This is a genomic window from Virgibacillus sp. MG-45, from assembly GCF_036409425.1.
In the GTDB taxonomy this organism is placed as follows: Bacteria; Bacillota; Bacilli; order Bacillales; family Amphibacillaceae; genus LDC-1.
Genome location: NZ_JAXOFU010000002.1, coordinates 1 through 57671 on the forward strand (window position 1 = coordinate 1; position 57671 = coordinate 57671).

At 36.7% G+C, this 57671-nt stretch carries 57 protein-coding genes and 2 riboswitches (2 of these 59 only partly in view); of the genes, 7 read left to right on the plus strand and 50 right to left on the minus strand.

Annotated features, from left to right (window positions below; all coding sequences use genetic code 11):
* Positions 1–127: 127 nt before the first annotated feature.
* The 4 genes from SPK86_RS02165 to SPK86_RS02180 all read right to left on the minus strand — a co-directional run bounded on the left by SPK86_RS02165 (position 128) and on the right by SPK86_RS02180 (position 5377).
* Positions 128–1258 carry a M20/M25/M40 family metallo-hydrolase gene (locus SPK86_RS02165; protein WP_284140332.1) on the minus strand — a complete coding sequence of 377 codons (1131 nt, stop codon included), beginning with the start codon at positions 1256–1258 and terminating at the stop codon, positions 128–130.
* 88 nt (positions 1259–1346) lie between these two features.
* Complete coding sequence (locus SPK86_RS02170; protein WP_330948588.1) at positions 1347–2897, minus strand: acyl-CoA carboxylase subunit beta; 1551 nt, start codon at positions 2895–2897, stop codon at positions 1347–1349.
* Positions 2898–2899: 2 nt separating this feature from the next.
* A complete protein-coding gene (gene mce / locus SPK86_RS02175; RefSeq protein WP_284140334.1) occupies positions 2900–3721 on the minus strand; it encodes a methylmalonyl-CoA epimerase in 822 nt (273 codons plus the stop codon).
* Between the two features lie 12 nt (positions 3722–3733).
* Positions 3734–5377 (minus strand): acyl-CoA mutase large subunit family protein, encoded by a 1644-nt coding sequence (locus tag SPK86_RS02180; RefSeq protein ID WP_330948589.1) that lies wholly within the window; start codon positions 5375–5377, stop codon positions 3734–3736.
* 151 nt (positions 5378–5528) lie between these two features.
* On the opposite strand from SPK86_RS02180, the gene prli42 reads away from it, so the two are divergent.
* A complete protein-coding gene (prli42, locus tag SPK86_RS02185) occupies positions 5529–5666 on the plus strand; it encodes a stressosome-associated protein Prli42 (RefSeq protein WP_284140336.1) in 138 nt (45 codons plus the stop codon).
* 42 nt (positions 5667–5708) lie between these two features.
* On the opposite strand, the gene SPK86_RS02190 is transcribed toward prli42, so the two are convergent.
* The 10 genes from SPK86_RS02190 to SPK86_RS02235 form a co-directional block, all read right to left on the minus strand.
* Entirely contained in the window at positions 5709–6695 is a 987-nt protein-coding gene (locus SPK86_RS02190) for an aromatic acid exporter family protein (protein ID WP_330948590.1), read from the minus strand.
* A 98-nt stretch (positions 6696–6793) separates the two neighbouring features.
* Entirely contained in the window at positions 6794–7225 is a 432-nt protein-coding gene (locus tag SPK86_RS02195; RefSeq protein ID WP_330948591.1) for a BrxA/BrxB family bacilliredoxin, read from the minus strand.
* 103 nt (positions 7226–7328) lie between these two features.
* Entirely contained in the window at positions 7329–8594 is a 1266-nt protein-coding gene (locus SPK86_RS02200) for a dihydrolipoamide acetyltransferase family protein (protein WP_330948592.1), read from the minus strand.
* Positions 8595–8627: 33 nt separating this feature from the next.
* Positions 8628–9611 carry an alpha-ketoacid dehydrogenase subunit beta gene (locus SPK86_RS02205; protein WP_284140340.1) on the minus strand — a complete coding sequence of 328 codons (984 nt, stop codon included), beginning with the start codon at positions 9609–9611 and terminating at the stop codon, positions 8628–8630.
* A 13-nt stretch (positions 9612–9624) separates the two neighbouring features.
* Positions 9625–10617: a thiamine pyrophosphate-dependent dehydrogenase E1 component subunit alpha gene (locus SPK86_RS02210; protein WP_284140341.1), complete on the minus strand. Its 993-nt coding sequence runs from the start codon at positions 10615–10617 to the stop codon at positions 9625–9627.
* Between the two features lie 25 nt (positions 10618–10642).
* Positions 10643–12064, minus strand: coding sequence for a dihydrolipoyl dehydrogenase (gene lpdA / locus SPK86_RS02215; protein ID WP_284140342.1), 1422 nt, complete (start codon positions 12062–12064; stop codon positions 10643–10645).
* A complete protein-coding gene (buk, locus tag SPK86_RS02220) occupies positions 12054–13163 on the minus strand; it encodes a butyrate kinase (RefSeq protein ID WP_284140343.1) in 1110 nt (369 codons plus the stop codon). The genes lpdA and buk overlap by 11 nt, the downstream gene beginning before the upstream one ends.
* Before the next feature lie 19 nt (positions 13164–13182).
* Positions 13183–14274 (minus strand): Leu/Phe/Val dehydrogenase, encoded by a 1092-nt coding sequence (locus SPK86_RS02225; protein WP_284140344.1) that lies wholly within the window; start codon positions 14272–14274, stop codon positions 13183–13185.
* 13 nt (positions 14275–14287) lie between these two features.
* A complete protein-coding gene (locus SPK86_RS02230) occupies positions 14288–15190 on the minus strand; it encodes a phosphate acyltransferase (protein WP_284140345.1) in 903 nt (300 codons plus the stop codon).
* Between the two features lie 115 nt (positions 15191–15305).
* Positions 15306–17378: a sigma 54-interacting transcriptional regulator gene (locus SPK86_RS02235; protein ID WP_284140346.1), complete on the minus strand. Its 2073-nt coding sequence runs from the start codon at positions 17376–17378 to the stop codon at positions 15306–15308.
* A gap of 134 nt (positions 17379–17512) precedes the next feature.
* On the opposite strand from SPK86_RS02235, the gene SPK86_RS02240 reads away from it, so the two are divergent.
* On the plus strand, positions 17513–17761 hold the full coding sequence (locus SPK86_RS02240; protein WP_330948593.1) for a DUF2627 domain-containing protein: 249 nt from the start codon (positions 17513–17515) through the stop codon (positions 17759–17761).
* A gap of 114 nt (positions 17762–17875) precedes the next feature.
* Positions 17876–19222 carry an aspartate kinase gene (locus SPK86_RS02245; RefSeq protein WP_330948594.1) on the plus strand — a complete coding sequence of 449 codons (1347 nt, stop codon included), beginning with the start codon at positions 17876–17878 and terminating at the stop codon, positions 19220–19222.
* Between the two features lie 95 nt (positions 19223–19317).
* Here SPK86_RS02245 and spo0A read toward each other — a convergent pair whose 3' ends face one another.
* The 26 genes from spo0A to SPK86_RS02375 form a co-directional block, all read right to left on the minus strand.
* On the minus strand, positions 19318–20106 hold the full coding sequence (spo0A, locus tag SPK86_RS02250; RefSeq protein ID WP_284140349.1) for a sporulation transcription factor Spo0A: 789 nt from the start codon (positions 20104–20106) through the stop codon (positions 19318–19320).
* A 243-nt stretch (positions 20107–20349) separates the two neighbouring features.
* Entirely contained in the window at positions 20350–21639 is a 1290-nt protein-coding gene (spoIVB, locus tag SPK86_RS02255) for a SpoIVB peptidase (RefSeq protein WP_443089747.1), read from the minus strand.
* 179 nt (positions 21640–21818) lie between these two features.
* Positions 21819–23549, minus strand: coding sequence for a DNA repair protein RecN (recN, locus tag SPK86_RS02260; RefSeq protein ID WP_330948595.1), 1731 nt, complete (start codon positions 23547–23549; stop codon positions 21819–21821).
* Between the two features lie 17 nt (positions 23550–23566).
* Positions 23567–24016, minus strand: a complete 450-nt coding sequence (ahrC, locus tag SPK86_RS02265; protein ID WP_284140352.1) for a transcriptional regulator AhrC/ArgR — start codon at positions 24014–24016, stop codon at positions 23567–23569.
* Positions 24017–24045: 29 nt separating this feature from the next.
* Positions 24046–24873, minus strand: a complete 828-nt coding sequence (locus SPK86_RS02270; protein ID WP_284140353.1) for a TlyA family RNA methyltransferase — start codon at positions 24871–24873, stop codon at positions 24046–24048.
* A gap of 14 nt (positions 24874–24887) precedes the next feature.
* Positions 24888–25481: a hypothetical protein gene (locus tag SPK86_RS02275; RefSeq protein WP_284140354.1), complete on the minus strand. Its 594-nt coding sequence runs from the start codon at positions 25479–25481 to the stop codon at positions 24888–24890.
* A gap of 702 nt (positions 25482–26183) precedes the next feature.
* Entirely contained in the window at positions 26184–27071 is an 888-nt protein-coding gene (locus tag SPK86_RS02280; RefSeq protein ID WP_284140355.1) for a polyprenyl synthetase family protein, read from the minus strand.
* 2 nt (positions 27072–27073) lie between these two features.
* Positions 27074–27307 (minus strand): exodeoxyribonuclease VII small subunit, encoded by a 234-nt coding sequence (locus tag SPK86_RS02285; protein ID WP_284140356.1) that lies wholly within the window; start codon positions 27305–27307, stop codon positions 27074–27076.
* Positions 27294–28649: an exodeoxyribonuclease VII large subunit gene (gene xseA, locus SPK86_RS02290; RefSeq protein ID WP_330948596.1), complete on the minus strand. Its 1356-nt coding sequence runs from the start codon at positions 28647–28649 to the stop codon at positions 27294–27296. Before xseA ends, SPK86_RS02285 begins: the two co-directional genes overlap by 14 nt.
* Entirely contained in the window at positions 28646–29500 is an 855-nt protein-coding gene (folD, locus tag SPK86_RS02295; RefSeq protein ID WP_330948597.1) for a bifunctional methylenetetrahydrofolate dehydrogenase/methenyltetrahydrofolate cyclohydrolase FolD, read from the minus strand. Before folD ends, xseA begins: the two co-directional genes overlap by 4 nt.
* Before the next feature lie 19 nt (positions 29501–29519).
* Positions 29520–29900 carry a transcription antitermination factor NusB gene (gene nusB, locus SPK86_RS02300; RefSeq protein ID WP_284140359.1) on the minus strand — a complete coding sequence of 127 codons (381 nt, stop codon included), beginning with the start codon at positions 29898–29900 and terminating at the stop codon, positions 29520–29522.
* A 157-nt stretch (positions 29901–30057) separates the two neighbouring features.
* Complete coding sequence (locus tag SPK86_RS02305; protein WP_284140360.1) at positions 30058–30453, minus strand: Asp23/Gls24 family envelope stress response protein; 396 nt, start codon at positions 30451–30453, stop codon at positions 30058–30060.
* Between the two features lie 4 nt (positions 30454–30457).
* Entirely contained in the window at positions 30458–31822 is a 1365-nt protein-coding gene (gene accC / locus SPK86_RS02310; protein WP_284140361.1) for an acetyl-CoA carboxylase biotin carboxylase subunit, read from the minus strand.
* A gap of 14 nt (positions 31823–31836) precedes the next feature.
* A complete protein-coding gene (accB, locus tag SPK86_RS02315; protein ID WP_284140362.1) occupies positions 31837–32340 on the minus strand; it encodes an acetyl-CoA carboxylase biotin carboxyl carrier protein in 504 nt (167 codons plus the stop codon).
* Between the two features lie 257 nt (positions 32341–32597).
* On the minus strand, positions 32598–33149 hold the full coding sequence (locus SPK86_RS02320; protein WP_284140363.1) for a SpoIIIAH-like family protein: 552 nt from the start codon (positions 33147–33149) through the stop codon (positions 32598–32600).
* Positions 33150–33161: 12 nt separating this feature from the next.
* Positions 33162–33800 (minus strand): stage III sporulation protein AG, encoded by a 639-nt coding sequence (spoIIIAG, locus tag SPK86_RS02325; RefSeq protein WP_284140364.1) that lies wholly within the window; start codon positions 33798–33800, stop codon positions 33162–33164.
* A 2-nt stretch (positions 33801–33802) separates the two neighbouring features.
* On the minus strand, positions 33803–34420 hold the full coding sequence (spoIIIAF, locus tag SPK86_RS02330; protein ID WP_330948598.1) for a stage III sporulation protein AF: 618 nt from the start codon (positions 34418–34420) through the stop codon (positions 33803–33805).
* Between the two features lie 10 nt (positions 34421–34430).
* Positions 34431–35609 carry a stage III sporulation protein AE gene (gene spoIIIAE, locus SPK86_RS02335; RefSeq protein ID WP_330948599.1) on the minus strand — a complete coding sequence of 393 codons (1179 nt, stop codon included), beginning with the start codon at positions 35607–35609 and terminating at the stop codon, positions 34431–34433.
* Between the two features lie 31 nt (positions 35610–35640).
* Positions 35641–36033, minus strand: a complete 393-nt coding sequence (gene spoIIIAD / locus SPK86_RS02340) for a stage III sporulation protein AD (RefSeq protein WP_284140367.1) — start codon at positions 36031–36033, stop codon at positions 35641–35643.
* A gap of 6 nt (positions 36034–36039) precedes the next feature.
* A complete protein-coding gene (gene spoIIIAC / locus SPK86_RS02345) occupies positions 36040–36246 on the minus strand; it encodes a stage III sporulation protein AC (RefSeq protein WP_284140368.1) in 207 nt (68 codons plus the stop codon).
* Positions 36247–36451: 205 nt separating this feature from the next.
* Positions 36452–36964 (minus strand): stage III sporulation protein SpoIIIAB, encoded by a 513-nt coding sequence (gene spoIIIAB / locus SPK86_RS02350; protein ID WP_284140369.1) that lies wholly within the window; start codon positions 36962–36964, stop codon positions 36452–36454.
* Positions 36909–37886, minus strand: coding sequence for a stage III sporulation protein AA (gene spoIIIAA / locus SPK86_RS02355; protein ID WP_284140370.1), 978 nt, complete (start codon positions 37884–37886; stop codon positions 36909–36911). Before spoIIIAA ends, spoIIIAB begins: the two co-directional genes overlap by 56 nt.
* Positions 37887–38111: 225 nt before the next feature.
* Complete coding sequence (efp, locus tag SPK86_RS02360; RefSeq protein WP_284140371.1) at positions 38112–38669, minus strand: elongation factor P; 558 nt, start codon at positions 38667–38669, stop codon at positions 38112–38114.
* Positions 38670–38702: 33 nt separating this feature from the next.
* Positions 38703–39764, minus strand: coding sequence for a M24 family metallopeptidase (locus SPK86_RS02365; protein WP_284140372.1), 1062 nt, complete (start codon positions 39762–39764; stop codon positions 38703–38705).
* A gap of 49 nt (positions 39765–39813) precedes the next feature.
* Positions 39814–40251: a type II 3-dehydroquinate dehydratase gene (gene aroQ, locus SPK86_RS02370; protein WP_284140373.1), complete on the minus strand. Its 438-nt coding sequence runs from the start codon at positions 40249–40251 to the stop codon at positions 39814–39816.
* 80 nt (positions 40252–40331) lie between these two features.
* Positions 40332–40850, minus strand: a complete 519-nt coding sequence (locus tag SPK86_RS02375) for a YqhR family membrane protein (RefSeq protein WP_284140374.1) — start codon at positions 40848–40850, stop codon at positions 40332–40334.
* Between the two features lie 273 nt (positions 40851–41123).
* Between SPK86_RS02375 and SPK86_RS02380 the strand changes: the two genes are divergently transcribed.
* A complete protein-coding gene (locus tag SPK86_RS02380; protein WP_284140375.1) occupies positions 41124–41504 on the plus strand; it encodes an SA1362 family protein in 381 nt (126 codons plus the stop codon).
* Between the two features lie 46 nt (positions 41505–41550).
* Here SPK86_RS02380 and SPK86_RS02385 read toward each other — a convergent pair whose 3' ends face one another.
* From SPK86_RS02385 to SPK86_RS02415, 7 genes are all read right to left on the minus strand, one after another.
* Positions 41551–42441 carry a patatin-like phospholipase family protein gene (locus SPK86_RS02385; RefSeq protein WP_284140376.1) on the minus strand — a complete coding sequence of 297 codons (891 nt, stop codon included), beginning with the start codon at positions 42439–42441 and terminating at the stop codon, positions 41551–41553.
* Positions 42442–42515: 74 nt separating this feature from the next.
* Positions 42516–42941 carry a transcriptional regulator MntR gene (gene mntR / locus SPK86_RS02390; RefSeq protein ID WP_284140377.1) on the minus strand — a complete coding sequence of 142 codons (426 nt, stop codon included), beginning with the start codon at positions 42939–42941 and terminating at the stop codon, positions 42516–42518.
* A gap of 285 nt (positions 42942–43226) precedes the next feature.
* Positions 43227–45203 (minus strand): ABC transporter permease, encoded by a 1977-nt coding sequence (locus SPK86_RS02395; protein WP_330948600.1) that lies wholly within the window; start codon positions 45201–45203, stop codon positions 43227–43229.
* Positions 45196–45963, minus strand: a complete 768-nt coding sequence (locus SPK86_RS02400; RefSeq protein ID WP_284140379.1) for an ABC transporter ATP-binding protein — start codon at positions 45961–45963, stop codon at positions 45196–45198. Before SPK86_RS02400 ends, SPK86_RS02395 begins: the two co-directional genes overlap by 8 nt.
* 128 nt (positions 45964–46091) lie before the next feature.
* A complete protein-coding gene (locus SPK86_RS02405; protein ID WP_284140380.1) occupies positions 46092–46853 on the minus strand; it encodes a sensor histidine kinase in 762 nt (253 codons plus the stop codon).
* 241 nt (positions 46854–47094) lie between these two features.
* On the minus strand, positions 47095–47766 hold the full coding sequence (locus tag SPK86_RS02410) for a response regulator transcription factor (RefSeq protein ID WP_284140381.1): 672 nt from the start codon (positions 47764–47766) through the stop codon (positions 47095–47097).
* Between the two features lie 422 nt (positions 47767–48188).
* Entirely contained in the window at positions 48189–50744 is a 2556-nt protein-coding gene (locus tag SPK86_RS02415) for a vitamin B12-dependent ribonucleotide reductase (RefSeq protein ID WP_284140382.1), read from the minus strand.
* A 391-nt stretch (positions 50745–51135) separates the two neighbouring features.
* Here SPK86_RS02415 and SPK86_RS02420 point away from each other — a divergent pair, with 391 nt between their 5' ends.
* Positions 51136–51501, plus strand: coding sequence for a rhodanese-like domain-containing protein (locus SPK86_RS02420; RefSeq protein ID WP_284140383.1), 366 nt, complete (start codon positions 51136–51138; stop codon positions 51499–51501).
* A gap of 115 nt (positions 51502–51616) precedes the next feature.
* On the opposite strand, the gene gcvPB is transcribed toward SPK86_RS02420, so the two are convergent.
* Genes gcvPB through gcvT form a run of 3 tightly spaced genes read right to left on the minus strand, consistent with a single transcriptional unit; the run spans position 51617 to position 55547 of the window.
* Positions 51617–53074, minus strand: coding sequence for an aminomethyl-transferring glycine dehydrogenase subunit GcvPB (gene gcvPB / locus SPK86_RS02425; protein ID WP_284140384.1), 1458 nt, complete (start codon positions 53072–53074; stop codon positions 51617–51619).
* Entirely contained in the window at positions 53067–54419 is a 1353-nt protein-coding gene (gene gcvPA / locus SPK86_RS02430; protein ID WP_284140385.1) for an aminomethyl-transferring glycine dehydrogenase subunit GcvPA, read from the minus strand. Before gcvPA ends, gcvPB begins: the two co-directional genes overlap by 8 nt.
* Positions 54420–54434: 15 nt before the next feature.
* On the minus strand, positions 54435–55547 hold the full coding sequence (gene gcvT / locus SPK86_RS02435) for a glycine cleavage system aminomethyltransferase GcvT (RefSeq protein WP_284140386.1): 1113 nt from the start codon (positions 55545–55547) through the stop codon (positions 54435–54437).
* Between the two features lie 113 nt (positions 55548–55660).
* A riboswitch (glycine riboswitch) is annotated at positions 55661–55748 on the minus strand.
* Positions 55749–55751: 3 nt separating this feature from the next.
* Positions 55752–55863: riboswitch (glycine riboswitch) on the minus strand.
* Between the two features lie 154 nt (positions 55864–56017).
* Between gcvT and SPK86_RS02440 the strand changes: the two genes are divergently transcribed.
* On the plus strand, positions 56018–57671 hold the 5' portion of the coding sequence (locus tag SPK86_RS02440) for a DEAD/DEAH box helicase (protein WP_284140387.1). 2 nt of this gene lie beyond the right edge of the window; only the first 1654 of its 1656 coding nucleotides appear in the window; it begins with the start codon at positions 56018–56020; only part of the stop codon is in view: it crosses the right edge, with 1 base visible at position 57671.
* On the plus strand, positions 57660–57671 hold the 5' portion of the coding sequence (locus tag SPK86_RS02445; protein WP_284140388.1) for a YqhG family protein. It continues 795 nt past the right edge of the window; 12 of the gene's 807 nt are visible here — the first part of the coding sequence; it begins with the start codon at positions 57660–57662; its stop codon lies off the right edge, out of view. The genes SPK86_RS02440 and SPK86_RS02445 overlap by 14 nt, the downstream gene beginning before the upstream one ends.

Genomic DNA, 57671 nt, shown 5'->3' on the forward strand with positions numbered 1-57671 from the left:
AACTCTACAAGTTGAATTCTCACACAGGCAGAGCCTGTGGTTTTAAAACCAGTAATAAAAAAGCAGGTGCAATATTCACCGAATATTTGCCCTGCTTCACTCTTCATTCTCTTGAAATCATCTTCTATTAAGAGCGATTTGCAACTTCCTCTATTATCGCAGCAATGAGCTCGCTGATCTTCACCAATTCATGCACTGCAATTCGTTCATTCGTTGTATGAATCTCCTCATACCCAACAGCTAAATTAACGGTAGGTATTCCAAAGCCAGCAATAATATTTGCATCACTACCACCACCACTTTTTAACAAGCTACTTGTTCTGCCGATCTTCTTTGCGGCATCCCGAGCTACTTCAACTACTTCATCTCCTGCTTGCTGTTTAAAGCCTGGATACATGACCTTCACTTCTACTTGTGCTTCGCCACCGTATTCATTTGCTGTTTCTTCAAATGCTTGCTTCATCTTTGCTACTTGCGCTTCCATTTTCTCAGCTACAAGTGATCTTGCTTCTGCTAAAATTTCTACATAATCACAAACAATATTCGTTTGTTTGCCACCTTCAAAACGACCGATATTTGCAGTGGTTTCCTCATCAATTCTACCGAGCGGCATTTTAGAAATGGCTTTAGCGGCTAGTGTTATAGCGGAAATCCCCTTTTCCGGAGCTACACCAGCGTGTGCTGTTTTTCCCTTAATTACCGCCAAAATCTTTGCTTGTGTGGGAGCAGCAACAATAATATCTCCAACTTCTCCATTACTATCAATCGCATAGCCGAATTTTGCATGGATGTGCTTTTTATCTAGAACCTTTGCTCCAACTAGACCAGATTCTTCCCCGACTGTAATGATAAATTGAATATCGCCATGTGGTACATCGTTTTCTTGTATCATTCGAATAGCTTCAAAAATCGCAGCGAGACCTGCTTTATCGTCCGCACCGAGAATCGTCGTTCCATCTGAAACAATGTATCCATCTTTAATAGACGGTTTAATTCCTTTTCCTGGAACAACTGTGTCCATATGTGATGTGAAATAAATTGGATCCGCATTTAATTTATTCCCTTTTAATGTACAAATTAAATTTCCTGCTCCATGTCCCGTTAGTTTCTTCGCATCATCCTCGAACACTTCTACTCCAAGGTCTGAAAATTTCTTTTTTAGCACACTAGCTATTTCTGCTTCATGCTTTGTTTCCGAATCAATTTGAACCAATTCAAAAAATTCTTGTACTAATCTTTCTTCGTTAATCTTGACCATGATTGATATCTCCTTCAATTATAAAACTTACGTATTTCATTATCATATCACTTTTATTACCTCGCCGTCACATAAGACACATGAGGATTTATAACGGGATGTTTCCGTGTTTTTTTGCAGGACGTTGAACCGTTTTATTTTGTAGCATTTCCAAGGCTTGCACAAGCTTTATTCGTGTTTCTCGTGGATCTATAACGTCATCCACCATCCCTAAGCCAGCCGCAATATATGGATTTGCAAATTTTTCGCGATAGGTTTCGATTTTCTCCTGCCTTGTTACCTCTGGATTGTCACTTTCAGCGATGTCCTTTGCAAAAATAATATTCGCAGCCCCTTCAGGTCCCATTACAGCTATTTCTGCATTTGGCCATGCATAGACAAGATCAGCACCAATTGATTTACTATTTAGTGCGACATATGCACCACCATATGCCTTCCTTGTAATTACAGTTATTTTAGGAACCGTTGCTTCTGAATACGCATACAAGATTTTCGCACCATGGCGGATAATGCCACCATGTTCTTGTTTCACACCAGGAAAAAAGCCTGTCACATCTTCGAATGTAATTATCGGAATTTGGAAGCAATCACAAAAGCGAATAAATCGAGCAGCTTTATCACTTGAATCAATATCAAGACCACCGGCCATATATTTTGGCTGATTACAAACTAAGCCAACTGTTCTTCCTTTTATTCGTGCAAAGCCAACGACTATATTTTTTGCAAACTGTGCATGAATCTCAAAAAAGCTATTTTCATCTACAACTTGTTCGATTACTTTTTTAACATCATAAGGACGAACTGAATTAAAGGGAACAACATCAGTTAGCTCAGAACGGTAATCGTTTAAATCTTCCTCTAACGGCAATTCTGGTGGCTTTTCTTTGCTGTTAGCAGGTAAATAGCTTAAAAGCTGTTTAACATAATCTAATGCCTCTTCCTCTGTTGCTGCTTGCATATGTGCATTGCCACTTGTTGAATTATGTATTGCCGCACCACCAAGTGCTTCTGAGGAAATTTTCTCACCAGTTACCGTTTCAATTACTTTAGGACCAGTAATAAACATTTGCGACGTTTTTTCTACCATAATTACAAAATCTGTGATTGCCGGAGAATAAACAGCTCCACCTGCACTTGGACCCATAATTACCGAAATTTGTGGGATAACACCTGAATAGATGGAATTTCGATAAAATACTTGACCATAGCCGTCGAGAGAGGAGACACCTTCTTGAATCCGAGCTCCACCTGAATCGTTCAATCCAATAAATGGTACTCCGTTCTCTGCAGCTAGATCCATGACATTGGCAATTTTTCTTCCGTGCATTTCACCTAGCGCTCCACCATATACGGTGAAATCCTGAGCAAATAAATACACAGGTTTTCCATTTATCTTTCCGTAGCCTGTTACTACACCTTCGCCTTTTGCAGTTGCACTATCCATTCCAAAATCACTGACTCGATGTTCGATAAAAGGATTTAATTCAACGAATGATCCATTATCCAAAAGATACTCAATTCGCTCACGAGCTGTTAGTTTTCCTTTCGCATGCTGCTTATCGATACGTTCATCTCCACCACCAAGCTCAACGGACCTCCGCTTATCATATAATTCGTTAATTTTATCAAAAATATCCATCCTTATTCAGATCCTTTCATTTGCTCACATAATTCAATTAAAACGCCATGAGCAGATTTTGGATGGATAAATGCGACTTTTGTATCGTGTGCACCTTGTGTAGGAGCATCGTTACTAAATTTAACACCATTTGTTTTCATTTGTGTCATTCGTGCTTCAATATTGTCAACATCAATGGCAATATGATGTATTCCTTCTCCTTGTTTTTCAAGAAAACGTTTTATACTAGAATCCTCGTGTAGAGGTTCTAGTAGCTCTATACGCGTTTCACCAATACGAAGAAAAGCTACCTTTACCCCTTCACTTTCAACATGCTCCACATGCTCTAGATCTAAATGCAGCATATCTGTGTAAAAGGAAAGCGCTTGCTCTATATTTTGCACTGCGATTCCTATATGGGCTATTTTCTTTGGTTTTGAAACGACGTGACCATTTACCTGCATAAGTTCCTTAATAAAGCTTGCTAAAGCATCTGTTGTCGAACCACTAGTGAAGATTTTCTTGATTCCTTGTTCAAGTAAGTATGGAATATCTTCACTTGGAATAACACCGCCACCGATTACCGGGATATCTCCTGCATTTCTTTGTTCCAATTCTTGCACAACTTTTGGAAATAGCGTGCGATGTGCGCCAGATAATGAAGATAAACCAATGACATCTACATCTTCCTGAATTGCAGCTTGAGCGATTTGCTGAGGAGATTGACGTAATCCTGTATAAATAACTTCCATTCCATGGTCTCGTAATGCTTGTGCTATCACTAATGCCCCTCTATCATGTCCATCTAGTCCAGGTTTTGCGATTAAGACTCGAATCTTTTTCATGCTTTCTCCCCCCTATATTCCTGAATATTCACCAAATTCATCGCGTAAAACATTGCAAATTTCCCCAACAGTTGCATATGCTTTCACTGCATCTAAAATATATGGAATTAAGTTACTACTTTGATTTTGAGCATGTTTTTTAATGGCCTGTAATGAATTATCGACAGCAGCTTGGTCTCGGGTTGAACGAATATTTTTCAAGGCATTTATTTGTGCTTTTTCTAAGGCTTCATCGACCTTTAGTAAATCCGGGTTTACTTCTTCTTCTAAGACGAACTTATTTAATCCAACAATAATTTCATCTTTTCGTTCAATCCTTTTTTGTGTTTCGTATGCGTTTTGGTGAATTTCACGCTGCATGTACCCCTCTTCAACAGCTTGAACAGCTCCACCGATTGCTTCAATTTTTTCTAAATAAGCATTAATTTCTGCTTCGATCCTATCTGTTAATTCCTCAACAAAATAAGAACCACCTAGAGGATCAACTGTATCCGCAGCTCCGCTCTCATGTGCAATAATTTGCTGGGTTCGTAGTGCAATTCTAGCAGAATCTTCAGTTGGTAGTGATAACGCTTCATCTCGGGAATTCGTATGTAAACTTTGTGTTCCTCCCATTACTGCTGCTAATGCTTGTAATGTAACACGGACAATATTATTATCTGGCTGTTGCGCAGTTAATGTAGATCCACCAGTTTGTGTATGAAAACGAAGCTTCCAGCTTTTTGGATTTTTAGCTCCATAATGGTTTTTCATAATCTTTGCCCAAACGCGACGAGCCGCTCGAAATTTGGCGATTTCTTCAAAGAAGTTGTTATGCGCATTAAAGAAAAACGCAAGCCGAGGTGCAAACTGATCAATATCTAATCCAGATTCAAGTGCTGCATCCACATATGCCATCCCATTGGCAATCGTAAATGCGGCTTCTTGCACTGCGGTCGATCCAGCTTCGCGAATATGATAGCCAGATATACTGATCGTATTAAATTTTGGAACATGAGCTTGACAATATTCAAATATATTCGTTATCAATCTCATGGAAGGCTTTGGTGGGAAAATATAAGTACCTCTTGCGATATATTCTTTTAAAATATCATTTTGAATCGTACCCGTTAATTGTTCTAGAGGTACTCCTTGCTTTTCACCTACAGCGATGTACATACAAAGTAAAATCGAAGCAGGTGCATTAATTGTCATCGATGTACTTACCTTATCTAATGGAATGTTATCAAAAAGCTGTTCCATGTCTTTTAAGGAATCAATCGCAACTCCTACTTTCCCGACTTCTCCTTCTGCCATCACATCATCAGAATCATAGCCAATTTGGGTTGGTAAATCAAAGGCAACCGATAAACCAGTTTGTCCTTGCTCTAACAAATAACGAAATCGTTTATTTGTTTCTTTTGCAGAACCGAATCCAGCGTATTGACGCATTGTCCAAAAACGACTTCGATACATAGTAGGTTGAATTCCTCGTGTGTAAGGAAATTGTCCTGGAAAGCTAAGCTTCTCTTCATCATACTCGTTTTTCGAATAATATAATCGATCAACTTCGATATTGGATGAAGTCGTAAATTGATCTTCCCGTTCAGGAAAACGCTTACTTAATTCGTTACAATCATCTTTCCAAGCTTGTTCATACTTATTTTCTGTATTCATTGTATCCAAAACCCCCTTGTTCAAATGAGACACATATTATAAACAACAGAAATTAGTAAAACAGTTAAATAAAAACGATATATTTTCCTTGTCCAATCTGGATTTTAACGTTAAAATACAAATAGCATTATGGATGAAGGAGGAGAACTTCATGGCAGCAAATCAGCCACAAAAGACATCTACGAAAAAGAAGTCAAAGCGAGAGCGCAGAATAACATTAATTGTGTATATTATGATAATTGCAATGCTACTATCCACTTTAACAACTGGGCTAATCGCCTTTCTTTAAAAAGAAATGATTTAATAAGATGCAACCAAGGAGACTGGTTAGTTATGTAGAACCAGTCTTTTTAATTTTATATTTTATGACTACATCACTTTTTTTGAACTTTTTCTTAATGATTAAATAGTCTTCCATTTCCCGAAGAAGACGATATAGATTAGCGCGAGTCTCAAATTCTTCCTTTGATGTAGGCATATCTTCATCATGAAAAACTGTATATAAATCATTTAATTCCTTAAGAAATAGAATGGCAGTATTCCCCGGGTGAACTGCTTCGGAAAGTCTTTCAAAGAAATTAGCAATTTCCTCTGACATCGGATCTTTGAAAGGAAGCTTCGTAACTAATGGAAGCATTCTTTTTAAAATATCAAATTGCTTTGCGCGCATATTAAAATAATCATAATATGTATGCTCTGAACGAAGCATATGATTTTCCCTATCGCGTTCAACTAGTTCAATTGTTTCTTCAAGAATATGTTCTGTTTCTGTTATTTCCTTCCCATCCCATGTCTGGTTCTTATCTCGAATATAAGCAGCAATTTCATAAAGGATGATGCGAAAATTCGTTTCAAGTTTCTTTTGCTTTTCTCTTAATTGTTTATCCATACTCGGCATATAGAGATTGACAATCAAACCAATACCGATTCCAACTAGGATTAGCATGAATTGATTAAACAAAAACACGTAATCAATATGACCTGCACTATATAGGTTAATAATGATAACAGAGCTGGTCGTAATCCCTTGCGTTATTTTCAACAATACAGTTAATGGAATAAAGAAAGCTAACATAATACCAAGAACTATTGTATTGTATCCGAGTATTTCAAAAAAACCAAACGAAAGTATACTTGCTAATACACACGCGGCAAATCGATCCCATGCACTTAATACCGATCTTTTTCTAGATGGTTGAATGCAAAGCATCGTCAATATTCCCGCGGAAACGAAATTAGTTAATCCTAAAAATTGCGCAATGGCTATTGCAACTGGTGTGCCAATCGCAGTCTTTATTGTTCGGTAGCCAATTTTCACCTTCATATCTCCTCAATTAGAACTTCCTTTTATAAACGATGAAAATAAGGCTGACCCGCAATTAATGAGACAGCCTTTTTTCATTTCTACAGGTAATGTTATACTTCCTCACAATGATTATCAAAAATTTGTTGTAGCTTTGTCATTACATCCATTGCATTAAAGCCTTCGATGTCATGACGCTCTAACATTGTAACAATTTTTCCATCTTTTAAAAATGCAAATGACGGAGAAGAAGGAGGAAATCCTTCAAAATATTCTCGAGCCCTTTCTGTTGCATCCTTATCTTGACCTGCAAATACAGTTACAAGATGGTCTGGACGCTTGTCATAATGAATTGCATTTGCTGCAGCTGGTCTCGCAACACCACCCGCACAGCCGCACACAGAATTTATCATTACTAATGTTGTTCCTTTACGATTAAGCGCTGCATCTACTTCCTCTACAGTCTTTAATTCCTCATAACCAGCTTCTCGTATATCTTGACGTGCTGCATCTACTACGTCATTCATAAATAAATTAAAATCCATGCAAACATGCATCTCCTTATTAAAAGTATTTATAAGTTAACCCATTAACTTATAAATTAGCTTATCAATATTGCTTTGAAAATTCAATTTAAAAAATTGACTGTTAGTACATTTGCACTGTTTTATCGTTCATGTTTTCTAGTATTTCTTTTACCCTTGCTAAAAACTGTCCGCAAATTAGCCCATCTAATATACGATGGTCTAACGATAAACAGAGGTTCACCATATCACGCGCTGCAAACATATCATTAATGATTACCGGACGTTTCACAATCGATTCCACTTGTAATATTGCAGCCTGCGGATAATTAATGACTCCCATCGACTGAACTGATCCAAATGAACCGGTATTATTTACTGTAAAAGTACCACCTTGCATATCTTCAGAAGTAAGCTTTCCGTTTCGGGCTTTCATCGCTAATTCATGAATATCTCGAGCAATACCTTTGATGCTTTTTTCATCAGCATTTCGTATGACTGGAACAAATAACTCCTGATCTTTAGCAACAGCAATGGAAATATGAATGTCTTTCTTCTGGATAATCTTATCGCCTGCCCACATGCTATTTAATTGTGGAAACTCCTTAATAGCTTGTGAAATTGCTTTTACAAAAAACGCAAAAAACGTTAAATTAAATCCTTCATTTTGTTTAAATGTTGATTTTACTCGATTTCGATAAGCAACAAGATCCGTTACATCTACCTCAACCATCATCCACGCATGCGGAATTTCTGTTTTGGCGCGAACCATGTTTTGGGCAATAACCTTTCGTACCCCAGTAACTGGAATTTCCAAGTCTCCAGCAACACTACCTGGAAAGGGAGCCTTTGTTGTTTGAGAAGTATGTTTGGTAACCGATCTTTGTTCAAATGCTTTTGCCTGTTCTTCTTTCTGTTCTACACCTGGCTGTATACCTTGTTCGATAAGATGTTGAATATCCTTCCGGGTGATGCGGCCGCCTCGACCAGTCCCGGTTACTTGTTCAAGATCAATATTATGTTCCTGTGCCATTCTCAACACGGCTGGTGAGTATCTTTTTTTCATAGAAGTATCATCCGTAGTTTCTTCTGATGCGTTGTTGATCGCTTTCTCCGTGTTTTCCACATTACTAGCATTTGCTTCTTTATCATCTGTTTCAATCACACAAATTAACTCTCCAACTTCAATCGTATCTCCTTCGTTCGCAATTAACTCTGTTATTGTACCTGCGAAAGAAGAAGGAACCTCTGCGTTTACTTTATCTGTCATTACTTCTGCAATCGGATCATATTTATTAACTGTGTCCCCTTCTTTAACTAGCCACGTACTAATCGTACCTTCCGTGACACTCTCACCAAGCTGAGGCATTGTTATTTTCTCTTTTGCCACTGAAATCCCTCCTTAATCCTTCAACATTATTCATTAAAACGCTGCTAATTCTCTTATTGCTTTTTCAACTTTGTCCGGATTAATCATGAAGTATTTCTCCATTGTAGGCGCATAAGGCATGGCAGGAACATCTGGTCCAGCAAGTCTTTGAATCGGAGCATCCAAGTCAAACAGACAATGCTCAGCAATAATTGCTGCAACCTCACCTATGATACTCCCCTCTTTGTTATCCTCTGTTACTAGTAGTACCTTCCCAGTTTTACGCGCTGCCTCTATAATTGCTTCTTTATCAAGTGGGTATACAGTTCGTAAATCTAGAATATGTGCATCAATACCTTCATCAGCAAGCTTTTCAGCTGCTTGAAGTGCAAAATGTACACATAAACCGTACGTAATGATGGTGACATCCGTACCTTCTCGCTTTATATCTGCTTTACCAATCGGTAATACATAATCTTCCTCTGGTACCTCACCTTTTAATAATCGATATGCACGTTTATGCTCAAAAAAGAGTACAGGATCATTATCCCGAATGGCGGCCTTTAACAACCCTTTTACATCATATGGTGTAGAAGGCATTACTATTTTTAATCCTGGTTGATTCGCAAACACTGCCTCAACAGATTGCGAATGATATAACGCACCGTGTACACCGCCACCATATGGTGCGCGAATCGTTATCGGACAATTCCAATCATTGTTAGAACGATATCTGATTTTCGCTGCTTCAGATATGATTTGATTCACAGCCGGCATAATAAAATCGGCAAATTGCATTTCAGCTACAGGGCGCATTCCGTACATCGCCGCACCAATGCCCACCCCTGCAATTGCTGATTCCGCAAGAGGCGTATCTAAAACACGATATTCTCCAAAACGATCATACAAACCATCCGTCGCTCGAAAGACGCCACCTTTTTTTCCTACGTCTTCACCAAGAACAAATACTTTTTCATCACGTTCCATTTCTTCTTTTAAAGCAGCTGTCACTGCTTGAATATACGACATAATAGCCATTTAGAATCCCCCCCTATTCCTCGTATACGTATTTTAATGCTGATTCTGGTTCTGCATAGGCAGCATTTTCTGCATAATCTGTTGCTTCATTAACGAGTTGATCAATATCTTTGTTTATGTTCGCTTCAATCTCATCTGTTAGGATGTTATTTTCTTTTAAGTATGCAGCAAACGTAAAAATGGAATCTTTCTTCTTTGCTTCATCTACTTCGTCTCGATCTCGATAGAGTCGATCATCATCATCACTAGAATGTGCGGTAAGCCGGTAAGTTACTGCCTCAATTAATGTTGGACCTTTTCCAGCGACCGCTCTCTCTCTAGCTTCACTTACTGCTTCAAACACAGCAAGCGGATCATTTCCATCCACTGTTATACCAGGCATACCATAGCTTGCTCCACGATCAGCGACACTTTCACATGCTAACTGTTTTTCGAGTGGTACCGAAATCGCATATTTATTATTTTCTACCATTGTAATTACTGGTAGTTTATGTACACCAGCAAAGTTTAATCCTTCATGGAAATCTCCTTGATTGGATGATCCTTCTCCTAATGTCACAAAGGAAGCAAAATTCTTTTTCTCCATCTTAGCAGCTAACGCTACACCTACTGCATGTGGAACTTGAGTAGTTACTGGTGAAGAACCAGTTAATATTCGGTTCTTTTTTTGTCCAAAGTGCCCTGGCATTTGACGTCCACCTGAATTAGGATCCTCTGCCTTTGCAAAGCCTGAAAGCATAATATCCTTTGCTGTCATACCAAAGGCTAAAACCACTCCTAAATCTCGATAATATGGTGCTACATAATCATGTTCACGATCAAGCGCGAATGCTGCCCCTACTTGTGCAGCTTCTTGTCCTTGACAAGAAATAACGAAAGGAATTTTTCCAGCACGGTTTAATAACCACATTCTTTCATCAATCTTACGCGCTAAAAGCATTGTCTTAAACATTTCAAGTACAGTATCATTGGATAAACCAATTTGTTCATGACGCATTTTTGCCATCTAATATCCCTCCTTATTTTAATTACTAGCCGTGAATTTGCTGTCCTTCTACAGCTAATGCCGCCTCTCCCATTACCTCTGCAAGCGTTGGATGTGGATGAATAGTATGAGCGATTTCCCACGGTGTCGCATCCAATACTTTTGCAAGTCCTGCTTCCGAAATTAACTCTGTAACATGAGGGCCAATCATGTGAATTCCTAAAATATCATCATTCGCTTGATTTGCGATGATTTTAACGAAGCCATCACTTTCTCCGTAAACTAATGCTTTGCCAATCGCTTTAAATGGAAATTTTCCTATTTTCACATTAAATCCAGCCTCATTTGCTTGTTCTTCTGTTAAACCAACTCTAGCAACCTCTGGATTAGAATAAATACAAGATGGGATTGCTGAATAATCTATTTCAGCAGGATGTTGACCTGCCATATGCTCGACTGCAACAATTCCTTCATGAGAAGCGACATGCGCTAGCTGTAATCCACCAATAACATCTCCAATTGCATATATATGCGCTTCTTTCGTTTGATAGCATGTATTCGTTTGGATGACCCCATTCTCTACAATAATGTCGGTATTCTCAATTCCGATATTCTCTGTGTTTGCTGTTCTTCCAATTGAAAGCAGTATTTTTTCGGCTTGGAGCTTCTTTACTTCTTTCTTCCACTCGACATCAATGGAAACCGCTCCATCCTTTTTCACAGTTTCAGGTAATATTGTTGCTTGCTTTAAAAAGGTAATCCCTTTTTTCTTTAACAATCGTTCAACTTCTTTAGAGATAGCCAAATCCTCCGTAGGTAAGATGTGTTTTGAAGATTCGATAACTGTCACATCTACCCCAAAATCTGCGAGCATCGATGCCCATTCAATTCCAATTACACCGCCACCAACAATTATGATTGAAGCAGGAAGTTCCTCAAGCTGTAATGCCTCATCAGAGCTTAAAACAAATTCACTATCAAATTCAAGTCCGGGTAATGAACGTGGTTTTGATCCTGTGGCAATTAGCACTTGTTTAGGAACAAGCATTGTATTCTCATCCCCGTTTTCATATTCAATAGAAATCGTACCAGGCATGGGGGAAAATATGCTTGGCCCTAAAATACGCCCAAAGCCGTGATACACATCAATTTTTCCTTTTTTCATTAAAGATTGCACACCTTGATGTAACGTTTCGACAATATTGCTTTTTCGATCTTGAACACGTGTGAAATTTAATGAAATATCATTCGTTTCAACACCGAATTTACTTGCCTCTTTTGTTTGTTTATAGACCTCTGCACTTCTTAACAACGCCTTTGATGGAATACAGCCTCGGTGAAGACATGTACCACCAAGCTTTTCTTTCTCAACAATGGCCACTTTCATCCCTAGCTGCGAAGCGCGAATAGCTGCTACATAGCCACCGGTTCCGCCACCAAGTACAACAAGATCATATTCAACGGTCATTCACCCTCACCCCTTCAATTAAATTCGGATAATGCTTTGGAGCTTCTTCATGACGTAGCACACGTAAGCTTCCTTCTGCAAGTGCCTGTAATTCATTTTCACCTGGATAAACAATAACATCAGAGATCCAGTCTACACGCTTGGAAATCAAATCTACAAATGATTTCCCATATGCAAGTCCACCAGTTAAAATGATGGCATCTACTTTCCCCTCTAGCACAGCACTCATTGCTCCTATCTCTTTTGCAATTTGATATGCCATGGCATCGTAAATTTTTAAAGCATATTCATCGCCATTTGCAATTCTTTGTTCTACTTCAACCGCATCATTTGTTTGCAGATAAGCCATCAAACCGCCTTTTCCAACTAATTTTTCCATTATTTCATGCTGATAATATTGTCCAGAAAAACAAAGAGATACAAGATCTCCAGCCGGAACTGTTCCTGCACGTTCTGGTGAGAAAGGACCTTCACCATGGAGTCCGTTATTTACATCAATTACCTTTCCATTTCGATGAGCTCCAATCGTTATGCCACCACCCATATGCGTGACGATGAATTGCGCACGGTCATAGGCTTTTTGTAAATCTTTCGCTGCTCTTCTTGCAACTGCTTTTTGATTTAACGCATGAAATATACTTTTTCTAGGCAATTCAACCACACCAGAAAACCGCGCTATCTCATCTAATTCATCTACTACTACAGGATCTACAATGTAAGCATTTATATTTAGGCTATAAGCAATTTCATGCGCAATAATACCGCCAAGATTTGATGCGTGATCTCCATTAAACCCTGTTTTGAGATCATAAAGCATTTGATCGTTAACGATATATGTGCCACCTTCAATCGGTTGAACAAGCCCACCTCTAGAACAAACTGCGTTTAATTTTGAAATATTTATTCCTTCATAATCTAATTGTTCAAGAATTACTTTCTTTCTAAATGCATATTGATCAATAACATGCTTATAAATAGAAAGCTCTGAAGCATGATGTCGAATCGTCTTTTCGAAAATGCAAGTATCATCATCGAATACACCAATTTTAGTAGACGTTGAACCTGGATTTATTACAAGTATACGAAAAAATTGCTGCACAAATTTGCCCCCCGTGGCATTATCTTCTGCTAAGTATATGCAATCCATTTTGCAAAAATTGACTTCTTGAATTCCTTACCGATGCAATCCGTTCTTCTGCCATACGATCTGCTGCAACATAGGAAGGAATGTTATCTCTTTTCGATATTTCAAATACCTTTAACAAGGAATCATAAATCGTTTCCACCTTTTTTAATGCGCGTTCTTCATTATAGCCAAGAAGCTCATCAGCAACATTGATGACACCGCCTGAATTAATCACATAATCAGGAGCATAAACAATCCCTTTTTCATGGAGCATGTCACCGTGCTTGGATTCTTTTAGTTGATTGTTTGCAGAGCCAGCAATAACCTTTGCTTTTATTCTTGCAATTGTGTCGTCATTTATCGTTGCACCAAGCGCACAAGGTGCGTACACATCGCAGTCTACATCATAAATATCTTCAGGATCAACAGCTTTTGCACCAAAGCTATCGACTGCTCGCTGTACTGCATTCTTATTTATGTCTGTAACGACTAAGCTTGCACCTTCTTTATGTAAATATTCACAAAGAGTGAACGCAACATTACCTACCCCTTGTACAGCTACCACTTTTCCTTCAAGGGAGTCATCACCAAACGCTTCTTTCACAGCAGCTTTCATTCCTTTATAAACACCGAAACCAGTTACTGGAGATGGATTCCCTGAAGAATTCGCACTCGAGGTTCCTGTTACATAGTCAGTTTCAAGATGAATGATATCCATATCCTGCTCTGTTGTACCAACATCCTCGGCCGTAATATATCTTCCATTTAACCCTTGTATATATCGTCCAAAGGCACGAAACATCTCTGGATTTTTATCCTTCTTAGGATCTCCTATAATAACGGTTTTTCCTCCACCTAAATCTAAACCTGCTGCTGCATTTTTGTAAGTCATCCCTTTTGCTAAACGTAGGGCATCTTCTATTGCTTCCTCTTCCGATGCATAAGTCCACATTCTCGTCCCCCCTAATGCAGGGCCTAATGTTGTATCATGAATAGCAATAATCGCCTTTAATCCAGAATTTTTGTCCTGACATATAACAAGTTGTTCGTAATCGTATTTTTCCATATAAGTAAAAATTTCCATGTTATTTCCTCCTTTAAAATGTTTTTAATGCAGCTAATGCTAAATAAAGAGATAGAAGCTTATTCGGAGCCGAATCTGCTCTCGATGTTAATACAATTGGAGCACTTGCTCCCCCCACCATCGCTGCGACCTTTGCATTGGCAAAACATGTGAATGCTTTATATAATGCATTTCCTGTTTCAAGTGATGGAACGAGTAAAATATCTGTTTCCCCAGCAACATCGGATTCCACCTGTTTTTCTTCCTTTGCTCGCGTAGAAACCGCAATGTCAAATTGTAATGGACCATCAACAATGCAATTTTTAAGCTGTCCTCTTTTTTGCATTTGAGTTAACAATGCAGCGTCTACGGTGGAAGGAATCGCTTCGTTTACTACCTCAACTGGTGCAATCGCCGCAACCTTTGGACATTTTACGCCAATCGAATTTGCAACAAAAACAGCATTTTGAATGATTTGTGCTTTTTCTTGTAAGCGAGGTGCAATGTTCATTGCGGCATCCGTCAAAAAAATCACTCGTTTTCTACCTGGAATTTCAAATAACGCAACATGTGATAACACATTTCCAGTGCGTAAGCCTTTATCCTTGTGAAGCACGGCTTGTAAGAGATTCTTCGTAGAAACATCTCCTTTCATTAGGACATGTGCTTCCTGATTGTGTACAGCTTCGACAGCGGCATCGCAAACATCATTTATTGGCGCTTGTATAATCGAAATATTGGGCGAAGCGACATCTAAGTGAATTTCATTGGCCATTGCACGAATTGCTTTTTCTTCTCCATATAATTGAAATCCACAAAGATTATCCTCGATTGCAAGCTTTACCGTTTTTAGCACCTCTAAATTTGCCGCATTTGCAATTGCTACTACATTTGAATGATTCGTTATTTGATTTCTTATCGATGCGATTTCTTCCATTTTAATAACTTCAACCCCTCATATATATACTTGCAAATATCGTGCCAACTTTTTTATTTTGAAAGCGCTTTATTTTATTTAATCTTAACTATGCAATAAGTTGCAAGTATGCAATTTATTGCAGGTCATTTTGTTCAATTTGATATTTCTCCATCTTATAATATAAATTCCGTATGGAAATGTTTAATTGCTTTGCAGTTCTTGTTTTATTAAAATTATTTTGTTCATATGTAGCAACTATATATGCCTTCTCGAAGTTCTCCATCGCATGTTGAAGTGTTTCATCCTTGTTAAACTTATTGAAAGCCTGTCCTTGTTTTGCTTTTATTTTTGGATGTAAATCAGAAAGATGATGTTTTTGAATCATTTCCTCGTTCATATCCATATAAATCATCGCTCGTCCGATTACATTTTCAAGCTCTCGTACATTTCCTGGCCAATCATATGTATAGAGTGCTTGCAACGCATCATCCGCAATAGAAGAAACATTTCTACCATAGTCCTGATTTATCTTATGAATTATATGTTGGATTAAATCTGGAATATCATCAAGTCTTTCAGATAAAGAAGGTATAAAGATAGGCAATCGATTTAAACGATAATATAAATCCTCCCGAAAGCTTTTGTTCATGATTGCTTTTTCTAAATTAACATTTGTAGCAGCAATAACTCGAACATCAATCGTGATCGGATTTGTTCCGCCAACACGAATGATTTCATTTTCTTGAAGGACGCGAAGCAATTTAGCTTGCATTCCTAAAGATAACTCTCCAATCTCATCTAGAAAAATACTTCCAAAGTTCGCTTCTTCAAATAACCCTTTTTTGCCTCCCTGTTTTGCTCCAGAAAACGCACCTTCCTCATAACCAAATAATTCACTTTCCAATATCGACTCTGCAATTGCCGCACAATTGACTCGGATAAACTTTTTGTGTTTCCGATCGCTTTCATTATGAATTGCATGTGCGAACAATTCCTTGCCTGTTCCTGATTCTCCCCTTAGCAATACAGTTGCAGGCGTTCGTGCACCAACCTTAGCCTGTTCTAAAGCAAGCTTCATTTCTGAAGAACTGGCAATAATATCATCAAATGTATATTTCGCTTCTAAATTCCGAATAATTTGTCTTGCTCGCTTTAATTCACTCGTAAGTGTTTTAATTTCAGAAACATCGTGAAGTATTCCAACACTTCCTTTTATTTTTCCATCTACAATAATCGGTGCTACATTTACAATAACATCCTTTTTACTCGGACCAACTTTCATTCGAACTCCTCGAACTGGTCTTCGTGTTTGCAACACCTTCATATGCATACTTTCACCTTCAGAGATATCAGTTGCGGCAGGTTGTCCAACAATTTCCTTTTCTGTTAGTCCTGTGATTCTTGTATAGGCTGGATTTATCATCATGCCTATTCCGGATTCGTCTACTACACTAATTGCTTCCTCAGAAGAATAGATAATTGCTTCGAGCATTGTTTTTATTTCTTTTAAATCAGTATTCTCTTCTGCTAAATTCACTACTTCTGTAATATCTTTAAAAACTGCGAATGCACCGACTAATTCACCGTTTGCATTAATAATTGGAATTCGAGTAGTAATTACTTTCTTTCCGTTTTCGAGAAATAGCTTCTGATTAACTTCTTTTCTTCTGTTTCTTAATATAATAGGTAATCTTGAGTCACTTATTATTTCTCTAACAGGGTTGCCAATAAAATCAGATTTATTAACTCCTACAATCTTTTCTGCGCTTTTATTAACGAACTTCACTACACCATCTTTATCAACAACAATCATACCGTCTTTGATATTATTAAGAATCAGCTCTTGATTATATGTCTGTAGCTTTAACTTGCTAAGTAAAGCTTCCTTTTCATCAAATAGCTCAGAAATGATGTAAGCGACACTTCCTGGTATTACAATCGTTTTACTTCCCCTAGCCTTTAGAAGTGCTTCAAGTACTTTTTCATCGCCTGTTGCTTCCACAATAATATCAACTTCTTCATGATCATGGAGCCATTTTTCCCAATCATATCCAATCGGTACATTTAACTGCTGAGCGATTTTTAATCCTTTTGCATTTCTATTACGATCGATGACACCTCGGATTTCCATTCGATTTACAGCATGCAAAATTTTTAATAATGATGTACCGCCGTTTCCTGCGCCAACAATAAGAACTCGTTTCATAGGATCCCACCTTGCAACATTATGCATGTTTTTATCTTACGGGATAATGCACATTATTTCAATTTCTTTTTCATTTCTAATTTATATTCATCTGTTATACTAGAATTAGAAAAATATTACGAAGGAGAACATGTATGGGAAGAATTATTGCCGTTTTATTACTAGTTATTCCAGGTATATTTTCCGCCATTGGAATAAAATTGATGCGTGATGCTTTGTTTAATGAGTTCACACCGCTATTTATTCATATTGGCGTCCAATTTACGGTTGGATTACTATTATTTCTTTTTGGACTAGCATTTATTGGTGGGTTTATCATCCACCGAGATCGTAAAAAACAAAATACAGATCAAGCATGTAATGCATGCATAAAAAATAGGTGAGCGCATATTCGACACCTATTTTTTTGTTTGTTATTTCCCTTTTGTATGAATTATGTGTTATTATTTTTAATAAAACTTTTAAGAATTTTCTATTCAATATATTGGAGTGGTTTGATGAAAGTTGCAAAATTCGGAGGAAGCTCATTAGCAAATGCAAATCAATTTAAAAAAGTCGGTAGAATTATTCAAGAAGATGGTGATCGTAAAATTATTGTTGTATCGGCACCTGGAAAACATTCCGATTCATCTCTCAAAATGACTGATTTACTAATTATGATTGGAGAAGCTTCAAGAAATTACAAGCCATATAACCAATTTACTCAAATGGTACAAGAGCAATTCCAAGAAATAATTGAAGGTCTCGGCCTGCAAAATGGATTGGTTGAGGAAATAATACAATCTATTGAACGTGTGATTCAGAGTGATTTACCTTCTGAGCGCAAGCTTGATGCTATAAAAGCACTTGGGGAAGATTGGTCTGCTCGTATCTTGAGCCAATACTTGAGTCTAAATGGTTTAAACGCTATGTATATGAATCCAAAAGATGCAGGAATTATTGTAAGTAATGAAGCGGGTAATGCACAACTCCTTCCCGAGAGCATGGAAAGAATATTTGCTTTAAGAGAAAAATCACAAATTATCGTTATACCAGGTTTTTTTGGGTATACATTAGATGGAACATTAGCAACGTTTTCTAGAGGCGGATCTGATATTACAGGAGCAATACTAGCTGCAGGTGTCAAAGCATCACTTTATGAAAACTTTACAGACGTAGACTCTGTTTACGCTGTCAATCCAACAATCGTGCAAAATCCAAAGGAAATTCAAGTCCTTACCTATAAAGAAATGCGTGAGCTCTCTTATGCTGGATTTTCCGTCTTTCATGATGAAGCGCTTATTCCTGCTTTCCGTGCAGGTATTCCTGTTGCCATTAAAAATACGAATAATCCAAAAGCTGCTGGCACAAGGATAGTCGCTGAAAAAGAAGCAAAAAATATAGGAGTCGTGGGAATCGCAAGTGATGATGGTTTTTCTAGTCTTTTTGTTAGTAAATATTTAATGAATCGAGAAGTAGGATTTGGAAGAAAATTATTACATATTTTAGAGGATGAGGACATTTCATTTGAGCATGTTCCATCGGGAATTGATGATCTTTCGGTTATTTTAAGAGAAAATCAGCTCACACCAAGTAAAGAACAATTTATTATAGAAAAAATAAAAGAGCAATTGCAACCTGAAACAGTCACGATCCAACGAAATTTGGCAATGATTATGATTGTTGGTGAAGGAATGATGCGAACCATTGGAATTGCCCAAAAAGCTACAAAAGCTTTCAAAGATGCGAATGTTAATATCGTAATGATCAATCAAGGATCTTCTGATGTATCCATGATGTTCGGCATCGATGCAAATGATTTGGAGAAAGCAATTCAGTCTCTTTATAAAGTGTTTTTTGATTAGTGATCGTATATTTTACAAGTACTAAAATCCCCTTTGTTCATCATGGAATACATCATGAACAAAGGGGATTTTCCATCCCTTTACTTATTTAAACTCTAGCTTGCCTTATGTTCCAGACGTAATCTGTCTGCAACCATAGCAATGAACTCACTATTTGTAGGTTTTGTTTTAGAGATACTCACTGTATATCCAAATAATGCAGATATGGAGTCTATATTCCCTCTATTCCAAGCCACTTCTATTGCATGGCGTATTGCTCTTTCGACCCGTGAGGCTGTTGTATTAAACTTTTTGGCAATATCCGGATATAATACCTTTGTAATAGACCCGAGTAATTCAACATCGTTATAAACCATGGTGATTGCTTCGCGTAAATACATATACCCCTTTATATGAGCAGGAACGCCAATTTCATGGATAATATTCGTTATACTTGCTTCTAGATCCTTTTTCTTACGTTCTTTTCGATTTCCTTTGCTAATACTTTGTTTATTTGAAAATGCAGCACTATTTCCTTGAACCTGTCGAATCTGGTCTGCTAAATTATCTAGATCAAACGGCTTTAATACAAAATAAGCTGCACCAAGATCAACCGCCTTCTTCATTACCTCTTCTTGACCGAAAGCAGTTAACATGATGACATTTGGACTTGAAGTGCTTTCATTTTGTTTTATCGTATTTAAAACAGCTAAACCGTCAATATGAGGCATAATGATATCAAGAATCAAAACATCTGGTTCGATTTCATCAAGCAATTCAAGACATTCTTTGCCATTATAAGCCGTACCAATTATTTCAATATCTTCTTGGTCTTCAAAAAAATCTTCCATTAATTGAACGAGTTCCTTGTTATCATCCACTAAACAAACTGAAATTTTCTCCACTTCAAACTTCCTCCCTTTATGATCTTCAATTTTTGCCCATTATATAGATTCGACATTAGTTAAAAAATTCCTTTTTTTATTTGAAAAACTTTAAAATTTTTTATATATTCTTTCATTTTCTAACGTTTTCTTATATTTTCGCCTACATTCGATAATTTTCACAAGATATTGTCGAAAAATATTTATGTAAATTATACCAATAAGAAAAGAAAGAGACCACCCCAATATGGGGAAGTCTCCGCTTTAACTTGCTAATTGTTCTTTGTTGTAAATGTCAATGCCCGCTTCCTGTAACATCCATTCAATATGGACTCCGTATCCAGAGGTTGGATCATTAACAAAGACATGCGTAACCGCTCCGATAATTTTGTTGTTTTGAATGATTGGACTTCCACTCATTCCTTGGACAATGCCACCTGTTTTATCTAATAACTTAGGGTCAGTAATTTTAACGACCATTCCTTTTGTTGCCGGTGACTTTTGTGGAATACTGCTAACAATTTCAACATCAAATTCCTCCACTTTTTCGCCATCAAGAACCGTTAAAATTTTAGCTGGTCCCTTCTCCACTTGATCTGACAGTGCAATTGGCATTGGTTTTTTATATTTCCCATCAGTTACACCTTTGTTTAGCACTCCAAAAATCCCAAATGGACTATTTTTAGTTATATTTCCTATTTTATTTTCTTTAATTGAAAACTCAGCCTGCTTTTCACCTGGTGTTCCGCTGTTTCCTTTTTGAATTGAGGTTACAGATGAACGAACAATCGTACCATTATTAATCAAAATTGGTTTCTTTGTATCCATGTCTGATATAACATGGCCAAGTGCACCGTATTTTTTTGATTTTGGTTCATAAAAAGTCATTGTTCCAATACCAGCAGCAGAGTCACGAATATAGAGTCCAATGCGATATTGGTTTTCTTTTTTGTCCATAATTGGTTCTAGTTTTGTATTTATTGTTTTTTTACCTCTTCTTATCGTAACATCTAACGCCTGATTATTTTTCCCAGCTTTCTCTACAAATGGTTTTACTTCCTGCATCTCTTTTATTTGATCACCGTTAATTTGCATAATAACATCACCTACTTGAATATTTGCTTCTTCCCCTGGTGATGTGGAACCTTCCTTTCCTTGTACAAGGTGATGTCCGACAACAAGAACGCCTTTTGTTTGAAGCTGGACACCAATAGATTGACCTCCTGGTATTACTTTTAGGTCATTAAGCACAGATACATTTACTTTTTTAATTGGAACGCCTGCTACTTGATACGTAAGCTGGCTTTCACCAGTTTCTTTTGCATGGAATTGACTTGAGTCAATGGCTTGAATTACATTATTATTTGATTTTACATCAACCTCTTTGCTTAAAAGAGGAATCTGTTGGGACTCATTTTGGAAGGTCACCATATGATTGGGAATGGCCAGGTAATTCTGTATAGGGGCTAGAAAAGGTACAAATAATAAGGTTGCAAGGAGAAATACTCCGATAAAGATTCGTATAGTTGATCTGTATTTTTTCAATAGCTTCACTCTCCTGATTCCTAACCCACACTTTTATATCTGTATTTCTAATTTGACCTTTAAGCTAAGATTTTAAACTGGTTAAAGATAAGAAATGCTGTGTAACATTTCCTAATCAAGATAAAACATGCTCGAATAAAGATCGGAAATAGAAAAAAGACCTTTGCAAACAAATTGCAAGGTCCCTTTTATCCGTTAACCTGATATACCTGTTTTTTATAACTGTGGGCTAATTCTAACATTTCTCTTGCATGTTCCATTGCAGTCTCTGTTAGCTTCGTTCCCGTAATCATTCTACTCAATTCATTAATTTGTTCTTGGCGCGATAATTCATGAACAAATGTGGCGGTTCGTTTATTTTTTTCTTCTTTTTGAATCAATTTGTGTGTATCTGCCATTGCTGCAACCTGTGGAAGATGCGTAATACACAATACTTGTGAATTACCAGATACTTCGTATATTTTTTCAGCAATAGCTTGAGCTACTCTGCCACTAACACCCGTATCCACTTCATCAAAAATGACACTTGTTACGCCTTGATGCTGGGCAAATATTTTCTTAAGAACGAGCATGATACGAGAAAGCTCGCCACCAGAAGCTGTTTTTGATAATTCCTTTAATGGTTCACCAGTATTTGTAGAAATTAAAAAATGAACATGATCAAAGCCATTTTTATGTAATTTGGGAATTTCTGATACTGGGCCATCTCCTATATCTGGCGAGAACGCCACCCTAAAAGATGCTTTTTCTAAATACAAACTTTTCAGCTCTTTTTGAACATCTTGAACTAAATTTTCTGCAGCTTGTTTTCTTACATCGTGAAGCTCTTTTGCCTCTAAATATACATCATGTTCCAATTCTTTAATTTCCTTGGAAAGTTGTAGTAAATGGGAATCTTTATTCTTTAATTGCTCCATCTCTTCCTCAATCATTGCTTGGTATTCAAGCATTTCATTTACTGTATTTCCATATTTCTTCTTTAACCTACTAATTTCATCTAACCGCGCTTCTATTTCATTTAACCGTGCTGGATCATATTCAAGACCATCAATATAATTTCTTAGCTGAAAAGAAAGCTCTTCCACTAAATAATAATGATTCCCTAACTCATCGGATTTTTCAGCAATAAATTCGTCATGGTCAGCTCCGTTATCTAATGCCTGCTTAGCTTGATATAACCATTCAATTCCTTTTTGCTCACCATATAATGCATTATAAGCGTCTTGTACAACAGTATAAATCCGTTCATAATTACCGAGCTGCTTTCGTTCAGCTTCAAGTTCGTCATCTTCATTTGGACTTAAATCTGCACCTTCCAACTCTTTTAATTGAAATTCAAGCAAATCTAAGCGATGCGCCATTTCTTGCTCGTTGTTTGAAAGTTCTTTGTATCGCTTTTTTAAAATTAAAAGTTCTTCGTACAATTGACTATAATCTTGTTTAACTTTAGCGGTCTTAGCAAAGTCATACATATCGAGTAGATGAAGATGACTTTCGGAATCCATTAATGATTGAGTTTCATGCTGACTGTGCACGTCAATCAGTGTTTTTCCAATCTCTTTCAAAATCGAAAGTGTAACGAGTTTCCCGTTTACCCGACATATACTTTTACCACTAGAAGTAATAACCCTTTCTAGTACAACTTGTTCATCTACAATATCAATTCCAAATTGTTTTCCTACCGTTTGAACTGCATGATCCGTCTTATCTAATATAAATAAACCTTCTATTTCCGCTCGTTTTGACCCATGTCGTACAAATTCTACTGACCCTCGTCCTCCAGCAAGCAGCTGAATCGCATCAATAATAATCGATTTTCCAGCACCTGTTTCACCTGTAAGCACCGTCAGGCCATCTGAAAAAGTGATCGCAACATGATCAATAATAGCAAAATCACGTATAGATAATTCCGTTAGCATGTCCGAAACACTCCATTCTAAAGCATACGAATAAACCGTTCTTTTATATCCAAGGCATCAGCTTCTGTTCGACAAATCATAAGACACGTATCATCGCCACAAATCGTTCCCATAATTTCATTCCAATCTAAATTATCGATTAATGCACCAACTGCTTGCGCATTTCCAGGCAATGTTTTTAAGATGATAAAATGGCTCGTAGAATCGATCTTTACAAATGCATCCATAATTAACCGCTTTAATTTTTCCTGTGGATTAAACTTCCGATCAGCAGGTAAGCTATATTTGTACGTTCCATTATTAGAAGGGACTTTTACAAGATGTAGTTCTTTAATATCTCTAGATACTGTAGCTTGTGTTACATTAAATCCTAGCTGTTTTAGCTCATCTACAAGTTCATCTTGTGTTTCAATCTCATTCTCTGTTATTAGTTCTCGTATTTTAATATGGCGTTGTAATTTACTCATATTGGTCCTCACTTTAATCCAAAATGATTTTATTTATTGCCTGTTTTTAATTCCGCATGTGCTTCTTCTACTACTTGTTCTAATTCGACATCTGATAACAATTTCCCTTCTTTTCCCACATAGTTCCAGCCTAAATGTACAAGAAACTCAATATTTCCATCTCCCCCTGTGACAGGAGAGAAGGTTATATCAAATAGCTCATATCCTTCAGAAATAGCAAAATCAGTTAATCGCTGCAGTACATTAAAGTGAACTTTTTTATCGCGTACAATTCCTTTTTTTCCTACTTGTTCACGGCCTGCTTCAAACTGAGGCTTTATTAAAGCCACGACATCACTATTTTGCAGTAAAATATGCTTAAGAACTGGTAGAATTAGCTTTAAAGAAATAAAAGATACATCTATTGTGGCTAGATTAGGGAGACCATGTTGCAACATATCTGGTGTAACGTAACGAAAATTTGTACGTTCCATTACAATTACTCGCTCATCGTTGCGGAGCTTCCAATCAAGCTGATTATAACCGACATCAATAGCATAAGATAGCTTCGCGCCGTTTTGCAGTGCACAATCCGTAAAACCACCTGTTGAAGATCCAACATCAACGAGAATTCGATCTTGCGTATCAATATGAAAAGTCTTAAGTGCCTTTTCTAATTTTAATCCCCCACGTCCTACATAAGGAATTGCTTTTCCTTTTACTAATAAAGGAATTGTCTCATCAACTTTTACACCTGGCTTGTCTAATCTAACCTGTTCAGAAAACACAAGACCTGCCATAATAAGTCGCTTTGCTTTTTCTCTCGTATCTGCTAAATTTCTTTCAACCAATAAAATATCCAATCTTTTTTTTCCCATTTTCTTAGCCTCTTTTATTTCTGATTTACACGGTTATTTGTTGGCAATATTTTAATGTGTAATTTAGACTCGACCATATCAATTACTTTACCAGTAAAGAAAATAATTTGTGTGGAAGAATGAATTGCGAAAAATTTACCTATTGCTTTCCCTCCAACAGTTAAAGCCGCCACAAGACTGGTTAGAAATACAGAAATCACAATCTGTAAAGGCGAACCTTCCCCTTGTCCGAGGATGGTGGCGATTTGTAATACAACTATTGCAGATGCTGTTCCACTAACAATTCCTGATATATCTCCAATTACATCATTACAAAAGCTGGCAAATCGGTCCGCATTGCGAATAATATAGACTGCCTGTTTAGAGCCAGGTACCTTTTCTGCTGCCATTGCATGAAAAGGAGCTTCATCGGCAGCAGTTGAAGCAATTCCAAGCATATCAAACACAACACCAATCAAAACGATGGTGAATACAACTAGTAAACCAACCATCCACATTACACTACTTAAAATGGAAGATGAAATAACTGAAAAAATAGCCGCTAGCACAAAAGTGATAACGGCAATAGTTAAGCTAAATTTTAGCGAACGTTTTATTTGCGAGTTCATATTTTACCTCTATATTCTTGATTTAAATAAATTATTTAGTACACACTATTATGTAAGTAGGAATGGTCATCTAAATGGTAAAAACTGTGGCTTAGGTCCAGTAGGTTTTCCCAAGTGGATACCTTATGTTGCCATAAAGGCGGTTCCCCTTTAAATCCACCTTAGCATTGTCACCAAAAGCTAGACTGGATTACCACTTAGTCCACACTATAATCCCATTTAAACGTCCGAGGAACAGTCTAGGAGATTTCCTCCACAGCCTTTAACCGTTTCCTAGCCTCTTTTGCAGTGCTGATTTCATAGAGATGAAAATCATCATCCAGTGGCCACCAGCATGATAATTTTAGACTCTAATCCCCTCAAGCACCACTCAAGGCAGGCTACGCTGCACATTAGGTGTCCCTTACCTTCATGCAGGTTCATACCCCATTCCATAACAACAACTAGGCTTAGCTATCACTACAGAGATGGGCCTCCACGGTAATCGGGTCAACGCCCACATGCCTTTGCGGATCGCCCAAAAACCTTAACTCCCAGCATTGACCCAAGGCTGGGCGCCTCAAGCCAACACAAGGAACTTCATCGATGTGCCCTTTAGCGGATTTTTAGCCCCGCCTTCAGAAACGGAGGGCTGACTAGAATACTGCACCATTCCTTTTCTCACAATATTATATCATAATTACAGAAAAAATACTATGGATGCTAATGATCACGTTCACCAAAAAGATCAATTAAAGCCATTAAGATACTCGTATCAACATTCGCTTTTTGCAATGCTTCGCGAGCTTTTTGTTGGTATAGTTCTTTTTGCTTGATTGCACCTTCTAATCCAAGCAACTTTGGATAGGTACTTTTTAAATTACCTTCATCACTTCCAACTTTTTTACCAAGCTTTGTTTCGTCACCAGTAACATCTAAAATATCATCCTGTACTTGAAAAATCAATCCAAGATAATATGCATACGTCTTTAAGTACTTCAATTGTTCGTTCGTTGCTCCACCAAGGTATGCTCCTCCTTGTACGGAAAAAGAAAGGAGCTCCCCTGTTTTCTTGGCGTGTATTTCCTCTAACCTCTCTAGAGCCACTTGTTGATTTTCAGCTTCCATATCCAGTATTTGTCCGGCAACCATTCCCGTTGGTCCGCTTGCTCTCGATAGCCACTGAATAAGTTGTACTTTTTCATCCGAAGAAAGTAGTGGATCATTTGTTATCACTTCGAAGCTGTATGTTAACAAACCATCCCCGGCAAGAATTGCTGTTGCTTCATCAAACATTTTATGATTGGTAGGCTTTCCTCTTCTGTATGCATCATCATCCATGGCGGGTAAGTCGTCATGAACTAATGAATACGTATGAATCATTTCAAGCGCATTTGCCCCAGTAAAGACCTTTTCAACATTTGCATTTGATAATGCCTGATAGCTAGCAATCATTAAAATAGGGCGCAGTCGTTTTCCTCCAGCTTCAATCGAATAAATTATCGATTCCTTTAATCGATCAGGTGCCTTTAAATCACGCACTAGACGGAACAAATGCTCTTCTAGTAAGTGTTGTGTCTTTTCAATATAAACCTTCACATCTGCTTTCAAAATTATTCTTCCCCCTGTAAATCAAACTGTTCTATTTCCCCATGTTCATTGATGATGTTCACCATTTTCTGTTGAACTTTTGAAAGTTTTTCATTACATACCTTTGAAAGCTCCATACCCTCTTGGTAATAAGTGATTGCCTTTTCTAATGGTACGTCCCCTTGTTCTAGCTTATCTACAATCTCTTCAAGTTGCTCCATCGCTTCTTCAAAGGATAGCTCTTCATTCTTCTTCATAGTTTTCGTCCTCCACATTTATTACCTGACATTCTAATTTCCCATCCGTTATTCGAACAACAATATGATCGTCAATATGGATTTGCTCCTTCGTTCTCAGGATCTCACCATTAGTTGTATATGGAATAGCAAACCCTCTTTTCATTATCGCTAATGGGTTAACAAGCAGAAGCTTTTCCAGTGTTGTATTTAACCGGGATGTATGCCTGTCATAAATTAATTGAAAGCTGCCGTTTAATCGTTTGGATAATCCTTGTAGATCTTTTACAGCTTGGATCGTTTGTCGTTTTGGATGGTTTGCCAATAACCTTCCATAAACATTGTCATGCTTATCCGTCTTTTGTTCTCTAAAAACAGTAAATGCTTTTGCAAGCTTTTCCGTCATTCGATCTAACTCTTGCTCCTTTTGTTGGATCAGTAAAGCAGGATATTTAAATGCATATGCTTGCTTTAAATGGGAATAGTCGATCTCTCTTTGTTTAAAAGTTGCTTCCATTGCTTGCTTTAATGCACCTTGCAACCGCCTTATCTTATCTTCAAGCTCTTGTCTTGATGGTACCGCTAATTCTGCAGCTCCTGTCGGTGTTGGAGCTCTTAAATCAGCTACAAAATCACTAATTGTCGTATCAGTCTCATGTCCAACTGCAGAAATAATCGGGGTTGTAGAACAATAAATCGCTTCAGCAACTTGTTCATCATTAAAACTCCATAGCTCCTCAATGGAACCGCCACCTCTTCCGACAATCAATATGTCATACTTCGAAGAATCATTTGCTTTTTTAATGGCATCACTTATAGATGTCGCGGCTGCTGTTCCTTGAACAAGTACGGGAATAACGGTAATTTCTACGATAGGATAACGTCTTTTTATTGTCGTTAGAATATCTCTAATTGCTGCACCTGTAGGAGAAGTGATGACACCAATATGCTTCGGAAAAGAAGGGATTGGTTTTTTTAATTCTTGTGAAAAATAACCTTTATTTCGTAGCTTTTCCTTTAACTGCTCAAATGCTAAATAAAGGGAGCCAAGTCCGTCTGGCTCCATTTCCTGTATGTAAAGCTGATATTGACCGGTCGCTTCAAAGACACTAATATTTCCTGTAATAAACACTTGCATGCCATTTTCAGGAACAAAATTCAACATTCGATTATTACCTGCAAACATAACTGCTTGAATCCGGCTATGATCGTCTTTTATTGTCAAATACATATGACCACGTGTATGATGTTTAAAATTCGATATTTCACCTTTTACTAGAACACTCCGTAAATGGGGATCAATATCAAGTTTTCGTTTAATGTACTTTGTTAATGCGGTAACGGTTAAATATGGTTTCGTCAATTTCCAGCCAATCCTTTTGCTGCTTTTAATGTGTTTTTTAAAAGCATCGTAATCGTCATCGGTCCAACACCTCGAGGAACTGGTGTAATAAATGCTGCCTTTTCCTTTACACTCTCAAAATCAACATCGCCGACTAATTTACCTTCTTCATTGCGATTTATCCCTACATCAATGACAACTGCACCTTTTTTAATATGATCAGCATTGATCATTTGGGGTACTCCAGTTGCAACAATTAAAATGTCTGCTTGCGTTGTATAGGCTTTTAAGTCAACTGTCTTAGAATGACAATAGGTAACGGTCGCATTTTCATTCAAGAGTAATTGTCCTATAGGTTTTCCAACGATGTTACTTCTTCCAATTACAACAGCATGTTTTCCTTCGATAGAAATATTCTTAGAACGAAGCATTTCCATAATCCCATATGGTGTACATGAAATAAATGTATCCTGACCTGTTATCATTCGACCTATGCTTAAAGGATGGAAGCCATCTACATCTTTAGATGGGTGAATCGCTTCGATAATATGCTGTTCCTTTATATGAGGAGGTAATGGAAGTTGAACTAAAATGCCGTGCACAGAAGGTTTATCATTTAGTTGCTGAATTAATGCTAGAAGTTCGGTTTCTGAAATTGTTGTAGGTAATTCAATTACTTCGGAACTCATTCCTATTTCTTGCGATGCTTTTTCCTTCCCGCTAACATACGAGCGTGATGCAGGATTATCACCAACAAGTACAACCGTTAAATGTGGAACAATTCCTTTCCTTTTTAATGTTTCTGTTTCTATTTTCATACTTGCTTTTAATTTTGTTGAGAGTTCTTTTCCATTAATTATTTCTGCAGTCAATCCGTTCACCGCCCTTTTCTTATTTCTTGAACTTCGATAAAACACCGTTTACGAATTTTCCAGAGCGATCATCCCCATATTTGTTAGCTAGTTCTACTGCCTCATTAATTGAAACATTGAAGGGGATATCCTCCATGAATTGAATTTCATAAGCTGCAATTCGAAGAATAGTTCGTTCTACTGCTGCTATTCGTTGGAAGCTCCATTTCTCTAGATGCTCAGAAATGAGTTGATCGATTTCCTTTAGGTTACTTGCCACTCCCTCAGTCAACATTGTTAAGAAGTTATCTTGTTCTTCTTTCTGTAAAGACTCTGAAATCAAGCCCATTGTATTTGTTTCATTCATTGCTAATTGAAATAGTACTTGAAATGCTTTTTCTCTTGCTGTACGCCGATTCATTCAGATTAATCTCCTTTAAGCTCTCTTCATTTAATAAATTTTTTTAAATATCTATTACAAATAATAACATGTTTATAAAGGCAATGCTACATTCCAGTGCAACCTATTATAGAAAAAGAAAGATCAAAAGCACAGTTGTCTTTTGATCTTTCTCTCATTATTCGTTTGGTAATTGTGGATCTTCTTTTTCCATTTGAATGCCTACTACATGCACATTTATTTCTGCAATTTCAAGTGCTGTCATGTTTTTAATGGAATTTCGGATATTTGTTTGTAGCTTTTGCGCGACTTCAGGAATCGATACGCCAAAGTTTAATACAACAAATAAATCAATTAAAATTCCATTATCCGTTAGTTCAACCTTTACACCTTTACTGTGAGACTTTTTCCCAAAACGCTCCACAACTCCTGTAGCAAAATTACCTCTCATCGACGATAGTCCCTCTACTTCAGAAGCAGCGATACCTGCTATTACTTCAATAACCTCTGGAGCAATCTCAACACTTCCTAAACCAGTGTTGTCACTCACATTAACTAAAGGCTGTTCACTCATGTCATCACTCCTCTTCATTTGATTCCAATATTGGATTTTCCTCTAAAAATTTCGTATTAAAATCCCCACTAATAAATACGTCATGATCCATAATTAAGCGATGAAACGGAACGGTCGTATGGATACCTTCAATCACAAACTCATCCAATGCACGCTTCATGCGATTAATAGCTTCTTCGCGTGTAGGACCGTATGTAATTAGCTTTGCAATCATGGAATCATAATACGGCGGAATCATATATCCTGGATAAGCCGCAGAGTCGACACGAACGCCAAATCCACCAGGAGGAAGATACATTTCTATTTTTCCAGGCGACGGCATAAAGTTTTTAAATGGATTTTCTGCATTAATTCTGCACTCAATAGACCATCCATTAAACTCTACATCAGACTGAGAGATAGAAAGCTTTTCTCCATTCGCTATACGGATTTGTTCTTTTATTAAATCAACACCAGTGACCATTTCTGTTACAGGGTGCTCTACTTGAATTCTTGTATTCATTTCCATAAAGTAGTAATCTCCACGCTGACGGTCATAGATAAACTCAATTGTACCTGCACCTATATAGTCAACTGCTTTTGCTGCTTTAACTGCTGCATTACCCATTTTTTCCCTTGTTTCCGGTGTTATTGCAGGAGATGGTGTTTCCTCAATCAGTTTTTGTAACCTTCTCTGAATAGAGCAGTCTCTTTCTCCTAAATGAATTACGTTACCATGCTGATCTGCAAGCACTTGAATTTCAACATGCCTGAAATCCTCAATAAATTTTTCTAGATATACACCAGGGTTACCAAAAGCTGTTTCTGCTTCTTTTTGAGTTAATCGCATTCCCTTTATTAAAGCTTCTTCATCTTCAGCAACACGGATACCTTTTCCACCGCCGCCAGCAGTAGCCTTTATAATTACAGGATACCCAATTTCTTTTGCAAGTTCAATTGCTTCACTCTCAGATTCTAAAATTCCTTCTGATCCTGGAACAATCGGTACATTTGCAGCCTTCATTGTTTCTCTCGCTACATCCTTAATACCCATTTTTTGAATCGCTTGGGGAGTTGGTCCAACAAATATAATATTACATGCTCTACACATTTCTGCAAAGTCGGCATTCTCTGCTAAAAAGCCGTAGCCTGGATGGATTGCATCCACCTTTGTCATCGTCGCTACACTCATAATATTAGTAAAATTGAGGTAGCTATCTTTACTTGACTTAGGACCGATGCAGTATGCCTCATCCGCCAGTTGTACATGTAATGCTTCTTCATCCGCCTCAGAATGTATAGCTACTGTATGAATATCCATCTCTTTACATGCTCGAATAATTCGGACAGCAATTTCTCCTCTGTTTGCAATTAACAGTTTTTTAATCACTTGCTATCGTCCCTTCACTTCTTTTTAACACGAAATAGTGGTTGACCATATTCAACCAATTCTCCATTTTCTACAAGCACTTCAACAATTTCTCCATTTACTTCTGCCTCAATTTCATTAAACAGTTTCATTGCTTCTACAATACAAACAACAGAGTCATTTTTAACAGTAGAACCAACCGTTACATAGGCATCACTCTCTGGGTTTGGAGAACTGTAAAATGTACCAACCATTGGTGATTTAATTTCATAATCATAGTTCGTAGCAGCTGGTGATTCTTTACTTTCCTTTGCAGGAGAAGTCGGTTCAGTTATTTGACTTACATTTACTTGTTCTTCCACCACTTTTTTAGCAGCTTGCTCTTCACTGGCGTTAACCTGTGTACTCGAAGACAACTTCTTTTCTGCACTAGCTTTTTTCATCGTAACGGTAGTTCCATTTGATTCATACGTAAACTCATCAATCGAGGATTGATCTATCAATTTTATTAATTCGCGAATTTCTTGAACTTTTAACATATATTATTTGCACCCCTTCATGTCCAACATAATTTATTATTAGGTCTTAATAACTCCTCTTAACATTTTACGATAAAAAGTGCTCTAACATCAATACCTAATACATACTTTCTCCAGTTTTAGCCTTTCATTCTAAATCTTTTATCCCCTACAAACATTATAGCAATGGGGAAAACCGAATGCGAATATTACTTAATTAGAACACGTTTTTGCAACAAAAAAACCGGATACAATCGTACCCGGTTGCCTCTTTTTAATTAGCTTGCAGTTGGTCCGAAATTAACATCTACTGTAATTTCTCCAAATTCATCCTTTACCATTTGCATAATATTTATGGCTTCTTCTTCAGGAAGATTTTCTGTTTTTACATGAACATGAACGGCATTTCCATCTTTTCGGACAAGGACATCCTCATATTTTGCCGAAGCCAAAATTGATTCTTCAAGAATCGATTCTTTAGTTGTCAGTTCTTCGATTGCACTAATGCTTTCCCAGGCTTCATTTTTCTCCTCAGTAGATGCTTCACTTGAAGCAACAATTTTTTCTAACCTTGTCTTTTCCATACTTCTTTGGTCTTCTAAATTCATTCGAATGGTAGCAAATAGTTCGTCTCCACCAATGTTCTCTATATTATTTACATCTGCCTCTTCTTCATTTAATCCATCTGTTCCAGCTGTTTCTTGTGAATCATTGCTTCCCTCATTAATAAAAGCAATATCTTCACTACCGTCCGATGTCATGTAATACACACTTAACACAATCATTAAACTAAGCATCGTTAATAACCAGATTGTTTGTTTTTTAAGCATTTTTTCTCCTCCTTATTTTCTTTGCATCACTGATACTTGATGGGTCGGTACATCCAAGACACGAGACACTGCCTCTACTACCCATTTTTTTACGGTGGCATGATCAACTCCTTTTGCAACGACAAACACCCCTCGCACCGCTGGCTTTTTTGTTTGAATTAACAACGGTGTTTCTTTATCACCTTGTCTTACAAGTACCACTTGGGTTTCCTTCGTATGTTCTTCTATTTGACGGGTTCCCCCATTTTTATCATTTTCATCCGTAGTTTGCTGTCCAGATATTAGATTTCTTTCATAAACTTTTACATTTGTTGAATCGAGATTCACCATCACTTCGACATCTGAAACACCTTGAATATTCTCAAGCATTGCCTCTAGATCCTTTTTGTAGCTTTTTTCTAATTCAGCGAGGTTAGAAGTTGCAGAAGCTTGTTTTCCGTTTGTTTCAACTGCTTGTTTATCTGGTGACTCTAGCAATTCCATTTCATTTGTTGTCTTATCTTCTTCATTAGTCGAGGAAAATAGGTTTCCAACAATTAATAAAAGCAATCCAACTAATCCAATTATGATAATATAGCCAGTTTTTTTGGAGCTTGTAGTAGTCGTGCGTTTCCATAAAGATGAAAAATACTTTTGAATTTTATTAATCAATGTCACTCTCCCTCCCATTCAATCGTTAGTACAGTATCATCAATCTGCCATACCTCCTGTAATGTTTTTTTAATCGCTTCTGCATCCGGTTCATCCGCAATATTATCTTCTTGCCTGTCCATATTAATTACAACATCCTCCACAACATTTACGGTTCCCTCCTCATTATTCGCTTCCTGAATATAGATAATGACTTTTTCAAGATTCTCGGGGATATTCGTACTGTTCGGTACAAAATCAATATCCATACTCGTGATTTCTACGGCATGTTCCGTTCGCAATTGAGGTTGAGCAAGTTCCATTAATTGGACAGCCATTTGTTCTTCAATATATGCATTTTGAGAGGATTGTATTTCACTTTTTTTGAAATCAATCAATTTTTCAATATTTTGCTCATTTTCAATTGATCCATTTCGTTGCAATAGTGACGTATTTATCGCTTGTTTAATATCAATTTGAAACAGTTGAAAAAGTGGCTGTAAAAAAATCAAGATTAAAATTAATCCCACGACAAATTTGATATACTTTTTCATAGCTGAAGCTGGTATCAGTAAATCTATAATTGTTGCCAGCAGGATAAAAATCACTATTTTTGTTACCCATTGAATAATATATTCCATTTCTATCATCCTATCGAAGAAGCAAGGTTATATTGCTCGCGACTACAATAACTACGATTGCTAAAAAAAACATAAATGAAACTGCTACCAAACAAGCAAGCATATAGATAATATAGTTTGCAATCGTATTTAAACTCGAAATTACCGGCCCATCTCCTATTGGTTGTAATGTTGCCGCAGCGAGTTTATAAATAATTGCCACTGCTAAAATCTTTAATGCAGGAAAAAGTGCTATAAAGATGACAATTCCAACCCCAACTATCCCAATTGCATTTTTTAATATTAACGAAGCGCTCAATACAGTGTCAGCTGCGTCTGTGAATGTCCTTCCTACAACCGGAATAAAATTACCAGTAATAAATTTAGCCGTTTTCATTCCGACGCCATCTTGTATTGCGCTAGCTGCACCTTGCACAGACATAACTCCTAAAAATATAGTTAAGAAGCCACCTAAAATCCCTAAGCTAACGTTCTTAAATAAGTTAGCCAAATGTGTGACTTTATAGCTTTCATTCAATGTACTAACGATCAGTAAAAGCGCTGATAAAAATAAAAAGGGTAAGATAACATTAGATACAAGAACACCACTTACATTAATGAGCATAATAATAATTGGATGTAAAAAAGAAACGGTGACTAAATTTCCGATTGAGGCCATCAATCCTAACAAAAGCGGCAATAAAGCAATCATGAAACCGCTCATCGTATCGATGGCATATTTTGTATAATTTACAACTAAATAAAAACTGTTTAAGGCGATAAAGAGTAATACGATATAGACGATAAAATAGGCTATTTTGCTTACCGTTCCTTTGTCAAAGGCTGTATGTAATGTTTGCAGGAACACAGAAAACAATGTAAGTAGCATCAGTATTCCTAATAGTTTTCCATTCATAATTAATTCATGAAACAAATATTCGATTAGTCCTGAAATCGCTCCTTTTATCGAAAAGGAATCATTATTCTTAACTAATTCATAAACACTTGTTTTTTCAAGCTCTGGTAAATACCCGCCATACTCATCCACAATTAAATTCCAATACTTTCCTATTCCATCTAATGAAACTTCATTAACCATTTTTTCTTCTAACGGCTGATCGGCTTCAGGAGCATCTTCTGCATGCACGAAAACTTGTCCACTTTGAAGCATGAACATTGTGACTAGAAACAAACAAGTAACATATTTCATTCGCTTCTTATTACGCTCCCTTCTCACCCCGTTAAACGACGGTTATAAAATTTAGAATCGCTTCGATTACAGCGGTAATAATAGGAATAGCAAGCACGAGAATAAAGACTTTTCCAGCTAATTCAATTTTGGAAGCTACTGCATTTAATCCAGCATCCTTTGTTATATTTGCACCTAATTCAGTAATATAAGCGATACCAATAATTTTTAAGATTGTTTGAATATATAATCCATCGATATGTGCTTTACTACCTAGACTTTCTATCAGCTTAATGATCACTCCAATTTGCTTCATAATGGCAAGAAAAATAATAATTCCTGTTAGAAGGAGAATAAAGAAAGCAAACGTACTGTTTAAATCCTTTAAAACGATATATAGGATGCTGGCAACAATCCCGAAAATAACGATTTGTACAATATCCATGAACAATTACCCTTGAAATAAAAATACTGACTTTATCTGTTGAAATAAATCAGAAAGACCGTTTATTACCATTACAAGGACAATAATAAATCCTACTAATGTAGCAAATTGAGCGATCTCCTCTTTTCCCATTTGTTTTAATATTGTATGGATTAGCGCCACGATGATTCCAATACCAGCAATTTGAAATAATATCGATGCATCCGTTATCATATCCGTACTCCTTCCAACTAATTACTTTGAATCTATTCTTTTAGGAGATGAAAGTATAAAAGGATCGATGTTAGAAAACTCTTATCATAAATTTGCACCTACACCCTGCAATGTTTTTGCAACCTTCTTATTCTTTCACTACGATTATTTATCTCATTTTGAAATACTTCCGTTTATAAGTTACTAAACGGGCGCTTACACTTTCTTAAAAGAGAAGAATTATGATAAATAAACCAGCTAGGAAGCCGAGCGTTTTCACCATTTTGCTATATTTAAATTGATTGTCTCGTGCATCCTCTAGCTCACGTTCAAGATGAGTAATCGTGAGATGGATTTGCTTTTGCTGTTGTGTAAAGTCATGTTGCCCTAACGTGCGGCCGAATTGAAGCAAAATCTCTTTATCATTCTCACCTAACGAGGAAATAAGCATTAGTTCTTTAACACTGTCTTCCCACGCAACCTCTAACTCGGCATCGATTTTGCTTAATTGCATTGCTAATCGGTTAAAAAAGGAACAAACAGGTGCAGGCAACTGACGTGCCATCAATTTAAACGCATCTTTAAGTGGCAACTGACTATACAAAATTTCAGCTTCTAATATTTGTAAGGCGTTTATTAATTGACGAATATGCTTTGGTCTTTTATCTAGTTTTTTGCTCCATTCAAGCCCTGCCCATGTAGTTGTACTTATTAAAAGAAGTGCTCCTATCCATTTCATTTGGCCGGCACCTCGACTTCTGTAATATATTTTCTTCCTCTTCATTCCATATTCTCTTTACTTGACCAGGCCCTGTCTGCCTGTCCAGCAAGAGAATACGTTGAAACACTCTTTGTTGAAATAAAGGTTGTAATGAAGGTCGCTTTTTTAATTCTGTTAGTGATCTCCCATGGATAGTACAGATAATGACTACACCTGCATTGATCGCTTCCATTAACGCTTTTACATCAAGATCACTGCCAATTTCATCAACAATCAAAACTTCTGGAGACATCGAACGAATCATCATCATCATTCCTTCTGCTTTTGGACAAGCATCGAGAACATCCGTCCTCTTTCCTACATTATGTTGCGGGACTCCGTTTATAGAAGCGGCAATTTCCGAACGTTCATCAATAATTGCTACTTTCTTTCCCACAATATTATCCCAGCCTATTGAAATCATCCGAGCCATATCACGAATTAGTGTTGTTTTTCCTGTTTGCGGCTCACCAACAATTAATGTATTCCAATATGCTTGTCCATAAACATATGGCATAATCGACTGTGCTATCCCAATTTGTTCTTTTGCAATTCGAATGTTTAAAAAAGCAATATGCTGAATTGCTTTCACAGTTCCTCCACGTGTATTTACTTTTCCTGCTAAGCCGATTCGGTGACCACCTTCAATTGTAAGATAACCTTCTCTTAATTCATCCTCTAAACGATACAGTGAGAATTCACTAAGACGATTAATCATATACATCATCGATTTAGGTTTTAAAATACAAGCTTCGATCCATTCTGTATGGTGATCAAAAATAACTTCAATTGGTTGTTGTAATCGGCATCGAATTTCCTGAAGTTTGTCCCATCTTCTATCCAGCCTTGTCCTAATTTCTTGCATTAGCGGCTCCGGAAATAATCGAAGGATTTCTTCCATATAAATTCCTCGCTTTACGCTGCTTTATAATAAGTGTATTGATAAACACGCAAAAATATGACTAACTTCACGAAGGCAACAAGCATTGAAATACAATTAAGACGCTTAGCGAATACAAATCTTAAATAGATTAATTGTAAAAAATAATAGAACAATGATATGCACGATTTAAACTAAAAAAACAGCTCAACTTAATGTTGAACTGTTTTTTACTGATAAATGATATTATGCACGAGAAACATATTTTCCATCAGATGTATTGATGACTAATACGTCTCCTTTATTTACAAAGAACGGAACTTGAACAACAAGCCCTGTTTCAACAGTAGCAGGTTTGGATCCCCCGCTTGCCGTATCTCCTTTAATTCCTGGCTCTGTTTCAACTACTTCTAACTCCACATTATTTGGAAGGTCTATACCAAGTACTTCTCCTTGATAGGTTATTATAGAAACTTCGGTATTTTCTTTAATAAATTTTAACTCGTGCTCAATTTGGTTCGCTTGTAATTCAATTTGCTCATAGGTACTTGTGTCCATAAATGCATGCGAATCACCTGAAGCATATAAGTACTGCATTTTTTTATGCTCTACATGCGCTTTTTCCACTTTTTCTCCACCACGGAAAGTTTTCTCTTGAATGTTTCCATTTCGCAAGCTACGCAACTTCGATCGAACAAAAGCTGCCCCTTTACCTGGCTTCACATGCTGAAAATCGATTACTTGCCAAACATCGTTATCCACTTCAATTGTTAAACCTGTACGAAAATCATTAACTGATATCATCTATGTTCCTCCTTGGATGAATGTAAATATTTCTTATAATGTAATAAGTTCTTTATTTGCTAATGTTAATCTCTCATTTCCTGATGCTGTTACGACAATGTCATCTTCTATTCGACATCCACCAACATCCGGAATATAAATTCCTGGTTCGACTGTAACAACCATTCCTGGCTCTAAAGTAATTTCACCTCGATGCGAAAGCCCCGGTCCTTCATGAACCTCCATTCCAAGTCCGTGCCCAGTCGAATGTCCAAAATACGCTCCAAAGCCTTTTTCAGTAATGTAATCTCTCGTGAGTGCATCCGCTTCTTTTCCACTCATACCAGCCTTTATCCCATCAACACCTCTTAACTGTGCTTCTAGTACTGTATCATAGATTGTTTTCAATTCGTTGCTAATTTCGCCAACAGCAACGGTTCTAGTAATATCTGAGCAATATCCATTGTATAATGCCCCATAGTCAAGTGTTACTAGTTCACCTGATTGAATTTCCTTCGTCGAAGCGACTCCATGAGGTAACGCGGATCGAAAGCCTGAAGCAACAATAATATCAAAGCTTGAAGATGTTGCACCTTGTTTTCTCATAAAAAATTCTAATTCGTTTGAAACATCAATTTCACGAACGCCTGGCTTGATAAACCCTTGAATATGCGTAAAAGCTGCATCAGCAATTTCTGCTGCTTTCTTCATAATGGCAAGCTCATCGTTTGTTTTAACAAGTCTAATCGTTTCTACAATATCTGAAGTCGGTACGAGCTCTCCATTGAATAATGATTGATATTGATCAAACACTGCATATGTTACATGGTTTTTTTCAAAGCCTACGCGTTTTGCCTTCAGCTTACTTAATTGATCACGGATCTCAAGTTCCATAAGCTGTTTATGCTCGATAATATCAAATCCGATTGCTTGTTCTGCTGCCTGCTTTGTATAACGAAAATCTGTAATAAAAAGCGCATCTTTGTTCGTGATAATTACCGTTCCTGCTGTTCCAGTAAAACCTGTAATATATCTTCTATTGATTGGACTGGCAACAATCAATGCATCCAGATTTTTTTCTTCTAATACAGCTCTAATTTTTCGTAATTTCTCCATTCTTTTCAACCCTTTCTATTATATTTCTCTACCTTTAATGGATAAAGTCTCACATTGTATCCTTATCAAGAAATGCCATGGCCGCAAGCACATAGCTTTGGAGACCAAAACCGGTAATTTGTCCTTTACATGCAGGTGCGGTTAATGACTTGTGCCGAAATGCTTCTCGCTGATGAATATTAGATATATGTACTTCAATGACCGGCGTTTGAATTGCAATAATTGCATCTCTTAATGCAACACTTGTATGTGTATAAGCTGCTGGATTAAATATAATACCAAAATACTTTCCATCTGCTGCATGAAGCTGGTCGATCAATTCACCCTCATGATTCGATTGAAAGCTATCGACTTCATATCCATAGGAAGCTGCTACTTTCCCCACACTTTTTTCAATGTCTTTCAATGTAAATTGTCCATAAATCTCTTTTTCACGCTTCCCTAACAGATTAAGATTTGGACCATTCAATAATAATAGCCGGTTCATCCCCTTCATCCCTTTACCAAATATTATTGGACGTTATAAGTTTATCATAAAGCACTTCATTTGAATAAAAAAATCTAATTTTAATTGTTATTTTTTTTCGTCTCTTTCACAACCATATCATGAAAATCATATGAAATGGAATAGCCAATAAACGTACCATACAATAAAAACAAGCATATTGTCGATACAATCGTATTTTTGTTAAGGTCAGTAACGTTTGGAATATTCGCGAACATGGGATGAAGCACATAAAATAAAAGGAACCAGAGAGCTAAACCATAAATAGTACCTACCCACATAGATTGTCGCTTTTTAAATAAAGCATAATATAGTAACGCCGGAAGAATGGATATACCCCCAACTATTAAAATTGAAATTAAGTCCCCAAGCCATGTATCTGTCCAAGGTTCTTTTGTCCAAGACCGTAATACAAACATCTTAGGAGCGACTTCCGCAAAATTAAAATGGTACATAACGACTCCAATTGCGCTCCATAGTATTCCGCCACTTAACCCGGTGGTCACAGCTATTCCTATAAGAGAAGGACTTGTTGAAGCCTGCTGTTCTCTTTCATTATTCTTTCGTTCAGATTTTCTCAACTAAATCACCTCCAGCTATAGTATGGCCAATAATTATCATTCATATCGACACAACTTCTTAAAACGCAGTTGAAATGTTGTGGAATTTGCGTTCTAATTTTAGTAAGATGATTGACAAGAAGAATGTGCTTAATAGTAGTTTAATTTCTATAAAATAATGAATAATTCATGTTATATTAGGAAATAATAAATAAAAAGAAGGTAGTATTCTAACATTCTCCTAAGACAATAGGAACAAGTATTTAAGCATATCCATGAAAGGTGGAATTGAAAATGAGTGGTAGAAAATTATCTGTTATCGTATATGTACTTATTGGTTTTGCTGCTATTGGACTTATGTCACAGCTTTTTTCCAATACAACTGGCTTTTTATTTAGTCTCCTAAAATCGATTTTTATTGGGTTATTAATCTTTGGTCTCATATACTTCTTGTTTTTAAAAAATCGTGTATCTTCAAGTGATGCTAAAAAGTATAAACAGGCGGTAAAGCAATCCAAGCAAAAATATAAACAAAAGAAGCCCTCATCCAAAGCAAAAACAATACAACAGCAGCCGATTAAACCGCAAGCAAAGAAAAAAAACACACGTCAAACTTCCCATCTACGAGTCATTGACGGGAATAAAACGAAAAGAAAAAAGCGAGCATCCAATTAAATGGATACTCGTTTTTTATCTAGTCTATCATAATTTCAGAATAAGATTATTTCGGCCAGTGCTTTAAAAATTGATCCGTTCGTTCCATTCCCAATGTGAGAAGCATATCTATTTCGTTTGCATTAATCTGAAAGTTTGTTGTCTCGATATTTTTCACAGGAATAAAAATGATATTTTTTTTGTCAGTCGTAGAGATATATCTTGCATCATGTGCTTGCTTCATCGTAGCAAATAATGCATGGAGCATATCTAAAGCGTTTTTAATGTCATGCGGTGTTGTATTTGCTGGAGTATCCGAAAGTTTCACTCCTAAAACAGGACGTTGCTCTCGATTATTCGAATTTGTAAATAACCATAATGGAAAATTACTTAATAAGCCACCATCTACCATAATACTTTTTTGCTTTGCTTTTCCAGGTAATTTCTTTGGCATAAAAAAATATGGAAATCCCGCACTCATCCTGACTGCTTTTGAAACTGGGAAATGAGCTGGATTAATTCCATAAACACGATAAAGATCATCAGGGATGACAATCAGCTTTCCTAATGACAAATCACTTGCAACCACCTTTAAACACCCATTTGGCAGATCACTAAATGTGTAAATCCCTTGATTAGCAAGATGATTATATAGCCATTTTTCGAGCTTATCTCCTTTATATAATCCCATTTGAAAATAAAGAAAAAACCACTTGGTTCCTGGTAAGAAGGTAGTTGGTTTCGGTGGATCTAACAACGCCTTTAAATCCGTCTGTTGTAATAGTTGCAGCATATCAGATGAAGTGTATCCAGCTGCAACAAAGGACGCTAAAATTGCCCCAGCAGATGTACCGGCAACCCTTTCTATTTGGAATTGATTCGATTCAAGGCTTTTCAATGCACCAAGAAATGCGTAAGCCTTTACTCCACCGCCAGAAAAAACCGCATCAATTTTCATAACTTCTCTCCTCAGCCCTTTTCTATATAATTAAGCAAAGGAATGAGGAATTAGAACGGTCAATCGCCTATACTTTATTCTACTTTTTCTTCTGTTTGTTGAATTTGTTTTAAAGCTTCTTTTCTTTTTTGATCTTGCTCAAAATATGTAACTAAATCAGCAATTCGATCAATAGAATTCCAGCTTAAATGATGTTCAATTCCTTCCACATCTCCATATATGTTTTCTTGTTCAACACCAATAATATCTAAAAAACGTTCTAGTAATTCATGTCGAAACAAAAGCCGCTCGCCTATTTTTTTTCCTTTTTCCGTTAATACAAACCCGCGGTATTTCTCGTAATTTAAATATGCGTCCTTATCTAGCTTTTGAACCATCTTTGTTACAGATGAAGGATGTACTTCTAATGCTTCCGCAATGTCTGAAACACGAGCATAGCCTTTAGTTTCGATTAAATTATATATTAACTCAATATAGTCTTCCATACTTGGAGTAGGCATGAATTTCCCTCACTTTAAGCATCATTTTTTAGCTAATGCAAAATTGTTTATGTCTAAAGAATACAGGAAAACTTGTCCATAAACAAGTAGAGTGACAAAAAGAAGAAGAAGCGATTTTAATCGCTTCTTCTGTAAAACGTTAAATATTAGAATCCATTTTAATAATAAATTTAACAAAACGGAACCACTCTTTGCGAAGCAATGCACATTTCCGAATAAAAAGATTAATCATATATTAACAAAATCGCCTGCTTTCAAGTATAAGCATGAAATCAGGCCATGTTCTTAACTGACAATCTTATAATATTCTCTTGCCGTTATTGTGTAAACCACAGCATAAAATAAAGCAAAGATGGAAATGGTTGTAAATGTACATATAACAAATAGACCAACATTTGTTAAGTTTAGCAATGCCAATAATTTCGTGATAACTTTGAATGCGAAAGCGATGTGAATAACTGCTGCGACAAGTGGTAAGAAAAACACAATGAGCACTTGACTCTTAATCGCTTTTTTAATTTCCTCTTTACTCAAGCCTACTTTCTGCATAATTGCAAATCGTTCTTTGTCATCATAGCCTTCAGATATTTGTTTATAATACATAATTAAAACGGTTGCCATGATGAATAATGCGCCAAGAAATAGGCCAAGGAAAAATAATCCCCCATATATGGAATAAAAAGATTCTCTTGATTCCTCTTGCCCCTCTGCATAACCGTCGATGGATGCATCCTTAAGCTTTTGGGACAATGCCTTTGTAAGAGCAATTTCATTTTCAGTGCTTCCCTTAGCATCAAAGCCTGAAAAATACGATAAATCCTTCCATTCTACTTCCTCTAATTCCTCAACAGGATATAGAGATTTAATTGTTTCTTCATCTTTTACAACAACAAAGTATCCATCTGTTAACATGCCAGAACTATCTCCGGTGAGTGACAGTTTTTTTAACTGATTTTTAATTTGAAACTCCTGTCCTGATATTGTGATTGTATTTACAACAGGCTGTCCCTTAAACGTGTAAATTAAAACTTCATTATCCTCCAGTTTCGCGGACTGTTCTTCCAACTGATTAAACTCATCAAGCGAGATTAGTTCAAGCATTGAAATATTTGTTAATGAATTTATTGTTGTACGATCTGTTGTAAAAGTGTTTCCTTCCCTAATTGCTGGAAAATCTGCAGAACGATAATGAAGTGGATCTACTATTTCAATTTGATATTTTTCTGCTTCTTCATGTATTATATTTTCAATTACTTGTGCCTGCTCTTCAGAAATATTATTTGCTGAGATATCAATTTCCTTCGGATAGCGATTATTTATCACATCTTCCATTCCAATATACAGGGATACAGTGCTTGATAGCATGACCAACACCATTGTGGATAGAATACAAATGTTGGCTAGACCTACTGCGTTTTGTTTCATCCGATAAATCATACCTGATACACTGATAAAATGTTTCGTTTGATAATAAAAACCTTTGTTTTTTCGCATTAATTTCAATAAGGCAATCGTGCCGGCTGTAAACAAAGCGTATGTGCCGATTATGACGAGTAGAACGGCTAAGAAAAATTTATTGAGCGCAGCTAATGGAGATTCAGTTACTAGTGCGATATAGTATCCGGATGCGAGTGTTGCCACCCCGATTATAACAAGAACCCATTTCGTTTTGGGTTCTTTTTCACCAACCTGGCCACCTCGTAATAATTCTATCGGTTTTGCTAGATGAATATGCCTTAAATTGTTTAAAAGGGTAAGGACAAAAATGCTAAGAAAAAGGATCAATGTAATTCCTATTGATTTTGTCGAAACAAAATACGTAAGTGGCACATCAAAATGTAAAATATTCGATAAGAACAAAAACATTAACTTGCCTATTATCATACCGCTTGTTAATCCAATAACAAGACTGGAGACTGCGACGAAAAAGGATTCCCAAACAATCATTTTGGAAATATGCTTTTTCCCCATTCCAAGAATATTAAAAAGTCCAATCTCTTTTTTTCGTCGTTTAATTAAAAAGCTATTAGTATAAAACAAGAAAATTACTGAAAAAAACCCAATGACGATGTTGCCTAAATTTAAAATGGAAATCAGGGATTCCCCACCTGACATTCCTTTCAGTCCCGGATTCCCCGACATAAAATGCATCATGTAGAACATAGCAATAGTACTAATACATGTAAGGATATAAGGGATATACGTTTTCCGATGTTTATTTATATTTGTTAGGGCAAGTTTAGTGTAGAAAAATCTACTCATTTCTACCACCACCCGTTGCAATGATGTTTAATGTATCCGAGATTTTTTGGTACATCGCTTCATTAGATAAGGATCCTTTATAGATTTGATGGAACACTGCACCATCTTTAATAAATAGAATGCGACTCGCATGACTGGCGGCCTTTGTACTATGGGTAACCATTAGAACCGTTTGGCCTTCTTGATTAATCTGCGAGAAAATTTGCAGTAAATCATCAGCGGCACGTGAATCTAACGCACCGGTCGGCTCATCGGCTAGAACCAGCTTAGGATTCGTAATGAGAGCTCTCGCAACCGCTGCCCGTTGTTTTTGACCACCTGAAACTTCATATGGGAATTTGGCTAAAACATCGTTGATCCTTAATTTTTCGGCAAGCGGCTTTAAACGGTTACTCATTTCACGGTATGATGTGCCGGATAATACGAGTGGTAAGAAGATATTGTCTTGCAATGAAAATGTATCAAGTAAGTTAAAGTCCTGAAAAACAAACCCGAGATTTTTGCGGCGAAATGTAGAAATATCTTTTTCACTAATGGATACAATATCTTTATCATTCAGTAAAACTTCCCCGCTAGTCGGTTTATCAAGTGCAGCTAAAACATTTAATAAAGTCGTCTTTCCAGAACCGGATTCGCCCATAATTGCAACATACTCCCCTTCTTCAACTGAAAAGCTAACATCGGCAAGTGCCTGAATATGATTGCCACCGAACCGAGTAGTGTAAACCTTTTTTAGATTTTTCACATCTAGAAATGTCATGAAAAATTCCTCCGTCTCTTCATTTACTACATGTTCAGTATAGCAAGGCTTCATTCACACAGACATAGCTTTCACTTACAAAAAAGGGCTTAATCTTACAATATTGTAAGATTAAATAGGTGCTAGTATTATTCCACCCCGATTTCCTTCGTTTCCAGATCAATGATAAGCTTTGTTCCAATTCCTACCTCTGATTCAATGGTTATGTCATGGGATAGCTTGGTCAATATTTGTTTGCAAAGATACAAACCAATCCCCGTAGATTGTTTAAAGGCTCTGCCATTGAACCCTGTAAAACCTTTTTCAAACACACGTGGTAAATCTACTGCTTGAATGCCTATGCCAGTATCTTCTATAATAAGGCGCTTATTCTTTCTATAAATTGAAATGGAACCTGTTTTTGTGTACTTCAACGCATTGGATAAAATTTGCTCTATGACAAAGAGCAGCCATTTTTCATCCGTTAATACGGTACAGTTAACATCCGAATAGTTCAGGCTGATTTTTTTCCGAATAAACATTTTCGCATTTTTTCGGACCGCTTGTTTGATGATCTCATCTAATTCATATTTCTTAAAAACAAGATCATTTGACATATTTTCTAAACGAAGATATTGCAGAACAAATTCAACATATTGTTCAATTTTAATCAATTCCAATTCTAATTCCGCCGTTTGCTTCTTTTGTTCTGATTGAAGAAGGAGTCGCATCGCTGCAATTGGTGTTTTAATCTGATGGGTCCACTGTGTAAAATAATCAACTAAATCTTTCTGTTTATTATCAGCTTGAACAGTCAATTCGTTCTTATTTTTATATAAAATTTGCAGCAGTTCTTGATATTTCTGTTCAATTGCATTTTTGGGTACAGGTAATTGATCGATTTCTAACATAATGGTTTTTTCTGCGTTTTTTATCTTTTTGTATTGCTTTATAAATTTTAAAAAATCAACAACAAAAAAGATGCAGACAATGTATGAACATAAAAGGATTGAGTAGAGAATAGGACCAAGAGGCTGATGGCTTAGTAAAAAAACAGTGATAAAGCATAAGACAAAAAGACAAATAAGAACTATCGATTTCCAATTTTCATGTAAATAGTATAGAAATAGATTTTCTTTGTAGTTTTTCATATTAGTTCACCAAATAGCCAAGCCCTTTCATTGTTTTAATATAATCATTTAGCCCAATAGATTCTAATTTCTTCCGAAGACGATTGATATTCACTGTTAGAGTATTATCATCAACAAAACTGTCAGTTTCCCATAGCCGTGTCATTAGAACATCCCTTAAAACAGCCTTACCCTTATTTTCAAGAAGGACATGTAAAATTTTATGTTCGTTTTTGGTTAGATCGATTTTTTGACCATTAAAGGTAAGCGTCGCATCCTTTGTGTTCAGGATTGCCCCCCGATGTTCCATCAAATTGGATTGACCGGTAAAATCATAGGTGCGCCGGAGCAATGCTTGTACTTTAGAAGTAAGTATTATTAAGTCAAATGGTTTGGATATAAAATCATCCCCACCCATGTTAATAGACATAACAATATTCATATTATCAGAAGCAGAAGAAATAAAGATAATTGGTACCATGGATACTTTACGAATCTCTTGACACAAGGTAAACCCGTTTACAAAGGGGAGGGAGATATCTAATAAAACTAATTGCGGATCGAATGAAACAAAATGTGTCATGATATTCTGAAAATCAGTAACATATTCAACTTCAAATCCCCACGACTGAAGGTGATTCTTTACCGTTCTTGCAATGACCATATCATCTTCTACAATAAATATTTTGTACATAATCTTAGCCCCACTCATTAATAATTTATATAAATCTCTCTTAAAAATTGCTTTTGTTCTCGAAAATATAAAACCACTTCTATTTTCGCACTTTAATTTATTTTACAATCAATTTCACATTCATTCTATTAAATGTCCAAATTTCTTACCAATAATTAATTCAAATAGGCAATATTATTATACAATTCCTTCAATTTATCGTCCCAACTTTATTGTATTTTTAAACCCTCTCTTTGTTCTATACGTGGTAAACGTTTGCTTTTAGACAATATACACTTCCCTTTCTCTTTTCTAAAAACAAAAAAATAACCTCGTAGGTAAAAAAACCAAAGAGGTTATTTTTTAATTTAATTTTCTAATCTATTATCAACTGTTAGATTAATAATAGATCATTATTGTTTAGTCATATTCTTAAAGAGGTACTATAGTCCGCATTTTAACTGTGCGCCACAATTTGTACATGTATTGCAGCCACCAATATCCTCTACATGTCCTTTTCTGCAAACAGGGCATGTATTTCCTACTTCGTTTCCGAATGTTACATTTGTATATTCTAGCTCTTGGATTGTATCCATTAACACTACTTTTTTCTTTTCATCTGTAAATAACTCCGTTTGTTCGCCAACAGTATTATCTTCTGCTTTAAGTGTCAATACCTGCGTATCTCTACTTCCATCAACATACACAGTACCGCCTTTAGCTCCTCCATTATACAGGCGGCGATAGACCTCTTCGACCTGTTCCACTGTATAACCCTTCGGTGCATTTACTGTTTTTGAAATCGAGCTATCCACCCACTTTTGAATCACACATTGCGTGTCTGCATGCGCTTCTGGAGATAAATCCATTGCGGTTACAAACCATTGCGGAAGATTCTCAGGGTCTTGCTCCGGATGACGGCTTAGATATTCTTGAACTATATCTGCTTTTACCTCAATAAATTTACCTAGTCTGCCACTTCGATAGTAAGAAAAAGAAAAATAAGGCTCTAATCCTGTACTGACACCAACCATTGTACCTGTACTTCCTGTTGGAGCGACAGTAAGTAAGTGAGAATTACGGATGCCATACTTTAAAATATCCTGTCTTATTTCTTCTGGCATTTTTCTCATATAGCCTGTATTAATAAATGCTTGTCTTAAAGAAGCTGTTTCTTCATCCGTTTCTCCTACTAGAAAAGGAAAACTTCCTTTTTCTTTTGCTAATTCAATGGAAGCACGATATGCAGTTGTTGCAATTGTTTCAAATACTTTATCAATAAGTGCATTTCCTTCTTCAGAGCCATATTCTGTCTCACAATATATGAGTAAATCGTGAAGTCCCATGACACCTAAGCCGATTCTACGCTCACCAAGTGCTTGTTTTTTATTTTCAGCCAAGAAGTACGGTGTAGCATCAATGACATTATCCTGCATTCGAACACCTGTTGTAACTGTCTCTGTTAATTTATCAAAGTTAACTGTTTTCGTTTCTTTATTTGCCATCTCAGCTAAATTAACTGCAGCAAGATTACAAACAGAATATGGTGCAAGAGGCTGCTCTCCGCAAGGGTTCGTTGCTACTACCTGATGTCCATATGCTTTTGCATTCGTCATATCATTCGCATTATCGATAAAGAAAATACCAGGCTCAGCACTGTATGTGGCACAAATATTAATTAAGTTCCACAATTCTTTCGCTCGTATAGAACGATATACACGAACACCATAGCCCATTTCTTCCCATTTCCGCACATCGCCAACATTATGCCAATTTTCATTATATGCTTTCATTTCCTCAGCAGTATAATTTTCCACATCAGGGAAACGTAAATCATACGTTGTATCATTTTCTACTGCTTCCATAAATTCTTTTGTTAAGCAAACCGAAATATTAGCCCCTGTTAAGAAATCCGAATTATGAACACTATATGTTCCACCAGTATTTAGTTTTATCTCAGCTTCTCTTATCGCAGCTTGCGTAAAACCACCAAGTCCAGGAATAGATCGATAATTGATGATGCCTTGATATAAATCAACTTCCGTTTCAGTTAACGGGGTGAATTTTAATTTTTCCTGCGCTAAACGTTTAATTTGCTCATCTTCCGTATTTTCAATTAAGTAGCGAAGAATTCTTGGGTTTTGCATTTTCGAAATAATAAATTCAATAATATCTGGATGTGAGTCTACAAGCATGATCATCTGTGCTCCCCGTCGGCTTCCACCTTGCTCTACGAGATGAGTAAGCTTAGCAATATCATCTAACCATGAAACAGAACCTGATGATTTCCCATTTACTCCTCTTGCCAACGTATTTCTAGGTCTAAGCGTTGATCCATTTGTTCCAACACCTCCACCACGACTCATTATCTCCATTACCTGTTTGCGATGATCACTAATACCTTCGCGTGAATCTTTAATGTATGGCATCACATAACAGTTAAAGTATGTAACTTCAGTATCTGCTCCAGCTCCATATAGCACGCGGCCAGCGGGTATAAAATTCAGGCTTGATAGCTCATTATTAAATTTGTCAAACCATTTCTTTTTTTCTTCCGCCGATTGCTCCACACTAGAAAGCCCAGATGCATTACGTTTTGCGATTTGCTCATAAAAAATTTCTAACGGTTTGTCAATTACATCTAAATCACGTTTAACAATACCTGTCTCCGCCTCTTCTCCTTCCAAGACTGTTAAATAATCAGCCATCACTTCTATAAGGGCTTCTTTTTTATCCCAATCGATGGAATTGATAAAACCAAGCCCACGTGCTGGGAAATTCGGATCAGGCTTGACCGTTAAAACGACAAAATCGCCGACTTTCAATGTCTTTTTCTCCGTGTCTTTAAATGCATAGCGATCAAGCATTACTAGGCGCGAAACTCCTTTATGCGATAATTTCATTTCCTTCGTAATTGGAAATACTTGTGGAAATAGCTCAATATCGCGATTCAAATTCGCTACATTTACCTCTTTTTTAATTTCAGCAATTGTCGACATTTTATCGCTCCTTTACAAAGTATGTTATAAGTTTTATAGTTATTTTTATAGTCATTAATACAATACCACACCAAAGGATATAAAAACAATATATAGTAGGAATTATAATAGAAAAATACTATATATTGTACCTGAAGCAAATTATTATACGTTTGTCAATAATGAAATCAAATAAATTTAAGCGCATTTTAAAGATTTTAAAAGATAATTACGTATTTTTTCCTAAAACTAAACGATTTTCTATGTTGCATATCATTACTTTTTTTGACAAAGATCGACAATATTGGTTCTTATGGCTTTTATTAATTGACTCAAACGGAAAATACTTTGAAAAAAAGATTAGAACAACATATAATAGATAATGACATTTGTGAAAGACGGGGGAAAAACGATGGAATTTTTAATCATTACACTCGTTCTGTTGTTCGCTATCGGGATATTTCGATATTTTAGACAACGAACCTATTTAAAAACATTAACAGAAGAACAATTCCGAGAAGGCTATCGGAAGGCGCAATTAATCGATGTTCGTGAGCCACAAGAATTTGAACGTGGTCACATCCTTGGAGCAAGAAATATTCCGCTCACACAATTAAAACAACGCTTAATTGAATTGAGAAAGGATAAACCGGTATACTTGTATTGCCAAAGTGGTTCTCGTTCAGCAAGAGCTGCACAGCTACTCCATAAAAAAGGCTATGAAGATGTTAACCAATTAAAAGGCGGATTTAAAAAATGGACAGGTAAAATTAAATAAATTCAAGATGCTACATTTAGCCTTAACGTGTTAATGGGATAGACCTTTTTATAAAAAAAGCATGAGGAAGTAGAAATTCTTACTTCCTCATGCTTTTTAATTACTATGAAAGCTGTTATTTTGTGTAGCGAAGGATTGGCTTTCTTGCTGCTGTAGTTTCATCCATTCGCTTTACAACAGTTGTATGTGGTGCTTCCTGAACAACTTCTGGGTTCTCCTTCGCTTCGACCGCTATGGAAAGCATCGCATCAATAAATCCGTCCAGTGTTTCCTTTGCTTCTGTCTCAGTAGGTTCAATCATTAATGCTTCTTCTACATTTAATGGAAAATAGACTGTTGGCGGATGATAGCCATGATCCAATAATCTTTTTCCAATATCAAGTGTTCGTACCCCAAGTTTCTTTTGTTTTTTTCCAGAGAGAACAAATTCATGCTTACAATGCTGCGGATAAGGAAGCACATATTCCTTTTCAAGCTTACGCATCATGTAATTCGCATTAAGTACTGCGTATTCACTTACCTTTTTAAGTCCTTCTGCTCCCATCGTCCGAATGTACGTATAAGCACGTAGATAAATTCCAAAGTTGCCGTAATATGGCTTTACTCGACCAATTGACTGTGGGCGATGATAGTCAAATTCATATTGATCATCTTTTTTTACAAGCACTGGCTTTGGTAAATATGGTTCTAGTTCTTTGGATACACCAACAGGGCCAGAACCTGGTCCGCCTCCACCATGTGGACCCGTAAATGTTTTATGAAGGTTTAAATGAACAACATCAAAGCCCATATCTCCAGGTCTCGTGTAGCCCATAATGGCATTTAAATTTGCTCCATCATAATAAAGTCTGCCACCAGCATCATGTACGATTTGTTTAATTTCCATTATATCTGTTTCAAACAATCCAAGCGTATTTGGATTTGTTAACATTAAAGCTGCTGTGTCATCGCCAACCACACGCTTTAAGTCTTCTAAATCAACGAGTCCTTGCTCATTTGATTTCACGGTTACCGATTCAAATCCTGCAACCGTAGCGGAGGCTGGATTTGTTCCATGTGCAGAATCTGGAACAATTACTTTTGTGCGCTGATAATCTCCATTCGCCTCATGAAAGGCTCTGATCATCATAAGTCCTGTCCATTCACCATGTGCTCCAGCTGCTGGCTGTAATGATATTTCATGCATCCCTGTAATTTCCTTTAATGCAGACTGCAAATCATACATCATTTCAAGCGCACCTTGAATATGGCGTGTATCTTGATAAGGATGGAGCTGACTAAATCCCTCGAGACGTGCTACATCTTCGTTTATCTTTGGATTATATTTCATCGTACAAGAGCCTAAAGGGTAAAATCCAGAGTCTACTCCAAAATTTCGATTTGATAAACCTGTGTAATGTCGCATTATTTCTAACTCACTTACTTCCGGTAACGCTGCCAATTCTTTTCGAATGAATTTAGCCTCTACTTCGGTCTCTAAATCCATATCTGGCACATCAAGAGCTGGGAGACTATAGCTTGTTCTACCTACTTTACTACGTTCAAAAATTAAAGGAAAATCTTGATTAACCATTGATAATCGCCCCCATTTCTGTAACAAGTGTATCTATCTCTTCTTTGGTACGTAGTTCTGTAACTGCTAATAGCATTTGCCCTTCTTTGTCTGAATAGACCTTAGATAAATCATAGCCACCTATGATTCCTTTTTGAAATAGTTTTTCATTAACCACTTTCACCGGTATAGGAAGCTTTACTACAATTTCATTGAAAAATGTCCCCGCATTTAACACAGCCACTCCGATAGCTTCGAATTGCTTCTTAGCATAGCGTGCTTTTTTCATATTAAGCATCGCCATTTCACGGATTCCTTGTTTTCCAATTGAGCTCATTGCAACAGAGCTTGCGAGCGCATTTAACGCTTGATTCGAGCATATGTTTGAGGTAGCCTTATCTCTTCGAATATGTTGTTCACGTGCTTGCAGCGTTAATACAAACCCTCTTTTTCCATCTTCATCTGTTGTTTGTCCTACTAACCGCCCAGGAACTTTTCGCATAAGCTTTTCGGTAGTTGCAAAATAACCACAGTGCGGACCGCCAAATTGAGCTGGAATTCCAAAAACCTGCGTATCCCCTACAACAATATCGGCACCAAATTCACCTGGTGGAGTTAAGTAGCCTAACGCCAGTGGGTTACTTGAAACAATCATCATTGTTTTTTTATGCGCTGAAATTTGCTCTTTAATTTGATCAAGTGGTTCTATTTGTCCAAAGAAGTTCGGATATTGTACGACAACACTTGCAATGCTATCATCCAGCTTTTCACTAAGTTGATCTAGATCAATCATTCCATCTTTATCGTCAATTTCTTCGATTTCTAAATGCTGGCCTTTCGCATACGTTGCAATGACCTCTCTTGATTCAGGATGCACAGTTTTTGAAACAAGAATTTTCTTTTTTCTTGTCACTCCCGCACTTAAAGTAACTGCTTCTGCTAATGCAGTTCCTCCATCGTACATGGATGAGTTCGCAATTGGTAAAGCCGTCAGTTCAGAGATCATTGTCTGAAATTCGAAAATCGCCTGTAATTCACCTTGAGAAATTTCTGGTTGGTATGGTGTATATGCTGTATAAAACTCTGATCGTGATATTACATGATCAACAACAGAAGGGATAAAATGATCATATACTCCTGCACCTAGAAAAGATGGATATTTTTTTACATGTGCATTCTTATTGGCAAGTTCCGTCAATTCTTGTTTTAGCTGCGCTTCATTTGCTGGCGGTTTTAAGTCCAGCTCTTTGTTTAATCGAATGGTTGCTGGAATATCAGAGAACAATTCCTCTGTAGAATCAACACCTATGAAATCTAGCATTTCTTGTTTATCTGTATCTGTCATTGGTAAATAGCGAAATTCCATTTTCATTTTCCCCCTTTATTTTCGTTTAAGGAACGGCGTTTCAATAACAACAGCCTTTAGTTTTCGCTTGCGAACTTGAATCATCAGCTCTGTTCCAACTTTCGCATGCTCAGTCTGAATTAATGCCAAACCAATATTTTTATTTAAAGTTGGGGCCTGTGTGCCTGATGTAACAAAGCCAATCTGTTCTTCTTGAACAAATACTTCATAGCCTGTACGTGGTATCCCCTTATCTATCATTTCAATCCCTACGAGCTTTCTCGTTGTTCCATTCTCTACTTGCTCCTTTAAAACCCGCTTACCAATAAAATCTTGTTCTTTATTTACTTTAACTGCAAACGTAAAGCCCACTTCAATAGGGGTGATAGATTGGGATAATTCTTGTCCATAAAGTGGAAGGTTTGCTTCAAAGCGAAGCGTATCCCTTGCACCTAGACCAACAGGTTCTAATCCTTTATCTTTTCCTGCCTCAAGTACAAGGTTCCAAAGCTTTCGACCTTCCTCTTGATCAACATACAGTTCAAAGCCATCCTCGCCTGTATAACCCGTTCTTGAAACAAGAACCCCAGCATCAATAGAAGAGAATTTGACATCTTGTTGAAAGCGAAAGAATTTAATTTGTGATAAATCCGTTTTTGTTATCGTTTGTAATATCTCTTCTGCTTTTGGACCTTGAATCGCTAGTTGTACATAATCATCAGAGACATTTTCAATTTTTAATTCTTCCTTAACATATGAATTATGTTGCTGGAGCCATTCAAAATCTTTTTCGGTATTCGCTGCATTAACAACTAGTAAATACGTATCCTCTTCTAGCATATAAATTAGTAGATCATCGACAGTCCCACCATCTTCATAGCACATAAATGTATACTGCGCTTTTAGCGGAGTTAGCTTTGATACATCATTCGTCATTACCTTTTGAAGAAAATCAAGACTTTTTGATCCTGTTACAAGAATTTCTCCCATGTGCGAAACATCAAATAAGCCTGCTCTTTCTCTTGTAGTCTCATGTTCCAGCTTAATCCCTTTGTACTGAACTGGGAGGTCCCACCCTCCAAAGTCGATTGTCTTCGCCCCAAGTTTTTCATACTCAGAAAAAATCGGGGTGCGTCTTAGCTCACTCACATCCATCCACTCCTTTGTACATCTTATTGTCTGGAAAACCGTTGCTTGTTTTTCAGACTTTTTTAACATTTCACCATAAAAAAACAGAGATTTCACACGTAACGTACCGAAATCTCTGTCCTTCCACCAGAAAGTTGCACATTTTCAATAACAGAAAATGCTTGCTTCGTAGGTGGCCTAACTAATAGGCTCTCTCCAGAGTTGCGTCCTACAAGAGTTCTTTTGCCTGAGAGATTCGCAATTCGCTTGCTCCTTCGGCGTTACCTTGAAAAGCTGTATGAATAACTTTTCTTGTAAGCTCTCCCCTTGTGTTCATTCGCATTTTATGAAATTATCCTTCTTTGGTTATACTATGTACCAACGTGCGAAATATCTGTTTTGTAACAGCTTCATTATAGCATAATATAAACTATTTTTCGCACTTCTTTTTCAATCTACAACTTGCTGAAGCAAAGGAAGGTCATCTATATATGAGCAACGTATTAATTCAATGTGATTCAACATTTATCGACCAATTAGAAGGCCATATAAATTCTGGAAATAAGCTATCAAAATGGGAGCTTTTTTCCATGGCTTATGAAGCAGAAGCAACAACAATGAGTAATAATTTTGATGGGCTCCTATCATTGAAATATTTGCCCCATGTGGATTTTCTTCCCCACCAAATCGAAAGTGCAACACAAGCAATTGAAGAAATGAACGGTCGGGCTATTTTAGCAGACGAGGTTGGCTTAGGAAAAACAATTGAAGCTGGATTAATTTTAAAAGAATACATGATTCGAGGATTAGCTAAAAAAATACTTCTTTTGGTTCCGGCCTCGCTTGTCAATCAATGGGTGCAAGAATTGCATGAAAAATTTTACATTCCTGTTGTAGCCCATCGAAAAAATTACGCCTGGGAACAACATGATATTATGATTTCTTCCCTAGATACAGCAAAACGCTCACCTCACAGAGAAGCGATATTAGACATAGATTATGATTTTGTTCTTATCGATGAAGCACATAAGCTTAAAAACCATACTACTAAAAATTATGCATTTGTCCGTTCGTTAAAAAAGAAATATTGTCTATTATTAACTGCTACGCCAGTCCAAAATAATTTACTTGAAATATTCAATCTCGTATCGATATTAAAGCCTGGTCATTTAGGAAATCACGCCTCCTTTATCGAACAATTTGGAAAGGATCGAAAAAAATTAAATCAAGATGCATTTTTAAAGCAATTGATCCAGAAAGTAATGGTTCGAAACACGCGACAAAATACGAGCTTAAACAATACGAAAAGGAATATAGAGACAATTTGGATTAAATTCAGTCAGGAAGAAATAGATGCATATAACGAAATTGACAGCATGTTTCCTTCCAATGCTACGTTTTCAAAATTGACATTACTTCGGGAGCTTTGTTCGTCACGAGAAGCCTGTGCTTTATCCTTACAGAAAATGATGAATAATGGTGCGAATTTGAGTAGTGTCATGGAAATTATCGGGGCACTTCCACACCATGCAAAGGCACAGAAAACAGTGGAGCTCTTACAACAAATTGGAGATAAGAAAGTAATTATTTTCACCGAGTATCGCGGAACACAGCTTTATCTACAATGGTATTTACAACAACACGGCATTTCATCTGTACCATTTCGCGGTGGTTTTAAACGTGGAAAAAAAGACTGGATGCGGCAATTATTTAAGGATCATGCGCAAGTGTTAATTGCAACTGAGGCAGGTGGAGAAGGGATTAACTTGCAATTTTGTAACTATATGATCAATTATGATTTACCATGGAATCCAATGCGGCTCGAACAACGTATTGGTAGAATTCATCGCTACGGACAAGAAAATGATGTACACATTTATAATTTTGCAATTGAAGGAACGATTGAAGAACATATTATGAAACTGCTTTATGAAAAGATTCATTTGTTCGAAAATGTGATAGGTCATCTTGATGCCATTTTAGCAGAATTACAAATCGATGATTTTGAACAAGAAGTGAAATCCATCTTTACCGAATCTACATCCGCTGGAGAGGCAAAAATCAAGCTTGATAATCTATCGTCAATTATTGAGCAAACACAGCTAGCAAATCAAAAAGAGAAGGAGCAGCATTATGGCAATAGCT

Bases quoted from the DNA above. Each gene is read 5' to 3' on its own strand.
- gcvPA (WP_284140385.1), bottom strand. From the start codon at position 54,419: ATGGAATTTCGCTATTTACCAATGACAGATACAGATAAACAAGAAATG.
- SPK86_RS02180 (WP_330948589.1), bottom strand. From the start codon at position 5,377: ATGAATACAGAAAATAAGTATGAACAAGCTTGGAAAGATGATTGTAAC.
- SPK86_RS02235 (WP_284140346.1), bottom strand. From the start codon at position 17,378: ATGAAACGAGTTCTTATTGTTGGCGCAGGAAACGGCGGTACATCATTA.
- SPK86_RS02285 (WP_284140356.1), bottom strand. From the start codon at position 27,307: ATGAAGAAGAATGAAGAGCTATCCTTTGAAGAAGCGATGGAGCAACTT.
- SPK86_RS02195 (WP_330948591.1), bottom strand. From the start codon at position 7,225: ATGGATTTTAATTTATTTATGAATGACGTAGTAGATGCAGCACGTCAA.
- spoIIIAE (WP_330948599.1), bottom strand. From the start codon at position 35,609: ATGAAATATGTTACTTGTTTGTTTCTAGTCACAATGTTCATGCTTCAA.
- SPK86_RS02205 (WP_284140340.1), bottom strand. From the start codon at position 9,611: ATGGCTATTATGTCGTATATTCAAGCAGTGACAGCTGCTTTAAAAGAA.
- SPK86_RS02305 (WP_284140360.1), bottom strand. From the start codon at position 30,453: ATGAGTGAACAGCCTTTAGTTAATGTGAGTGACAACACTGGTTTAGGA.
- SPK86_RS02230 (WP_284140345.1), bottom strand. From the start codon at position 15,190: ATGGAAGAAATCGCATCGATAAGAAATCAAATAACGAATCATTCAAAT.
- nusB (WP_284140359.1), bottom strand. From the start codon at position 29,900: ATGAATCGGCGTACAGCAAGAGAAAAAGCATTTCAAGTACTATTTCAA.
- spoIIIAD (WP_284140367.1), bottom strand. From the start codon at position 36,033: ATGGATATTGTACAAATCGTTATTTTCGGGATTGTTGCCAGCATCCTA.
- spoIIIAC (WP_284140368.1), bottom strand. From the start codon at position 36,246: ATGATAACGGATGCATCGATATTATTTCAAATTGCTGGTATTGGAATC.
- SPK86_RS02410 (WP_284140381.1), bottom strand. From the start codon at position 47,766: ATGTACAAAATATTTATTGTAGAAGATGATATGGTCATTGCAAGAACG.
- spoIIIAF (WP_330948598.1), bottom strand. From the start codon at position 34,420: ATGGAATATATTATTCAATGGGTAACAAAAATAGTGATTTTTATCCTG.
- accB (WP_284140362.1), bottom strand. From the start codon at position 32,340: ATGTTAAAAGTTCAAGAAATTCGCGAATTAATAAAATTGATAGATCAA.
- recN (WP_330948595.1), bottom strand. From the start codon at position 23,549: ATGCTAACGGAATTATCTATACGTGATTTTGCTATTATTGATCATGTT.
- SPK86_RS02240 (WP_330948593.1), top strand. From the start codon at position 17,513: ATGGGAAGAATTATTGCCGTTTTATTACTAGTTATTCCAGGTATATTT.
- SPK86_RS02395 (WP_330948600.1), bottom strand. From the start codon at position 45,203: ATGAGTAGATTTTTCTACACTAAACTTGCCCTAACAAATATAAATAAA.
- SPK86_RS02420 (WP_284140383.1), top strand. From the start codon at position 51,136: ATGGAATTTTTAATCATTACACTCGTTCTGTTGTTCGCTATCGGGATA.
- SPK86_RS02165 (WP_284140332.1), bottom strand. From the start codon at position 1,258: ATGGTCAAGATTAACGAAGAAAGATTAGTACAAGAATTTTTTGAATTG.
- SPK86_RS02245 (WP_330948594.1), top strand. From the start codon at position 17,876: ATGAAAGTTGCAAAATTCGGAGGAAGCTCATTAGCAAATGCAAATCAA.
- SPK86_RS02380 (WP_284140375.1), top strand. From the start codon at position 41,124: ATGAGTGGTAGAAAATTATCTGTTATCGTATATGTACTTATTGGTTTT.
- spoIIIAB (WP_284140369.1), bottom strand. From the start codon at position 36,964: ATGAAATGGATAGGAGCACTTCTTTTAATAAGTACAACTACATGGGCA.
- SPK86_RS02225 (WP_284140344.1), bottom strand. From the start codon at position 14,274: ATGGAAATTTTTACTTATATGGAAAAATACGATTACGAACAACTTGTT.
- aroQ (WP_284140373.1), bottom strand. From the start codon at position 40,251: ATGAACCGGCTATTATTATTGAATGGTCCAAATCTTAATCTGTTAGGG.
- SPK86_RS02210 (WP_284140341.1), bottom strand. From the start codon at position 10,617: ATGGCAAAAATGCGTCATGAACAAATTGGTTTATCCAATGATACTGTA.
- SPK86_RS02405 (WP_284140380.1), bottom strand. From the start codon at position 46,853: ATGTTAGAAATCGATCAATTACCTGTACCCAAAAATGCAATTGAACAG.
- mntR (WP_284140377.1), bottom strand. From the start codon at position 42,941: ATGCCTACTCCAAGTATGGAAGACTATATTGAGTTAATATATAATTTA.
- SPK86_RS02365 (WP_284140372.1), bottom strand. From the start codon at position 39,764: ATGGAGAAATTACGAAAAATTAGAGCTGTATTAGAAGAAAAAAATCTG.
- SPK86_RS02275 (WP_284140354.1), bottom strand. From the start codon at position 25,481: ATGAACTCGCAAATAAAACGTTCGCTAAAATTTAGCTTAACTATTGCC.
- mce (WP_284140334.1), bottom strand. From the start codon at position 3,721: ATGAAAAAGATTCGAGTCTTAATCGCAAAACCTGGACTAGATGGACAT.
- SPK86_RS02320 (WP_284140363.1), bottom strand. From the start codon at position 33,149: ATGCTTAAAAAACAAACAATCTGGTTATTAACGATGCTTAGTTTAATG.
- spoIIIAA (WP_284140370.1), bottom strand. From the start codon at position 37,886: ATGGAAGAAATCCTTCGATTATTTCCGGAGCCGCTAATGCAAGAAATT.
- SPK86_RS02385 (WP_284140376.1), bottom strand. From the start codon at position 42,441: ATGAAAATTGATGCGGTTTTTTCTGGCGGTGGAGTAAAGGCTTACGCA.
- lpdA (WP_284140342.1), bottom strand. From the start codon at position 12,064: ATGACCGTTGAATATGATCTTGTTGTACTTGGTGGCGGAACCGGTGGC.
- SPK86_RS02270 (WP_284140353.1), bottom strand. From the start codon at position 24,873: ATGGGAAAAAAAAGATTGGATATTTTATTGGTTGAAAGAAATTTAGCA.
- ahrC (WP_284140352.1), bottom strand. From the start codon at position 24,016: ATGAGTAAATTACAACGCCATATTAAAATACGAGAACTAATAACAGAG.
- efp (WP_284140371.1), bottom strand. From the start codon at position 38,669: ATGATATCAGTTAATGATTTTCGTACAGGTTTAACAATTGAAGTGGAT.
- prli42 (WP_284140336.1), top strand. From the start codon at position 5,529: ATGGCAGCAAATCAGCCACAAAAGACATCTACGAAAAAGAAGTCAAAG.
- SPK86_RS02400 (WP_284140379.1), bottom strand. From the start codon at position 45,963: ATGACATTTCTAGATGTGAAAAATCTAAAAAAGGTTTACACTACTCGG.
- SPK86_RS02415 (WP_284140382.1), bottom strand. From the start codon at position 50,744: ATGTCGACAATTGCTGAAATTAAAAAAGAGGTAAATGTAGCGAATTTG.
- gcvPB (WP_284140384.1), bottom strand. From the start codon at position 53,074: ATGGTTAATCAAGATTTTCCTTTAATTTTTGAACGTAGTAAAGTAGGT.
- SPK86_RS02170 (WP_330948588.1), bottom strand. From the start codon at position 2,897: ATGGATATTTTTGATAAAATTAACGAATTATATGATAAGCGGAGGTCC.